Source organism: Microbacterium sp. nov. GSS16, from assembly GCF_028198145.1.
Taxonomy (GTDB): Bacteria; Actinomycetota; Actinomycetes; order Actinomycetales; family Microbacteriaceae; genus Microbacterium.
The window spans coordinates 575,615-631,562 of record NZ_CP116338.1 but is presented as its reverse complement, the minus strand read 5'-3'; the positions used below and the strand labels follow the sequence as shown (position 1 = coordinate 631,562).

At 70.3% G+C, this 55,948-nt stretch carries 53 protein-coding genes (2 of these 53 cut by a window edge); 27 read left to right on the top strand and 26 right to left on the bottom strand.

Going from position 1 to position 55,948, the window contains the following annotated elements; genetic code table 11:
• Positions 1–649, top strand: the 3' end of a protein-coding gene (locus PGB26_RS02900) for an exo-alpha-sialidase (RefSeq protein ID WP_271638799.1). The gene continues 2,258 nt to the left of window position 1, outside the view; the window shows 649 of its 2,907 coding nt (coding positions 2,259–2,907); the start codon falls outside the window, past its left edge; the stop codon is at positions 647–649.
• 102 nt (positions 650–751) lie between these two features.
• On the opposite strand, the gene PGB26_RS02895 is transcribed toward PGB26_RS02900, so the two are convergent.
• From PGB26_RS02895 to PGB26_RS02880, 4 genes are read right to left on the bottom strand one after another with little or no spacing between them, the layout of a single operon-like run.
• Positions 752–1,573 carry a glycosyltransferase family 2 protein gene (locus PGB26_RS02895; RefSeq protein WP_271638798.1) on the bottom strand — a complete coding sequence of 274 codons (822 nt, stop codon included), beginning with the start codon at positions 1,571–1,573 and terminating at the stop codon, positions 752–754.
• On the bottom strand, positions 1,570–2,583 hold the full coding sequence (locus PGB26_RS02890) for a glycosyltransferase (RefSeq protein WP_271638797.1): 1,014 nt from the start codon (positions 2,581–2,583) through the stop codon (positions 1,570–1,572). The genes PGB26_RS02895 and PGB26_RS02890 overlap by 4 nt, the downstream gene beginning before the upstream one ends.
• The gene (locus PGB26_RS02885; RefSeq protein ID WP_271638796.1) at positions 2,580–3,731 is read right to left on the bottom strand and encodes a glycosyltransferase; all 1,152 of its coding nucleotides are present in this window, start codon (positions 3,729–3,731) and stop codon (positions 2,580–2,582) included. The genes PGB26_RS02890 and PGB26_RS02885 overlap by 4 nt, the downstream gene beginning before the upstream one ends.
• Positions 3,728–4,789: a glycosyltransferase gene (locus PGB26_RS02880; RefSeq protein ID WP_271638795.1), complete on the bottom strand. Its 1,062-nt coding sequence runs from the start codon at positions 4,787–4,789 to the stop codon at positions 3,728–3,730. The genes PGB26_RS02885 and PGB26_RS02880 overlap by 4 nt, the downstream gene beginning before the upstream one ends.
• A gap of 212 nt (positions 4,790–5,001) precedes the next feature.
• Between PGB26_RS02880 and PGB26_RS02875 the strand changes: the two genes are divergently transcribed.
• Genes PGB26_RS02875 through PGB26_RS02865 form a run of 3 tightly spaced genes read left to right on the top strand, consistent with a single transcriptional unit; the run spans position 5,002 to position 8,203 of the window.
• Complete coding sequence (locus PGB26_RS02875) at positions 5,002–5,931, top strand: WcbI family polysaccharide biosynthesis putative acetyltransferase (RefSeq protein WP_271638794.1); 930 nt, start codon at positions 5,002–5,004, stop codon at positions 5,929–5,931.
• A complete protein-coding gene (locus tag PGB26_RS02870) occupies positions 5,928–6,899 on the top strand; it encodes a hypothetical protein (protein WP_271638793.1) in 972 nt (323 codons plus the stop codon). The genes PGB26_RS02875 and PGB26_RS02870 overlap by 4 nt, the downstream gene beginning before the upstream one ends.
• The gene (locus PGB26_RS02865) at positions 6,896–8,203 is read left to right on the top strand and encodes a glycosyltransferase (RefSeq protein ID WP_271638792.1); all 1,308 of its coding nucleotides are present in this window, start codon (positions 6,896–6,898) and stop codon (positions 8,201–8,203) included. Before PGB26_RS02870 ends, PGB26_RS02865 begins: the two co-directional genes overlap by 4 nt.
• 13 nt (positions 8,204–8,216) lie before the next feature.
• On the opposite strand, the gene PGB26_RS02860 is transcribed toward PGB26_RS02865, so the two are convergent.
• Both PGB26_RS02860 and PGB26_RS02855 read right to left on the bottom strand, forming a co-directional pair.
• Positions 8,217–10,712: a DEAD/DEAH box helicase gene (locus PGB26_RS02860; protein WP_271638791.1), complete on the bottom strand. Its 2,496-nt coding sequence runs from the start codon at positions 10,710–10,712 to the stop codon at positions 8,217–8,219.
• A gap of 57 nt (positions 10,713–10,769) precedes the next feature.
• Positions 10,770–11,801: an FUSC family protein gene (locus PGB26_RS02855; RefSeq protein WP_271638790.1), complete on the bottom strand. Its 1,032-nt coding sequence runs from the start codon at positions 11,799–11,801 to the stop codon at positions 10,770–10,772.
• A 64-nt stretch (positions 11,802–11,865) separates the two neighbouring features.
• On the opposite strand from PGB26_RS02855, the gene PGB26_RS02850 reads away from it, so the two are divergent.
• The gene (locus tag PGB26_RS02850) at positions 11,866–12,912 is read left to right on the top strand and encodes a DUF998 domain-containing protein (protein WP_271638789.1); all 1,047 of its coding nucleotides are present in this window, start codon (positions 11,866–11,868) and stop codon (positions 12,910–12,912) included.
• 109 nt (positions 12,913–13,021) lie between these two features.
• Here the strand turns inward: PGB26_RS02850 and PGB26_RS02845 are convergent, their stop codons facing one another.
• Positions 13,022–13,687: a DNA alkylation repair protein gene (locus PGB26_RS02845; protein WP_271638788.1), complete on the bottom strand. Its 666-nt coding sequence runs from the start codon at positions 13,685–13,687 to the stop codon at positions 13,022–13,024.
• 133 nt (positions 13,688–13,820) lie between these two features.
• On the opposite strand from PGB26_RS02845, the gene PGB26_RS02840 reads away from it, so the two are divergent.
• The 4 genes from PGB26_RS02840 (at position 13,821) to PGB26_RS02825 (ending at position 19,705) form a co-directional block, all read left to right on the top strand.
• Positions 13,821–14,954: a hypothetical protein gene (locus PGB26_RS02840; protein ID WP_271638787.1), complete on the top strand. Its 1,134-nt coding sequence runs from the start codon at positions 13,821–13,823 to the stop codon at positions 14,952–14,954.
• A gap of 91 nt (positions 14,955–15,045) precedes the next feature.
• A complete protein-coding gene (locus PGB26_RS02835; protein WP_271638786.1) occupies positions 15,046–15,255 on the top strand; it encodes a heavy-metal-associated domain-containing protein in 210 nt (69 codons plus the stop codon).
• 85 nt (positions 15,256–15,340) lie between these two features.
• On the top strand, positions 15,341–17,617 hold the full coding sequence (locus PGB26_RS02830; protein WP_271639720.1) for a heavy metal translocating P-type ATPase: 2,277 nt from the start codon (positions 15,341–15,343) through the stop codon (positions 17,615–17,617).
• Positions 17,618–17,632: 15 nt separating this feature from the next.
• The gene (locus PGB26_RS02825) at positions 17,633–19,705 is read left to right on the top strand and encodes a copper-translocating P-type ATPase (protein WP_271638785.1); all 2,073 of its coding nucleotides are present in this window, start codon (positions 17,633–17,635) and stop codon (positions 19,703–19,705) included.
• A 40-nt stretch (positions 19,706–19,745) separates the two neighbouring features.
• Here the strand turns inward: PGB26_RS02825 and PGB26_RS02820 are convergent, their stop codons facing one another.
• The 3 genes from PGB26_RS02820 to PGB26_RS02810 form a co-directional block, all read right to left on the bottom strand.
• Positions 19,746–20,345, bottom strand: a complete 600-nt coding sequence (locus PGB26_RS02820) for an NADPH-dependent FMN reductase (protein ID WP_271638784.1) — start codon at positions 20,343–20,345, stop codon at positions 19,746–19,748.
• Between the two features lie 76 nt (positions 20,346–20,421).
• Positions 20,422–22,488: an APC family permease gene (locus PGB26_RS02815; RefSeq protein ID WP_271639718.1), complete on the bottom strand. Its 2,067-nt coding sequence runs from the start codon at positions 22,486–22,488 to the stop codon at positions 20,422–20,424.
• Positions 22,489–22,561: 73 nt separating this feature from the next.
• Positions 22,562–23,413 carry a PfkB family carbohydrate kinase gene (locus tag PGB26_RS02810; protein WP_271638783.1) on the bottom strand — a complete coding sequence of 284 codons (852 nt, stop codon included), beginning with the start codon at positions 23,411–23,413 and terminating at the stop codon, positions 22,562–22,564.
• Between the two features lie 123 nt (positions 23,414–23,536).
• Here PGB26_RS02810 and PGB26_RS02805 point away from each other — a divergent pair, with 123 nt between their 5' ends.
• On the top strand, positions 23,537–24,205 hold the full coding sequence (locus PGB26_RS02805) for a GTP pyrophosphokinase (RefSeq protein WP_271638782.1): 669 nt from the start codon (positions 23,537–23,539) through the stop codon (positions 24,203–24,205).
• A gap of 87 nt (positions 24,206–24,292) precedes the next feature.
• Here the strand turns inward: PGB26_RS02805 and PGB26_RS02800 are convergent, their stop codons facing one another.
• Positions 24,293–25,135, bottom strand: a complete 843-nt coding sequence (locus PGB26_RS02800) for an alpha/beta fold hydrolase (RefSeq protein ID WP_099196889.1) — start codon at positions 25,133–25,135, stop codon at positions 24,293–24,295.
• Between the two features lie 96 nt (positions 25,136–25,231).
• Here PGB26_RS02800 and PGB26_RS02795 point away from each other — a divergent pair, with 96 nt between their 5' ends.
• On the top strand, positions 25,232–25,810 hold the full coding sequence (locus PGB26_RS02795; RefSeq protein ID WP_271638781.1) for a TetR/AcrR family transcriptional regulator: 579 nt from the start codon (positions 25,232–25,234) through the stop codon (positions 25,808–25,810).
• Between the two features lie 9 nt (positions 25,811–25,819).
• Here PGB26_RS02795 and PGB26_RS02790 read toward each other — a convergent pair whose 3' ends face one another.
• Complete coding sequence (locus PGB26_RS02790) at positions 25,820–27,052, bottom strand: amidohydrolase (protein ID WP_271638780.1); 1,233 nt, start codon at positions 27,050–27,052, stop codon at positions 25,820–25,822.
• 284 nt (positions 27,053–27,336) lie between these two features.
• On the opposite strand from PGB26_RS02790, the gene PGB26_RS02785 reads away from it, so the two are divergent.
• Positions 27,337–27,540: a cold-shock protein gene (locus PGB26_RS02785; protein WP_271638779.1), complete on the top strand. Its 204-nt coding sequence runs from the start codon at positions 27,337–27,339 to the stop codon at positions 27,538–27,540.
• A gap of 62 nt (positions 27,541–27,602) precedes the next feature.
• Here PGB26_RS02785 and nhaA read toward each other — a convergent pair whose 3' ends face one another.
• The 5 genes from nhaA to PGB26_RS02760 form a co-directional block, all read right to left on the bottom strand.
• Complete coding sequence (gene nhaA / locus PGB26_RS02780; protein WP_271638778.1) at positions 27,603–28,880, bottom strand: Na+/H+ antiporter NhaA; 1,278 nt, start codon at positions 28,878–28,880, stop codon at positions 27,603–27,605.
• A 113-nt stretch (positions 28,881–28,993) separates the two neighbouring features.
• On the bottom strand, positions 28,994–30,454 hold the full coding sequence (locus tag PGB26_RS02775; RefSeq protein ID WP_271638777.1) for an alanine/glycine:cation symporter family protein: 1,461 nt from the start codon (positions 30,452–30,454) through the stop codon (positions 28,994–28,996).
• A gap of 202 nt (positions 30,455–30,656) precedes the next feature.
• Complete coding sequence (locus PGB26_RS02770) at positions 30,657–31,670, bottom strand: LacI family DNA-binding transcriptional regulator (RefSeq protein WP_271638776.1); 1,014 nt, start codon at positions 31,668–31,670, stop codon at positions 30,657–30,659.
• A gap of 30 nt (positions 31,671–31,700) precedes the next feature.
• Entirely contained in the window at positions 31,701–33,362 is a 1,662-nt protein-coding gene (locus tag PGB26_RS02765) for a glycoside hydrolase family 13 protein (protein WP_271638775.1), read from the bottom strand.
• 23 nt (positions 33,363–33,385) lie between these two features.
• Positions 33,386–34,312: a 2-hydroxyacid dehydrogenase gene (locus tag PGB26_RS02760; protein ID WP_271638774.1), complete on the bottom strand. Its 927-nt coding sequence runs from the start codon at positions 34,310–34,312 to the stop codon at positions 33,386–33,388.
• Between the two features lie 112 nt (positions 34,313–34,424).
• Between PGB26_RS02760 and PGB26_RS02755 the strand changes: the two genes are divergently transcribed.
• The 6 genes from PGB26_RS02755 to PGB26_RS02730 all read left to right on the top strand — a co-directional run bounded on the left by PGB26_RS02755 (position 34,425) and on the right by PGB26_RS02730 (position 39,875).
• A complete protein-coding gene (locus PGB26_RS02755; RefSeq protein WP_271638773.1) occupies positions 34,425–35,450 on the top strand; it encodes an iron-siderophore ABC transporter substrate-binding protein in 1,026 nt (341 codons plus the stop codon).
• Positions 35,451–35,477: 27 nt separating this feature from the next.
• On the top strand, positions 35,478–36,524 hold the full coding sequence (locus tag PGB26_RS02750) for a FecCD family ABC transporter permease (protein WP_271638772.1): 1,047 nt from the start codon (positions 35,478–35,480) through the stop codon (positions 36,522–36,524).
• A 47-nt stretch (positions 36,525–36,571) separates the two neighbouring features.
• Positions 36,572–37,642, top strand: a complete 1,071-nt coding sequence (locus PGB26_RS02745) for a FecCD family ABC transporter permease (RefSeq protein WP_271639717.1) — start codon at positions 36,572–36,574, stop codon at positions 37,640–37,642.
• Positions 37,639–38,439 carry an ABC transporter ATP-binding protein gene (locus PGB26_RS02740; protein WP_271638771.1) on the top strand — a complete coding sequence of 267 codons (801 nt, stop codon included), beginning with the start codon at positions 37,639–37,641 and terminating at the stop codon, positions 38,437–38,439. The genes PGB26_RS02745 and PGB26_RS02740 overlap by 4 nt, the downstream gene beginning before the upstream one ends.
• Positions 38,429–39,382, top strand: coding sequence for a siderophore-interacting protein (locus PGB26_RS02735; RefSeq protein ID WP_271638770.1), 954 nt, complete (start codon positions 38,429–38,431; stop codon positions 39,380–39,382). Before PGB26_RS02740 ends, PGB26_RS02735 begins: the two co-directional genes overlap by 11 nt.
• Before the next feature lie 61 nt (positions 39,383–39,443).
• Positions 39,444–39,875: a DUF1761 domain-containing protein gene (locus PGB26_RS02730; RefSeq protein ID WP_071643324.1), complete on the top strand. Its 432-nt coding sequence runs from the start codon at positions 39,444–39,446 to the stop codon at positions 39,873–39,875.
• An 82-nt stretch (positions 39,876–39,957) separates the two neighbouring features.
• Here the strand turns inward: PGB26_RS02730 and purQ are convergent, their stop codons facing one another.
• The gene (purQ, locus tag PGB26_RS02725) at positions 39,958–40,665 is read right to left on the bottom strand and encodes a phosphoribosylformylglycinamidine synthase subunit PurQ (protein ID WP_271638769.1); all 708 of its coding nucleotides are present in this window, start codon (positions 40,663–40,665) and stop codon (positions 39,958–39,960) included.
• Complete coding sequence (purS, locus tag PGB26_RS02720) at positions 40,662–40,910, bottom strand: phosphoribosylformylglycinamidine synthase subunit PurS (RefSeq protein WP_271638768.1); 249 nt, start codon at positions 40,908–40,910, stop codon at positions 40,662–40,664. The genes purQ and purS overlap by 4 nt, the downstream gene beginning before the upstream one ends.
• A 129-nt stretch (positions 40,911–41,039) precedes the next feature.
• Here purS and PGB26_RS02715 point away from each other — a divergent pair, with 129 nt between their 5' ends.
• Together PGB26_RS02715 and PGB26_RS02710 are read left to right on the top strand one after the other, a co-directional pair.
• Positions 41,040–41,516, top strand: coding sequence for a substrate-binding periplasmic protein (locus PGB26_RS02715; RefSeq protein ID WP_271638767.1), 477 nt, complete (start codon positions 41,040–41,042; stop codon positions 41,514–41,516).
• The gene (locus PGB26_RS02710) at positions 41,513–42,508 is read left to right on the top strand and encodes a cation diffusion facilitator family transporter (RefSeq protein ID WP_271638766.1); all 996 of its coding nucleotides are present in this window, start codon (positions 41,513–41,515) and stop codon (positions 42,506–42,508) included. Before PGB26_RS02715 ends, PGB26_RS02710 begins: the two co-directional genes overlap by 4 nt.
• Before the next feature lie 10 nt (positions 42,509–42,518).
• On the opposite strand, the gene PGB26_RS02705 is transcribed toward PGB26_RS02710, so the two are convergent.
• Entirely contained in the window at positions 42,519–43,037 is a 519-nt protein-coding gene (locus PGB26_RS02705; RefSeq protein ID WP_271638765.1) for an adenine phosphoribosyltransferase, read from the bottom strand.
• 65 nt (positions 43,038–43,102) lie between these two features.
• On the opposite strand from PGB26_RS02705, the gene PGB26_RS02700 reads away from it, so the two are divergent.
• Together PGB26_RS02700 and PGB26_RS02695 are read left to right on the top strand one after the other, a co-directional pair.
• Positions 43,103–44,533: a GH1 family beta-glucosidase gene (locus PGB26_RS02700; protein WP_442923001.1), complete on the top strand. Its 1,431-nt coding sequence runs from the start codon at positions 43,103–43,105 to the stop codon at positions 44,531–44,533.
• A 59-nt stretch (positions 44,534–44,592) separates the two neighbouring features.
• Positions 44,593–45,591: a LacI family DNA-binding transcriptional regulator gene (locus PGB26_RS02695; RefSeq protein ID WP_271638763.1), complete on the top strand. Its 999-nt coding sequence runs from the start codon at positions 44,593–44,595 to the stop codon at positions 45,589–45,591.
• A gap of 240 nt (positions 45,592–45,831) precedes the next feature.
• Here PGB26_RS02695 and PGB26_RS02690 read toward each other — a convergent pair whose 3' ends face one another.
• The 3 genes from PGB26_RS02690 to PGB26_RS02680 form a co-directional block, all read right to left on the bottom strand.
• Positions 45,832–46,344 (bottom strand): CinA family protein, encoded by a 513-nt coding sequence (locus PGB26_RS02690; protein ID WP_271638762.1) that lies wholly within the window; start codon positions 46,342–46,344, stop codon positions 45,832–45,834.
• Positions 46,345–46,589: 245 nt separating this feature from the next.
• Entirely contained in the window at positions 46,590–47,918 is a 1,329-nt protein-coding gene (locus tag PGB26_RS02685) for a uracil-xanthine permease family protein (protein ID WP_271638761.1), read from the bottom strand.
• 204 nt (positions 47,919–48,122) lie between these two features.
• Positions 48,123–48,986: a phosphoribosylaminoimidazolesuccinocarboxamide synthase gene (locus PGB26_RS02680; protein WP_271638760.1), complete on the bottom strand. Its 864-nt coding sequence runs from the start codon at positions 48,984–48,986 to the stop codon at positions 48,123–48,125.
• A gap of 153 nt (positions 48,987–49,139) precedes the next feature.
• Here PGB26_RS02680 and PGB26_RS02675 point away from each other — a divergent pair, with 153 nt between their 5' ends.
• The gene (locus tag PGB26_RS02675) at positions 49,140–50,555 is read left to right on the top strand and encodes a DHA2 family efflux MFS transporter permease subunit (RefSeq protein WP_271639715.1); all 1,416 of its coding nucleotides are present in this window, start codon (positions 49,140–49,142) and stop codon (positions 50,553–50,555) included.
• A 33-nt stretch (positions 50,556–50,588) separates the two neighbouring features.
• On the opposite strand, the gene PGB26_RS02670 is transcribed toward PGB26_RS02675, so the two are convergent.
• Entirely contained in the window at positions 50,589–51,074 is a 486-nt protein-coding gene (locus PGB26_RS02670; RefSeq protein ID WP_271638759.1) for a hypothetical protein, read from the bottom strand.
• Positions 51,075–51,183: 109 nt separating this feature from the next.
• Between PGB26_RS02670 and PGB26_RS02665 the strand changes: the two genes are divergently transcribed.
• The 4 genes from PGB26_RS02665 to PGB26_RS02650 are packed head-to-tail and all read left to right on the top strand — an operon-like array spanning position 51,184 to position 54,258.
• The gene (locus PGB26_RS02665) at positions 51,184–51,378 is read left to right on the top strand and encodes a helix-turn-helix transcriptional regulator (protein ID WP_271638758.1); all 195 of its coding nucleotides are present in this window, start codon (positions 51,184–51,186) and stop codon (positions 51,376–51,378) included.
• Entirely contained in the window at positions 51,365–51,799 is a 435-nt protein-coding gene (locus PGB26_RS02660; RefSeq protein ID WP_271638757.1) for a hypothetical protein, read from the top strand. Before PGB26_RS02665 ends, PGB26_RS02660 begins: the two co-directional genes overlap by 14 nt.
• A gap of 47 nt (positions 51,800–51,846) precedes the next feature.
• Positions 51,847–52,377, top strand: a complete 531-nt coding sequence (locus PGB26_RS02655; RefSeq protein ID WP_271638756.1) for a GNAT family N-acetyltransferase — start codon at positions 51,847–51,849, stop codon at positions 52,375–52,377.
• A 42-nt stretch (positions 52,378–52,419) separates the two neighbouring features.
• Positions 52,420–54,258 (top strand): heavy metal translocating P-type ATPase, encoded by a 1,839-nt coding sequence (locus PGB26_RS02650; protein WP_271638755.1) that lies wholly within the window; start codon positions 52,420–52,422, stop codon positions 54,256–54,258.
• A 124-nt stretch (positions 54,259–54,382) separates the two neighbouring features.
• Here PGB26_RS02650 and purD read toward each other — a convergent pair whose 3' ends face one another.
• Entirely contained in the window at positions 54,383–55,660 is a 1,278-nt protein-coding gene (purD, locus tag PGB26_RS02645) for a phosphoribosylamine--glycine ligase (RefSeq protein ID WP_271638754.1), read from the bottom strand.
• 64 nt (positions 55,661–55,724) lie between these two features.
• Positions 55,725–55,948, bottom strand: the final stretch of a protein-coding gene (locus PGB26_RS02640; RefSeq protein ID WP_271638753.1) for an NUDIX hydrolase. The gene runs 457 nt beyond the window's last position; 224 of the gene's 681 nt are visible here — the last part of the coding sequence; the start codon falls outside the window, past its right edge; its stop codon occupies positions 55,725–55,727.

Here is a 55,948-nt window from a genome sequence, read left to right as displayed (position 1 = left end):
GGTCGACGTGATCACGCGCGCCCCGGCGCTCGCCGGCTCGGTCAGCGGCGAGTGGACGGATGCCAACGGCACCGGCGTCGCCGATGCCGGCGACACCGTCACCTGGACGCGCTCGGTGCGCAACACCGGCAACGTCGTGCTCGACGACGTCGTGGCCGACGGCGACGAGCTGGGCGGCCTCGCGAAGGGCGCGACCGGGCAGCTCGAGCCCGAGGTGGTGACGCTGACCGTCGACGACATCGCCGCAGGCAAGGTCTCGGCCGACGGGTTCGCCGCAACAGCATCCAACGGCAGCCTCGACGCCACCGCTCAGGCAGAGGCGAGCGAGCTGACCCTGCCGATCGCACCGCTCTGGGCATCCGGATCGGTGTACCTCACGGGCGACCGGGTCACCCACCAGGGCAGGCTCTGGCAGGCGGGCTGGTGGACGCGCGGCGAGAAGCCGGGCTCGAAGCCCACCGGCGCCTGGCAGGAGATCGCGGTGAACACCGACGGCGACGTGCTGTGGACATCGACGCGCGTGTTCCTCGCCGGCGACGTGGTCGTGCACGACGGACACCGCTACGAGGCGCGCTGGTGGACCCGCGGCGACGAGCCGGTCGCGAAGACCTCGGGCAAGCGCCCGGGCGCCTGGAAGCTGCTCGGCTGACACCCTGACGGCGCGTCGCCCACAGCGTGCGCAGGCACCCCGTGCCGCCCCCGGATCCACAGGATCCCGCGGCGGCACGGGGTGCTTTTCGTGCGGCGGCGGTCAAGCAGCCGTCCGGCGGTAGCCGCCGCCGTGGGGTTCGACCGCGCCCGCGGCGACGAACTCGTCGATCCAGCCGCCCATCGGCCATTCGGCCCATCGCTCGGCGAACAGGGCGCCGTTGCGCAGGATGTCGTCGAGATGGCGCCACGGGGGAGTGCCGGCGGGATGCCACTGGTGGTACGCATGCGCTCCGCCCACCCAGTGCAACGGGATGCCCGCCGCGCGCGCACGTCGGCCGAGGTCGGTGTCTTCGGCGCCGTAGCCCTCGTACCGTTCGTCGAAGCCGCCCAGCCGCGCCCACGTCGCCGGCGTCACCGCGAACGACAGCGACCAGAACAGGTCGTACTCGTCCGCCTCGGCGGTCGACACGACGCCGGTCGCCGGGTTCGGACGCACCGGATGCGGCCGGGTCATCGCCTCGAGCTGGTCGGGAGCTGAGGGTCGCTGCACGCTCTCGAGGTAGGTGACCGGGCCGCAGAGCAGGCCGTCCGGATGCGAGCGAGCCGCTGCCACGTATCCATCGAGCAGCTCGGGCCCCGGCAGGCAGTCCACGTCGAGGAACACGAGCAGATCGACGTCACGAGAGAGGGCGATCTCGGCGGCGGCGTTGCGCCCCGCGCCGACACGCATCCCGTCGCGCCCCGGTGGCACGTGCACGTGAACGGCGCCGTCGAACGGCGGCGGTGGCTCGCTGTCGAGCCAGGCTTCGATGCGCACCACATCGTGATGGGGCCCAAGCACCTCGCGAAGAAAGCGGCGCTGACGGTGCAGATGCGCGAGGCGGTTCTGCGACACCGGCGTGATCACGGCGATCCGTGTCATGAGGTGACCTCCTGTATGGCGTGGGCTGCGCGCGCGGCGGCGCCGGTGGCGCCCCATCGACTCCAGTCGGCGGGCACCGTCGCCGCAGCACGCTCCACGAGCTCGACCACCTTCGCTGGTGACGATCCGGCGGGCGCCGTCGAGGCGAGGCCCGCGGCCTGCAGGACGCGAGCCGTGTGCTCCTGCTCTCCGAACGGCCGGTCCTGAGGCAGCACGACCGCGCGGGCCCCCGCGGTCGCGAGGTCGGCCACACCGTTCAAGCCGGCGGCGCTGATCACGACGTTCGCGCGACAGAGCAGCGGCCAGACGTCGTCGACGCGATCGTCGTCGCGAGCGCCAGCCGTATCGACCACCCAGCCCCGAGCGGTCAGCAGATCGATAGTCTCGGCGAGTCGCGACGCGTCGAGCGTGCGGCTGAGGAACAGCGCCCGACGGGCGGCATCGTCAGCTGGGCGGCGGGTGCGCCCGTCGTGCCGCGAGATCGCGCCGACATGACGGACGCGCTCGTGGTGGTCGGACAGCTCGTCGGCCTCGAACAGACCCTCTGTCCATGGCGCCACGATCCGATTGGCGAGCGCATGGCCGAGCCGGTGCGGCCGGTCGGACCGGTCACCCGGCTGCGCGAACACGACGGTGGGAACACCGAGAAGGCGAACGAACGCGGTGACCTCGACGCTGACGTCGACCACGAACGCCGCGACGGGATGGCGGGCGATCCAGTCGGCGATCGTCGCGAGTCGCCTCTGATGGCCGGGATGCCCGATCGGCGCCCAGTGCAGTGCCCCGCCCGCGGTGACGTCGCCCAGCTCGTGGGCGGGGCAGAGGGCGCCGTCCGCAGTAGGCACCGGATCGGCGTCCGCAGGCAGGCGGATCCAGGTGGTGTCGTCGCCGAGATCGGCGGGAGCGGGAAGCGACGAGAACACGGTGACCTCGTCGTCGAGATGAGGGCGGATCGCCTGCATCCGCGTCAGATGACCCCATCCGTGATGGTGCACGTACCAGCCGATCATGCGCCGACCGCCGCCTCATCTGGCGTTCTCGTGCCGACCTCAGCCGCCCGACTGTGCGCGGCGACGGTGAGCACGCGCTCCACCTCGCGTTGGCGGTGGGCGAGCGAGTGGCGGGCGGAGGCCGCCGCGCGAACCCGATCCCGGAACACGGGCGACGCCGACCGCGCGGCGAGGGATGCGGCGGCTTCGGCGAGGGCACGTACATCGCGGGCGGGCACGACCGTGCACCCGGGCAGCCCCGCCAGCACTTCGCTCGCTCCGCCTGCGTCGAACGCGACCACCGGGGTGCCCGTCATCAGCGCCTCGGCCAGCACCAGGCCGAACGGCTCCGACCAGACCGGAGTGACCAGCGCGACCGACGAGGCTCCGACCAGATCGCACAGCTCGGGCTGGCGCAGCGGCCCGACGTACTCCACGCCGTCTCCGAGAAGAGGTTCGACCTCACTGGCGAAGTACCGCGGGTCGCCGATGCGGCCGGCGATCCGCAGGCGCGCGCCTGCCAGCCGGGCCGCCCGGATGGCCAGATGAGGAGCCTTCTCGGGCACGATCCGGCCGAACCACACCCACTGCTCGCCGCCGCGCCCTCGTCGCCACTCGCTGCTGTCGACACCGTTGGGGAAGACGAACGCGTCGACGCCCTCGTCTGACCACGATCGCGCGGTGTACTGGCTGACGGCCAGAAAGCGGTGCGGCGCGGCCGGGGGCAGGGAGCGGGCCGCGTTCACCATGTCGGGAAGGGGCGGCGTGTGCAGGGTCGTCACGACCGGGATGCCCGCGTCGCGGCTCCACAGGATCGGATCGCCGTGCAGGCTGTGGTTGTCGACCACATCGACGCCGTCGAGCGGATCGGTCAGTCGTCGACGCACGCGGGCGAAGGCATCCGACATCCGTTCGCGGTGCCCTGACGGATTCTCGGTGTCGGAGGTCTCTTGCACGCGACGCCAGCGAGGACTGGGCAGCTGCAGGTCGGGGCACGAGCCGAGGAAGTCCGATCCGGCGGCGGCGCACAGCTCGACGTGGTGTCCGCGGCGCCTCAGCCACCGCACGCGATTCCACACCACCGCCTCGAGCCCGCCGGCGTGGGGCTGCCGCAGAGGATGCCGCTCGGGGGCGACGACGAGTACGCGAAGGCGCTGCGCGGCCCTCATGCCGGAACTCCCGCAGCGGCATCCGACGCGACTCCCGCGGCGGCATCCGACGGCGCACCAGCGGCATCCGACGGCACACCAGCGGCATCCGACGGAACGCCTGCCACGGCATCCGCATAGAGGCGGGCGTGCGCCTGCCGGATCTCACGTCGCTGCTCCTCGCGCTCGGCGCGGCGGTTCATCAGGCGCGTCGCCTTCGACGAAGACGGCTCCTGCGCGCGCTGGGCCCATGACACCGCGGCGGCCAGCGTGCGGGGGTCGTCAAGATCGATGACGTAGAACTCGGACGGATGCTGCGACCGGATGTGGCCGACGTCGACTCCCGCCACCGGCACACCCAGGTCGTAGCACAGCTCCACCCAACCCGAGTGCGTTCCGTGTCGGTACGGCAGCACGAACAGGTCCAGGCCGCCGAGCCACTCCTCGATCTGGGCGTCGCTGAGATACGGGGCTCGACGCACCCGCACAGCCGCATGCCCGTCGGCGGCGTCGATCACACGCTCCGCTGCGCGATCGTCGCGTACGCGGTCGTTCATCAGCACCTCGATCTCGACCGCCTGGCCCGCCGTGTCGAGCAGCCGGGCTGCCCGCACGGCTGCTCGCACCGCGCTCTCCGCGTCGATGTTCGGACGCAGGTCGCGCAGCGCGATGCCGACGCGCATGGCGTCTGCACCGCTCCCCCGGCTGTCTGCGGCGGTCCGCTCGAGCAGCGTCGGATGGGCGAGCACCGTGCTCGTTCGACGCCACCGGTGCTCGATCTCCGCCGCCGCGGAGGGGGTGAGCGTGATCAGGTGATCGGCCGACGGGACGATCACATCGAGCAGCTCGCGATAGGGCTCCTGGTCGACGATCTGCGGATTGTCGAGGTCGTGCACCGTGAAGATGACCGGGCGGCCGGCGAGGCGAGCAGCGTCGAGGCCCGCGCGCAGCTCTTCAGGGGTGAACGATTCGAGCCCGAAGTGCACATGCAGCAGGTCGTACTCGTGGGCGTTCTCGCTGAGCCACTGCGCAGTCATCGCCACCGGCGGCCACCACTGCTCGGCTGGTGCGCCCGGCACGGGCGGGTCTGCCAGGAGTGTGACGCGCTGGGGATCGGTGATCGCCCGCACGTACGGGTGTGCGGAGGGGACGGAGGCGACGCGGATGCGCGCAGAGGTTGCGGCGATGGAATCCTCCTCGTATAGACGGGCGCTGCGCGCGCATCGAAGTGATGGATCTCGGGAAAAGCAACGGGGTCAGACGAACAAATCCAGAGGTATACGTTCGAAGCATGACTCCCACCCCGCCTGACGTCACCACCGTTGCGCCCGCCGAGTCGGCGGTGCTAGGACGACGTCGGCACTACGGGGAGTTCTATGGCATCGCCCCGCTGCCCGAGAGCTTCGGCGTGGTGCTCGGGAACTGTCAGGCAGAATCGCTGCGACTGGTGATGGATGCGGAGGATCGTCGATTCGTCCGGGTTCCGCCGGTGCACGAGATGACGGCCGACGATGCGCGGCGCCTGCACGAGGTGGTGGCCGCCGCCCACACGGTCGTCACGCAGCCGGTGCGCGACGACTACCACGACCTTCCGCTCGGCACACGCCAGGTGGCTGCCGCGACCACGGCAAGGGTGCTCACGGTGCCGCCCGTGCGGTTCGCGGGGCTGCATCCGTTCCAGGCCGCCATCCGCGTTCCCGGCGTCGACGAGGATCCACCGCTCGTCGCGTACCACGACGTGCGCACGCTCGCGGCGGCCGCGGGGCTCCCGGTGGCGTCTGCGCTGGCGCCGGATGCCGTGCGGGCCGTCGGCCGGGCCTCGGTCGACATCCTGCGTGAGCGTGAGCGGTCCACCGACATCCCGGTGTCCGACCTGTTCGAGACCGTGACGGCCGATCACATGCGCACCGTGAACCACCCCGGCAACGCGATCTGGCTGCCGCTCGGTGCCCGCATCCTCGACGCGCTGGGGCCGGGGGAGGCGCCCGTCGACCCCAGGCGTCCGCTGCTCGACTCGGTGCGCGCCCCGCTCGTTCCCGAGGTGATCGAGGCGTGGGCGCTGAGCGACGAACCGCAGGAGCACTGGAGCGTCGAGGGGAAGCTTGTGAGCGACGCGGCGGTGCGCGAGGCGCACCTGGCCTGGTACGCCGAGCATCCGGGGTTCGTCGCCGCGGCGACCGAGCGGCTCGCCGCGCTTCTGGCCGTCTGGCGCGCGGCATGACCGGTGCGCCCCTGCTGCTCGTTCACCCCGGTGATCACGGCGTCGCCGTCTACGCCCGTGACATGGCGGAGGCCGCTCGCGACGTCGCCGAGGTGCGCACCGTCGACGCGGACGGGCTCGCGCGGCTGCCCGCCGGGACCAGTGTGCATGCCCATTTCACCGACCGGCTCTGGGGTGACTCGCCCGAGCAGGCATCCCGCACGTTCGCCGAGCTCGCATCACGCCTGCGGGTGAGCGTCACCCTGCACGATGTGCCCCAGGCATCCGACGGTGAGCAGAATCGGCCTCGCCGCCGCGCCGCGTACGCGCGCGTGGCGGAGGCCTCGAGCGCAGTGGTGGTGAACAGCGAACACGAGCGCGAGCTGCTGCGCGAGGAGGACGTCTGGTCTGGCGCGGTCGAGGTCATCCCGCTGCCGGTGGAACTGGAGAAGAACGCCGGGCGAGGGCGACCGGATGGGTCGGTCGGGGTGCTCGGGTTCTTCTACCCGGGCAAGGGCCACGACGAAGTGGCGGAGGCGGCGGCCGCCGCGGGGATCGGCGCGCTCACGGTGCTGGGACGCGCGTCTGACGGGCATGCGGCCGAGCTCGAGACCTTCGTGCGGCGCTCGGCGGCGCTCGGCGTCGAGGTCGACGTGACCGGGTGGCTGGACGACACCGAGATCGCCCGCCGCGGGCGCGCGGTGAGCGTTCCGGTGATCGCGCACCGGCACATCTCGGCATCCGGATCCCTCGCCTCGTGGATCGGCTGGGGCCGGCGCCCGGTCGCCGTGCGCAACCGCTACGTCGATGAGATGGCCGCCCTGCGTCCGGGCACGCTCCACCCCGTCGGGGAGAGCGACCTGGTCGGCGCGCTGCGTCATGCGTGCACGAACCCCGACGCTACCTGGCACGGGCTCTCACGCCTGCCCCTGTCGCGCGCCGACGTGGCACAGGCATACCTCCGCCTGTGGGCGGGGAGGGCTTCGTGACCGCCGGGTGGGTCGTCGGCAATCGGTGGGATTCGCTCGACGGCATCCACCCCGATCCGCTCCCCACCGTGTCGGTGATCGTCGCGCACTACGACCAGCCAGAGCAGCTCGCTCGCACCCTGCACGCCCTGGCCGCGCAGGACTATCCATCGGAGCTGCTGCAGATCATCGTCGCCGATGACGGCTCGCCTGCCGCGCCCGACGTGCCCGACGGGGTGGCGCTGGTGCGGCAGGAGGATCGCGGGTTCCGCCTGGCAGCGGTCCGCAACCTCGGGGTGCGGGCGAGCAGCGGCGAGGTGCTGTGCTTCCTCGACGCCGACACCGCGCCCGAGCCCGGCTACGTGCGGTCGCTGAGCAGGCTGCCCGCGCTGCTGCCCGAGGCGGTGGTCGTCGGTCGTCGCCGCCACGCGGATCTCGCTGCGGTCGCGCCGGACGTGCCGATCGTGCAGGCGGCGGCTGGGCGGGAGCTGCCGGAACCCGGCTGGCTGACCGAGGAGTACGCCCGCAGCGGGGATCTGCTCGACTCCGACGACCGGTCGTACCGGTTCGTGATCGGCGCGGTGATCGCCTGCTCGCGACGCATGTTCGACGAGGTCGGCGGTTTCGACGAGACGTTCACGTCATACGGGGGTGAGGACTGGGAGTGGGCGCACCGCATGTGGCAGGCGGGTGCGGTGTTCGCGCACGTTCCGCAGGCGGTGGCATGGCACGACGGCCCGGAGTGGGCCGACCGCGACGGCTCGGGGATCGACCGCGCGAACGCGCAGACGCTGCGGATGCAGTCGAGTATCCCGGTGCCGGGATCGTCTCCGCGGGCGCTGTGGCCCGGCGTGGCGGATCTCGTCGTGCAGGTGCGCGGCGAGCACACGCCGGCGGCGGTGTTCATCATGGCGGATTCGCTGTTCGCGGCGTTTCCCCGGGCGAGGCTGCTGCTCGACGTCGTGCCCGAGGTGCTCGCAGACGATCCTCGGGTCTCGGATGGGCTCGATGCCCCGGACGCTGTCGACGCGCGGGTGCTGTGGGAGGTGCACCGGCCCGTCGTCGTGCTCGATCCGGACTGGCTGGTCGACCTCGTCCTCGGGCTCGGCACGGGCGATCTGGGCGGGGTCGACCTCGTCGACGGCGACGGCTCGCCGATCGGAAGGCTGCGCTCCCGACGGGCGAAGCGACGTGCCGCACGCTGGGGGCACGACGATGCGTTCCAGACGCGGCGGATGACGGCCGTCGGAACCCACGTGCTGCGACCGGATCCTCGAGTCGAGGCCTGGGTCGGCGGGTGGGGCGGTGTCGAGTCGTTCTGCTGACCGGTGAGCGGGTCTAGAGTCGGTCGACCCCCGTCACAGCGACGACCGCCTCGCCGGCCTCGTCGGATGCCGCGAGGTCGACCGTCGCGGAGATCCCCCAGTCGTGGTCGCCGGCGGGGTCGTCGAGGATCTGACGCACCGTCCACTGCTGCGCGCCCTGCTCGATGAGCAGCAGGTGCGGGCTGCGGGCGTCGGCGCCGGTGAAGATCTCATCGTGTTCGGCGAAGTAGGCGTCGAGGGCGTCGTTCCAGCCTTCGGCGCCGAAGTCGGGGTCGAGGGATGCCAGCGACTCGACGTCTTCGCGCGCGGCGAGCAGCACGCGACGGAACATGTCGTTGCGCACCAGCACGCGGAACGCTCGGGTGTTCGAGGTGAGACGCTTCGGGGCGGGCGGCACGACCGGCTCGTCGTGCCGGTCGAAGGCCCCGTTGTCGACGCCGGCGACCAGCTCCTCCCACTCGTCCAGCAGGCTCGAGTCGACCTGGCGCACGAGCTCGCCCAGCCACTCGATGAGGTCGCGCAGCTCGTCGGTCTTCAGCTGCTCGGGGATGGTCTGCGACGCCGCGCGATAGGCATCCGACAGATAGCGCAGCACGACGCCCTCCGAGCGTGCCACCTTGTAGTACGCGACGTATTCCCCGAACGACATGGCGCGCTCGTACATGTCGCGCACCACTGACTTCGGGTGCAGCTCGAAGTCGCGGATCCACGGCTGCGACGAGCTGAACGTCTCGAACGCCGCGCTGAGAAGCTCGTCGAGGGGCTGGGGGTACGTGATCTGCTCGAGCAGCTCCATGCGCTCGTCGTACTCGATCCCCTCGGCCTTCATCGCGCCGACGGCCTCGCCCCGAGCCTGGAACTCCTGCTGGCTGAGGATGGCCCGCGGGTCGTCGAGCGTCGCCTCGACGATCGAGATCATGTCGAGCGCGAAGGTCGGGGACTCGGGGTCGAGCAGCTCGAAGGCCGCCAGCGCGAACGGCGAGAGCGGCTGATTGAGCGCGAAGTCGGGCTGCAGATCGACGGTGAGGCGCACGGTGCCGTCCACGCGCTCCACGACGCCGGACTGCAGCAGCGTGCGGTAGATGCCGATCGCGCGAAGCGCCAGCAGTCGCTGGACCGCGCGCGACTCGTGATTGTCATATACCAGTGAGCGCATATTCGCGAACACGTCGCCGCCGCGGGCGATCACGTTGAGCATCATCGCGCTGGTGATCTGCATGTGGGGGGTCAGCGTCTCGGGCTCGGACGCGATGAGCTTCTGGAACGACGGCTCGCCCCACGACACGAACCCGTCTGGCGCCTTCTTGCGGATGATCTTGCGCTTCTTCTTCGGGTCATCGCCGGCCTTCTTCACGGCCGCGATGTTCTCGGTCTCGTGCTCCGGCGCCTGCGCCACGACAGTCCCGGCGGTGTCGTATCCCGCGCGGCCGGCGCGGCCGGCGATCTGATGGAACTCGCGGGCGTTCAGCTGCCGCATCCGGGTGCCGTCGAACTTCGTCAGAGCGGTGAGCAGCACGGTGCGGATCGGCACGTTGATGCCGACGCCGAGCGTATCGGTCCCGCAGATCACCCGCAGCATGCCGCGCTGCGCGAGCTGCTCGACGAGGCGGCGGTACTTCGGCAGCATCCCTGCGTGATGCACGCCGATGCCGAGTCGCAGCAGCCGTGAGAGGGTCTTGCCGAACGCGGTCGTGAAGCGGAATCCGCCGATGAGCTCGGTGATGGCATCCCGCTGCTCACGGGTCGCGACCTTCGCACTCGCCAGAGCCTGTGCGCGCTCCAGCGCCGCGGCCTGCGAGAAGTGCACGATGTAGACCGGCGCCTGTCCGGTCGAGAGCAGCTCGTCGATCGTCTCGTGGATCGGCGTCGTCTCGTAGTAGAAGTGCAGCGGTACCGGGCGTTCGACGCCCGTGACCACGGCCGTCTCACGGCTCGTCCGACGGGTGAGGTCGGCCGCCAGCTCGCTCACCTCGCCGAGCGTGGCCGACATGAGCACGAACTGCGCCTGCGGCAGCTCGAGCAGCGGAACCTGCCACGCCCAGCCCCGGTCGGGATCGCCGTAGAAGTGGAACTCGTCCATGACGACCTGGCCGACATCGGCTTCCGAGCCCTCGCGCAGCGCACGATTGGCGAGGATCTCGGCGGTGCAGCAGATGATCGGCGCGTCGCCGTTCACGGACGAGTCACCGGTGATCATGCCGACGTTCTCGGCGCCGAACACATCGACCAGGGCGAAGAACTTCTCGCTGACCAGCGCCTTGATCGGGGCGGTGTAGAAGGTGCGGCGTCCGTCGGCGAGGGCCGCGAAGTGCGCGCCGATGGCGACGAGCGACTTGCCGGTGCCGGTCGGGGTGGAGAGGATCAGGTTCTTGCCCGACACGATCTCGATGACCGCCTCGTCCTGCGCGGGGTAGAGGCTGATGCCGGTCGACTCGGCCCACTCGACGAACGCGAGATAGACGGAATCCGGATCGGCGCCGCGCACCGCGGTCGGGTCGAGGGCAGTCATCCGTCGATCCTTTCACGCGCGGTCAGCGTGCACCGCCCGCGCCGGGCCGGCACCGTCTCAGGTCTCGTCGCGCAGCTCGCCGTGGATGCGCCGCAGGTCCTCCATCAGCGACCCGACGAGGATCCAGTGATCGGATGCCGGAGGGCGCACCACCAGAGGAGTCGTGAGGGCGGGGACGGGTGCCGTACGGGCATCCGGAACGCCTTCCGCGGCCCGCACCGCGAGCCGCACGTCGTGACCCGCTCGGTGCAGCTGCTCGGCGATCGCCCGCACCGTCGGATCCGCAGCGAGCGAGTCCTCGTAGTGGTCGATGTACGCGCGGGTCATGCCGATCACCTGCGTGACGACCGGTGAGAGCCGGTCGACCACGTCGCGCAGCTGGTCGAGGTCGTCGCGGTGACGGCCGCGGCGGGGGTTGAGCGAGAGCGACTCCTGGGCTGCCGTGAGGGATGCCTCGGCGGCGTCCTTCATGGGCCGAAGCAGCCGCGCCTCGAGCATCAGCTCCTGCAGCTGCGCGGGCGTGCGGGTGGTCGGCAGGGCGTCGGCGAGGCGGTCGAGGGATGCGGCCAGCTCGCGGCCGAGCATCCCGATGTCGCGCCGAGCCGGGCCGGACAGGACGGGCGGGACGACCGCGACGTTCACGACGAAACCGATGGCCGCGCCGATGAGCGTCTCGAGGATCCGGTCGAGCGCGTAATCGGGATTCGACGACCCGAGAGCCAGCACCAGCACGGCCGAGATCGCGACCTGATTGCCCGTGCCGGTCGAGGCGCGCAGCGCCCACGCGATCAGCAGCGCGACGACCACGGCGGCCAGCACCACCCAGCTCTGCCCGCCCAGCAGCAGGCTCAGCAGCACGGCGATCACGACCCCGAGGATCACCCCTGCGCTGCGCTCGAGCGCCTTCGACAGCGACTGGTTGACGCTGGGCTGCACGACCAGCAGCGCGGCGATGGCGGCGAACACCGGCAGCGGGCCGGGGATCAGCCAGCCGGCGATCAGCCACGCCGCGATCGTCGCCGCGGCAGATTTCAGCACCTGCAGCAGGGGAGCCCGGCGTGCGGCGCGGATCGCGGCGGGAAAGCGCATGGCTCAACGGTAGCGTCGGCGCGGGGTCGGCGGCGGTGTCGGCCGGGAGTGGTTCGATGAGGGTATGAAGAGCGGAGTGCGCGAGCTGGAGCGAATGCTGTGGGCCACCGCGATCTGCTTCGCTGTCGGCGCTCTCGCGGGCGCAGTCGTGCTGTGGGGCGCCGCCCGTCCGTTCAGCGGAGACGGCTCGGTCGTCATCCCGATCGCGCTGGTGGCGGCGGTGATCGCCGCGGCGGCCTTCATCGTCAGCACGCGGATGCACAGGGCCGGCGAGACGGCGCCCATGCCGCCGTGGCAGGCCTCCGTCTCGCACATCAGCGCGGTCGCCGTGACGGTCGCCGTCGCCGGCGTGACGGGCCTGGGCGTCCTGCTCGCCGGAGAGGTGCTCGCGACCGGGCTGGAGGGACTGACCCTGCCTGCCGTCGCCGGCGGAGTGTTCACCGGGGTCGCGTCAGCCATCGGCGGGCGACTGGCATTCCGGATCGGCCTGCGGCTCGGCACGCAGGACATCGCGCGTCTGCTGACGTCGTTCCTGGTGATCGGAACGCTGTTCGCCATGCTCACCGCCGCAGACCCCGCCTGGTGGGAGCGCAGCTTCTCAGACCTCGGCATCGGGGCGGGCGGATGGGCGTTCAACGGCACGGTGGTCGTCGCAGGGCTGCTGATCGCGACGACCGGCTCGTACCTCGGCCGCGATCTGCACCGGATGCTCGGCGACGCAGCGCTGCCGCGGATCGCCGCGATCGTGCTCACCTGGGCGGGGGCGGGGCTCGCGCTCGCTGCCGTCGGGCTGCTGCCTCTCGATCGCGTGCCGGTCGCGCATGCGGTCGCAGCGTTCTCGATGCTCGCACTGATCCTGGTCGCGGCTGTGCTGACGACCCTGCTGCTGCGGGATGTCGGCTTGCTGCGGGGGCTGACCATCGCTCTCGTGGTCAGCGTCGTGGTCGCGGCGGTGCTCGCTTTCGTGTTCAGGGTGCTGTCGGTCACGGCGCTCGAGGGCGTGGTCGTCGGCGTCGTGCTGCTCTGGCTGACGACTCTCGTGCAGCTGCTCGCCGTGCTCGCGCCCGAGGCCTCGCGCCCGTCGACCCGCCGGTCGCCGCTGCGCGCCTGAGCCACGTCATCGTGCTGCTCGACTGGTCCCAGACGGTCGCTTCGCGGGCGGCGAGGCGGCCATTCGGGCCACTGGGTGCGGGGGTGCGTCGCGAGCGCGGAACGGCCGCTCAGCCCTGGCGACGCACCATCTCCGCGATCCAGGCCGGGGCGAAGGGCGAGGTGCAGTTCGGCGGCACGGGATAGTCGGCGAGCACCTGCAGGCGCTCCCCGATCGACACGGCGCGCTCGCGCAGCGCCGGGTGATGGATGCCGATGTACGCCAGCGTCTCGTTCATCGCCCACTGCTCGCGGCCGGGCGCGTCGCGCAGCTCGCGCTCGATGCGGTCGAGCAGGGCATCCAGATCCAGCCCATCGGGCGTCTTCTGCACCCGCACCGAGGTCAGCGACCACGCGGCCGCGCGGGCGTTGCCATCCGGATCGTCGATCCAGCGCATCCGCAGCTCCTCCGCGAGGGGCGACTTCTTCGCGATGTAGTTCACCAGCCAGTCGTGGGCCTTGGCGCTGCGCGTCGAGCGCAGCATGGCATCGATCTCATCGGCGGCGAGTTCGCGCGGCTTGGCGACGAGCAGCGCGACCAGCTGCGCGGCGACCTCGTCGGTCGCCCAGAGTGAGCGCGCCAGGTCGGTCGAGAGCCCTGCGCTCTTGGCAACTCCGCGCAGCTTCGAGAGGTTGACGCCGTGCGCGTCGCCGTGGCGCTCATTCACCGCGCGCGCCTTCGGATCCTCCAGCGCGGCCAGCGTTGAGCGTATCTCGTCGACGGTGGGGTTCGGCATCCGCAAATCGTACCCGCGAGCACCTAAGGCGAGTGCATGACTGCTCACGTCGGATGTGATCTCACGCAAGTGAGGGCGGATGCCAGTGAGCCGGCGTGCTGCACGCGCGGCCGCCCGCTGGGATGATGGGCGGGTGAGTTCAACCTCCGATGCCGCCGACGTGGCCGATGCCTCACGCGCCGATGTCGTCCGCGCCGATGCCGTCCGCGGCGATGCCGTCAGAGCCGCTGCCGAGTCCCGCGCGATCGTCGCTGCCGGCCTCGGCGGCCTGAGCGGGCTGATCGGCGGACTGATCGTCTTCGCCGGACGCCTGGTCGGGCTCGCCGACGGGGCGCTGCCGGTCGGCTCGTTCGCGGCGCTGGTGGCCGGCATCGTCGGCATCCCCGTCTTCGCGATCACGTACGTGCGCGCCGATCGGCGCCGAGGGGGAGGCCGAGAAGTCGTGCGCCGCTCCCGACTGCGGCGCGCGATCGACGTGATCGGACTCACGCTGACGGCCTCCGCGATGGTGATGCTGCTGATCGCCGCCCTCTTCTCCATCGCTCAGCTGGCGTTCCGCTACCTGGAGATCGAGGCGTTCGCGGCGGCGGTGCTCACCGCCGGCGCGGTCGCTGCGAGCACGTACGCGCTGTCGCTGCTCGCATCCGACATCACCACGCAGCGTGTGGCGACCCTGCTGGCCCTGTTCCTCGCCGCGGGCACACTCTCGAGCATGCTCTCCGCCGAAGACGAGCTCTGGTGGCAGAACAACTTCTCGGCGCTGGGGATGCGGGGGGTGAGCGGATCGTACTCGTTCAACGTGACCGTGATCCTGTCCGGTCTGGTGCTGATCACCCTCTCGGGGTACCTCACCCGGGATCTGCGGGTGCGCAGCATCCGCTACGCGGTGCCGGCGCGCGGGGTGGGCATCGTGCGCACCCTGCTGGTCATCGTCGGCGTGGCCTTCATGGGCGTCGGCGCGGTGCCGGTCGATGTCAGCCAGCTGCTGCACAACACCTTCTCCATCGGCCTGATCATCGCCTTCGTCGCGCTGATCGCGGCCTGTCCGACCCTGATCGCGGGGCTGCCGCGTGCCTTCATCGCGGCCAGCGCGGTGTTCGTCGCCGGAATGGTGCTGATCGTGCTTCTCTGGGTGCCGTTCGGCTACTACAACCTGACGGCGGTCGAGCTGCTCGCCGTGGTGGTCGTCTTCACGTGGCTGGTGCTCTTCACGCGAAACGTCTCCACCGGGCAGATGCCCGACGGAGACGCTCGACTCGATGCGTGAGGGGGTCAGCCCGCCGGAAATACCCCAGGGGGGTACGCCGTAGTACTCTGGTGTGAGTACCCCTCAGGGGTACCCGGACGAAGGAGGAACCATGAGCACCACCGAATTCCACGTCACCGGCATGACATGCGGTCACTGTGAGATGTCCGTGCGTGAAGAGGTCGAGAAGATCGCCGGAGTCGAGAGCATCGAGGTCAGCGCGCAGACCGGTCGCCTCGTCGTCACCTCGGTCGCCGCTGTCGACGCCGACGCCGTGATCGCGGCAGTCGACGAGGCGGGGTACCACGCGGTCACGGCCTGACGCGTCACGGGGTGACCAGATCGTGAGAGACGACGCAGCGCCGTCCGGCGCCGAGCAGACCCGCATCGACCTCGAGATCGGCGGGATGACCTGTGCATCGTGTGCGATGCGCATCGAGAAGAAGCTGAACCGCCTCGACGGCGTCTCAGCGAGCGTGAACTATGCGACCGAGAAGGCCCAGGTGGTCGTCGACGGACCCGTCGACGCGGCAGTGCTGATCGCCGAGATCGAGAACGCGGGGTACTCGGCCGTGGTTCCCGCGCCGCCCGCCGGCCCCGGGGCGGACGGGCCGGATGCCGAGCCCGCCGCCGACCAGGAGCTGCGCTCGCTGCGTCAGCGCCTGATCGGCTCGGTCGTGCTGTCGATCCCGGTCATCCTGCTCGCGATGATCCCCGCGCTGCAGTTCACGTACTGGCAGTGGGCGTCTCTCGCGCTCGCCGCCCCGGTGATCGTGTGGGCCGCGTGGCCCTTCCACCGGGCGGCGTGGGTGAACCTGCGGCATGGCGCCGCCACCATGGACACCCTGATCAGTCTCGGCACGTCGGCCGCGTTCCTCTGGTCGCTCTACGCGCTGTTCCTCGGCACAGCGGGCATGCCGGGCATGACGCACGGCTTCTCGCTCGCGATCACGCGCAGCGACGGTGCCGGCAACATCTATCTCGAGGTGGCCGCGGGTGTGACGATGTTCGTGCTCGCCGGCCGCTACTTCGAGAAGCGCGCCAAGCGTCAGGCGGGGGCAGCGCTTCGCGCCCTGATGGAGCTCGGCGCCAAGGACGTCGGGGTGCTCGACGAGGGCCGCGAGAAGCGCATCCCGATCGACGACCTGCGTGTCGGCGACGAGTTCGTCGTGCGCCCGGGCGAGAAGATCGCCACCGACGGCGTGGTCGTCTCGGGCACCTCGGCGGTGGACCAGTCGATGATCACCGGGGAGTCGGTCCCCGTCGAGGTCGCGGCGGGCGATGCGGTGACCGGCGCGACGGTGAACGCGGGCGGGCGACTCGTCGTGCGCGCGACGCGCGTCGGCGCCGACACGCAGCTCGCGCAGATGGCACGCATGGTCGAGGATGCGCAGACCGGCAAGGCGGAGGTGCAGCGCCTCGCCGATCGCATCTCGGGGGTGTTCGTGCCGATCGTCATCGGCATCGCCCTCGTCACGCTCGCCGTCTGGCTGGTGCTCGGCTTCCCGGCATCCGTCGCCTTCACCGCCGCTGTCGCGGTGCTCATCATCGCCTGCCCGTGCGCCCTCGGCCTCGCGACCCCCACGGCTCTGCTCGTGGGAACGGGGCGCGGTGCGCAGCTGGGCATCCTGATCAAAGGACCGGAGGTGCTCGAATCGACCCGTCGGGTCGACACCGTCGTGCTCGACAAGACGGGAACGGTCACCGAGGGACGGATGTCGGTCGCAGCCGTCGTGCCCGAGCAGGGCGTGGATGCCGCCGATCTGCTGCTCCTGGCGGGAGCCGTCGAGCACGCCAGCGAGCATCCGATCGCGCGTACCATCGCATCCGCCGCGTCGGAGATCTCAGCTGATCCGGATGCCCGGCGGCGAGCCGCCGCGCCACCCGCCGGCACCGGTCCGGATGCTCCGACGACTCCGGCGTCGCAGCGTGTGCTGCCATCGGTCGACTCGTTCCGCAGTCACGACGGCCGCGGTGTCACGGGTGTCGTCGACGGCCGCGCCATGGTGGTCGGTCGCCTCTCGCTGCTGGAGGACTGGTCGATCCACCCCTCCGCCGGGCTGCTCGCGGCGAAGGCGGATGCCGAGGCCGCAGGGCAGACGGCGATCCTGGTCGGCTGGGACGGCGCCGCTGCCGGCGTGATCGTCGTCGCAGACGAGGTCAAGGCGTCGAGTGCCGAGGCGGTCGCGTCTCTCGTCGCGCTCGGACTGCGCCCCGTGCTGCTGACCGGAGACAACGGGTCCGCTGCGCGGCACATCGCCGCGCAGGTCGGTATCGAGGAGGTCATCGCGGAGGTGCTGCCGGCAGACAAGGTCGCTGTCGTGTCGCGCCTGCAGGCCGAGGGGCGGGTCGTGGCGATGGTCGGCGACGGCGTGAACGATGCCCCGGCGCTGGCTCAGGCCGATCTCGGCATGGCTATGGGCACCGGCACCGACGTCGCGATCGAGGCATCCGACATCACTCTCGTGCGCGGCGACCTGCGCGCCGCGGCCGACGCGATCCGCCTCTCACGACGCACGCTCGGCACCATCAAGGGCAACCTGTTCTGGGCGTTCGCGTACAACGTCGCAGCGATCCCGCTCGCTGCGCTCGGACTGCTGAACCCCATGCTCGCCGGGGCTGCGATGGCGTTCTCGAGCGTGTTCGTCGTGGGCAACAGTCTGCGGCTGCGGGCGTTCCGCTGATCAGGAGGATCCGTCATGAATGCGCACGAGACACACCCCGGGAGCCACGACCACGGCGACCACACCGCCGGATCCGGCGGCCATGTCGCCCACGCCGGCCACGGTGACCACCACGCCGGGCACGGCGGCCACGCCGGCCACGGTGACCACGTCGGGCAGTTCCGCCGACTGTTCTGGATCAACCTCCTGATCGCCGTCCCCGTGGTCGCGACGAGCGGCATGTTCGCCATGATCATCGGGTACGAGGTTCCCGGCTGGGCTCGATGGGTCGCGCCCCTGCTCGGCACGGTCATGTACGTGTGGGGCGGCCGCCCGTTCCTCACCGGCGCGATCGCGGAGCTCAAGAGCCGCACGCCGGGGATGATGTTGCTGATCGGCCTGGCGATCACCGTCGCGTTCCTCGCATCGTGGGGTGCGAGCCTCGGCATCCTGCATCACGAACTCGAGTTCTGGTGGGAGCTCGCGCTGCTCATCGTGATCATGCTGCTGGGGCACTGGCTCGAGATGCGCTCCCTCGCGCAGACCACCTCGGCGCTCGACTCACTCGCCGCACTCCTGCCCGACGAGGCCGAGCGGGTCGACGGCGACGCGATCACCACCGTCAGCCCCGCTGACCTGCAGCAGGGCGACATCGTCATCGTGCGCCCCGGGGCGAGCATCCCGGCCGACGGCAGGATCGTCGACGGACGCGCCGACGTCGACGAGTCGATGCTCACCGGCGAGTCGCGCGCGGTCAGCCGCGGCGAGGGCGATCAGGTGACCGCCGGCACGGTCGCGACTGACTCGGGGCTGCGCATCGAGGTCACCGCGACCGGCGACGACACGGCGCTCGCCGGCATCCGCAAGCTCGTCGCCGACGCGCAGGCGTCGAGTTCGCGCGCGCAGCGCCTCGCCGACCGCGCCGCCGCGTGGCTGTTCTGGTTCGCGCTGGGTGCCGCCGTGATCACCGCTCTCGTCTGGACACTGGTGGGGATGCCCGACGATGCCGTGATCCGCACCGTCACCGTGCTCGTGATCGCCTGCCCGCACGCCCTGGGACTCGCGATCCCGCTGGTCGTCTCGATCGCAACCGAGCGCGCGGCGCGCGCCGGGGTGCTGGTGAAGGACCGCCTGGCGCTCGAGAGCATGCGCGACATCGACGCCGTGCTGTTCGACAAGACCGGCACGCTCACCAAGGGCGAGCCGACCGTCACGGGCGTCGCCCCCGCCGACGGCTGGGACGAGGACGACGTGCTCGCGCTCGCGGCCTCGGCGGAGTCCGACAGCGAGCATCCGCTCGCGCGGGCGATCGTGCGCGCGGCGCGCCAGCCCCTGGCCGGCGCGACCGGGTTCAGCTCGTCTCCGGCGGTCGGCGTGACCGCGACGGTCGACGGGCACGAGATCCGGGTGGGCGGGCCGCGGCTGCTCGACGAGATCGGTGCGGACGAGATCCCGGATGCCCGCGACTGGCGCTCGGAGGGAGCGATCATCCTGCACGTCGTGCGTGACGGACAGGTGATCGGCGGACTGAAGCTGGCCGACGAGGTGCGCACCGAATCGCGCGCGGCGGTCGACGCCCTGCGCGATCGGGGCGTGGAGGTCGTGATGATCACCGGCGACGCCGAGGCCGTGGCGCACGCTGTCGCCGCAGAGCTCGGCATCGAGCGCGTGTTCGCCGGCGTGCGCCCGGAGGACAAATCAGCCAAGGTCGCCGAGCTTCAGACCGAGGGCAAGAAGGTCGCGATGGTCGGAGACGGCGTGAACGACGCCCCGGCTCTCGCACAGGCCGACGTCGGCATCGCGATCGGCGCCGGCACCGACGTCGCGATCGCGTCGGCCGGGGTGATCCTGGCATCCGACGATCCGCGTTCGGTCGTCTCGGTGATCGAGCTCTCGCGGGCGACCTATCGCAAGATGACGCAGAACCTGTGGTGGGCTGCGGGCTACAACCTCATGTCGGTGCCGCTCGCGGCGGGCGTGCTCGCGCCCGTCGGCTTCGTGCTGCCGATGTCGGTCGGGGCCGTGCTGATGAGCCTGTCGACCATCGTCGTCGCGCTCAATGCGCAGGCGCTGCGCCGACTCGACCTGCGACCCGACCGCGTCTCCTGACGCTGCGACGCGGCCGGCCACGCCGCGATCTCCTCCGTAATCAGTGCATGGTGTCTGGGTCGGAGTCGCCCATGTGGCCGGGCAGCGTGCTCGAGAGCACGCGTTCGACGAAGGCCGCGTACTCGTCCATGTAGTGACGGAGGAACTTCGCCGTCGACTCGTCCTTCACTTCGCCGTCGGGACCGTATGACTCCGGCTGGAACGTGATGTACGCCTCCGGTGCGTTCAGCTGCGGCGCATCGAGGAAGCTCAGCACGCTGCGCATGGACGCCTGCATGACCGCGGTGCCGATCGCGCCGGTCGATGCGCCGATGATGCCGGTCGGCTTGCGTGCGAAGGAGTTCTGCCCCCAGGGGCGCGAGCCCCAGTCGATCGCGTTCTTCAGCGCGCCGGGGATCGAGCGGTTGTACTCGGGAGAGACGATCAGCAGGCCGTCCGCGCGCTCGATCGCCTGCTTGAACTCGGTGACCGCCGAGACCGGCGAGTGCTCGTCGTCGCGGTTGTACAGCGGCAGGTCGCGGATGGGGATCTCGGCGAGTTCGAGGCTCTCGGGCGCTGTGCGCGCCAGAGCGCCTGCGAGCACGCGATTGATCGAGTCGCTCGCGAGACTGCCGATGATGTAGCCGATGCGGTGGACCATGTCGTTCTCCGATCTTCTGAGGTGACTCAGGTCTACCCGTTCGACGGCAGCGGGACAACGGGGGTTGCGCGCCGCCTCAGCCTGCGTCGGGCGGTCCCGCCGGGCGCTGCGCGCGTCGGCCTCGAGGCACCTCGCCGTACAGCGCCACCGGACGCCCCGCCCGCTCCTGTCCGGGCATCGGCCGCGAGCGGCGACCGTAGATCAGCTCGGACGAGTCGAGCAGCCACGGCACGAGGGTGATCGTCACGCCGTGCACCATCATCAGCTGCGTGGCGATGCGCCTCGCGCGCCGGTTGTGCAGCAGGCTCTCCCACCAGTGCCCGACGATGTACTGGGGCAGGTAGACCGTGACGACCGACGGGCCGTGCTTCTCGCGATACTCGCGGATGAAGTGCTCGATGGGCTGCGCGAAGGTGCGGTACGGCGAATCGACGATCACCAGCGGCACCGGGATGCCGTGCTGCTCCCACTCGCGCTGCAGCACCTTCCCGTCTTCGGGCGTCAGGGCGATGTGCACGGCGATGGTCTTCTCGTGCTGCGCGGCGATCGCGTAGTCGAGCGCCTTGATCACCGGCTTCTGCAGGCGGCTGACGAGCACGATGGCGACGTCGCCCTGCGAGCCGAAATGCGTCGTGTCGGCGATGCTGATCTCGTGCTCGACGTCGCGGTAGTACCGCTTCACCCCCAGCATCAGCACGGCGAGCAGCGGGATCGCGAAGAACACCATCCAGGCGCCGTGCGTGAACTTGGTGATGGTCACGATGACGAGCACGGCGACGGTCATGCTCGCGCCGAGCGAGTTGATCACCAGCCCCACATGCGCCGAGCGCCGTTCGGCTGCGACCTCCGACAGTCGCCGGTGAGTCGTCTCGCGCAGCGTGCGTCGCCAGTGCCGCACCATGCCGATCTGTCCCAGCGAGAACGACACGAACACCCCGATGATGTACAGCTGGATCAGCGCCGTGAGGTTCGCCTGGAACGCCACCAGCACCGTGACGGCGCCGATGCCGAGCAGGATCATCCCGTTCGAGAACACGAGCCGGTCGCCGCGGGTGTTCAGTGCCTTCGGCGCGTAGCCGTCGCGGGCGAGCACGGCTCCGAGCAGCGGGAAGCCGTTGAACGCGGTGTTGGCGGCGAGCAGCAGCACGCAGGCGGTGGCCGCCTGGATGACGAAGAACAGGATGCTGCCGCCGCCGAACGTCGCGGCGGCGATCTGCGCCATCAGGCTCGGCTGCGGGCCCGAGCAGTCGAAGCCCTGCAGGTCGCACGGGTTCTCGGCGTAGCGCACGCCGGCGATCAGCGCCATCGCGGTGAGGCCGGTGAACAGCACCGCCGCGACCCCGCCCATCATCGTCAGGGTCAGCTGCGCGTTGCGGATCTTCGGGCTGCGGAACGCCTGCACGCCGTTCGACACCGCCTCGACGCCGGTCAGTGCCGAGCATCCGCTCGAGAAGGCGCGCAGCACGAGCAGCACGATCGCCGCCTGCGAGATGCTCTCGGCCTCGACGGTGTAGCCGGCGCTGGCCGCGACCGGCGCATCGCCGAGGAAGGTGCGGATGAGCCCGGTGCCGATCATCAGCACGACCGACCCGATGAACACATACGTCGGGATGGCGAACACGGTCGACGCCTCACGCACGCCGCGCAGGTTGACGACCACGATGAGGATGACGAAGCCGACGGCCAGCTCGACTCGCCACGGGTCGAGCTGGGGCACGGCGGAGATGATGTTGTCGACGCCGGAGGCGATCGACACGGCCACGGTGAGCACGTAGTCGACGAGCAGCGCCGCGGCCACGACGACGCCGGGCACCTCGCCGAGATTGGTCGACGCGACCTCGTAGTCGCCGCCGCCCGACGGGTAGGCCTTGATGAGCTGCCGGTAGCTGAGCACCACGACGATCAGCAGCAGCACCACGGCCGCTGCGACCCACGGGCTGAGGATCAGGAACGAGACCCCGCCGATGAGCATGATCATGAGCATCTCCTGCGGGCCGTAGGCCACCGAGCTCAGTGCGTCGGATGCGAAGATCGGCAGGGCCATGCGCTTGGGGAGCAGCTGGTCGTCGACCTGCTGTGTGGTGAGTGGTTCGCCGAGGAGGATGCGTTTCGCGAGTTGCGGGGCGTCCGCGTTCTCACGCATTTCATTTGCCACGAGCGGCGACACTACGCCTGCCGCCCGCACTGCGCAACAACGGCGCGCGAGGCGAATCCGGTCAGGCGTCCGCGGTGTCGCGCAGGTAGTCGCCGAGGCGGCCGAGGCGCGGGCGCGAGGAGGGATCTTCCACGGCGGCGGCGCCGACCGCGTTGGCCGCGTGCAGGGCATCCTCGTGGCTCAGCCCGGAGCGCAGCGCGATCGTCAGTGCGGCGCAGAACGCATCGCCGGCGCCCACGGTGTTCACGGGGCGGGCGCGCTTCGCCGGGGCGAACGCCAGACGCTCACCTCGCGCGAACAGCGCCGAGCCCTCGGCACCGTACGTGACCGCGACGAGTGCGGCGTCGGCGAGCTCGGGGATGAGCGCGTACTCGGTCTCGTTGACGATGACGAGGTCGGCTCGGTGCAGCAGCTCGTCGGGCAGCGGCGTCGCCGGGGCGGCGTTGAGCACGAAGAATCCGCGGCAGCGGCGGGCGAGCTCGGTCACGGTGTCGATCGAGATCTCCAGCTGCGCCATCACCGTCTCATCGTCGGTGAACTCGATGCCGTCGAGGGTGACCTCGGCGTTCGCGCCCTCGCACACCGAGATCTGGTTCTCACCCTGGGCGTCGACCATGATCAGGGCCGTGCCGGTCTCGCGCTCGGCGGTGATCACACCCGAGACGTCGACCCCTGCATCCGCCAGCGCTCGCCGCATCTCGTCGCCGGAGGCATCGGCGCCGACCGCTCCGATCATCCGCGTGCGCGCGCCGAGACGGGCGGCCGCGGCCGCCTGATTGGCGCCCTTGCCGCCGGCGTCGCGCGTGAGCACACCACCGCCGACGGTCTCGCCGGCGCCCGGCAGCCGGCTCGTCGTCGCGGTGATGTCGCTGTTGATGCTGCCCACGACGGTGAGTGGGATGTCGACGGTCATGTGCGATCTGCCTTTCCGGGGATCTCATTCAATCACGCGCGTAGCCGCGTGCCGGGCGGTCGAGCGCGCCTCCGCGGCGGCGATCCCAGCCGATTCCGAACGCGGGCGCGTAGCGTCGGGAGTATGACGATTCTCCCGGTCGACGACGCCGCGCTCGCCGAGGCGAAACAGCTGAGGGATGCGTTCCAGCGGTTCCTGCGCGAGTACGAGTTCGGGATGCGCGAGGTCGAGACGAAGATCTCGATTCTGCGGGACGAGTTCACGCACATGCATGCGTACAACCCGATCGAGCACGTCAAGAGCCGCGTGAAGACACCGGACAGCATCGTCGAGAAGGTCGCCCGCAAGGGCATCGACGCCGACTTCGAGGTGATCCGCCGCGAGATCACCGACATCGCCGGAGTGCGCGTGACGTGCAGCTTCGTCAGCGACGTGTACCGGCTGTTCGATCTGCTCACACAGCAGGACGATGTGACGGTGCGCAGGGTCAAGGACTACATCGCCGAGCCCAAGGCCAACGGCTATCGCAGTCTGCACGCGATCGTCGAGGTGCCGGTCTTCCTCTCGACCGGACCGGTGGCGATCCCGGTCGAGGTGCAGTTCCGCACCATCGCGATGGATTTCTGGGCCAGCCTCGAGCACAAGATCCACTACAAGTTCGCCGGCCGGGTGCCGGCGCACCTCGTGCAGAGCCTCACCGACGCCGCCGGTGCGGCCGGCGAGCTCGACCTGCGCATGGAGCGGCTGCACCGCGAGGCTCACGAGAGCAATCAGCGGGCGATCCAGGTCTGACGGATTCAGGACGAGCGCGATTCTGAAGATGCCGCGGGCGGCAGCATCCTTCAGAATCGCGATCGTCCTTCAGGGGTGAAGCGGGTCTTACTTCGCGAGGAACGAGGTCAGTGCGGCGTTGACCTCGCCGGCGTGGGTCCAGAGCAGTCCGTGCGGGGCGCCCTCGATCTCGACGTAGTCGGCGGCGGGCACAGCCTGGTGGAACCGCCGGGCGGTGGCGTCGATCGGCAGGATGTTGTCGTTCGTGCCGTGCAGGATCAGCGTGGGCTTGCCGGCCTCGCGCACGGCGTCGACATCGCCGCGGAAGTCCTCGATCCAGGCGGGCACGACCGCGTAGGCGGCGACCGGCGCGCTGGTGACCGAGAGGTTCCAGTTCGCGTCGACGACCTGCTGGCTGATGCGCGAGCCGAGGTTTTCGTCGAGGTTGTAGAAGTCCTTGTAGAAGTCGGTGAACCAGGCGTAGCGGTCGCCCCTCGCCGCGGCCGCGATGCCGTCGAAGACCGACTGCGGCACACCCTCGGGGTTGTCGTCGCGCTGCACGAGGAAGGGCTCGAGCGAGGCGAGGAAGGCGAGCTTCGCGACGCGGTCGTGACCGTAGCGGGCGACGTAGCGGGCGAGCTCGCCGGTGCCCATCGAGAAGCCCACCAGCACGACGTCGCGCAGGTCGAGCGTCTCGAGCACGGTGTTGAGGTCGGCGGCGAAGGTGTCGTAGTCGTAGCCGGTGTCGACCTTGGACGACTGGCCGAAGCCACGGCGGTCGTAGGTGATGACGCGGTAGCCCTGGTCGAGCAGCTCGCGGGTCTGGCGCTCCCAGCTGTGGCCGTTGAGCGGGTAGCCGTGGATGAGCACGACGGGCTGACCCTGTCCCTGGTCTTCGTAGTAGAGCTCGATGGGGGTGCTGTTCTCGGTGCCAACGGTGATGGTGCCCATGATGAGATCCTTTCCAGTGGGAGTGAGAACGGTCGTTCTCGCTGCTGTGCTCAACCATAGGGGAACGATCGTTCTCGTGTCAACTAGACTCGTCACATGACCGCAGATGACGCACGCGAGCAGGTTCTCTCCGCCGCCGAACGGCTCTACTACCGCAAGGGATACGCGGCCGTGGGCATGGACGAGCTGCGGGCCGCCGCCGGCGTGTCGCTGCGCCGGCTGTACGCGCTCTTCCCGTCGAAAGACGACATCATCGCGGCCGTGCTGCAGCGCAAGCACGAGGAGTGGGAGACGACACTCGCCGCCGCGGTGGCCGATGCGGGCGACGACCCGCGCGCCCGGCTGCTCGCGGTCTACACCTACCTCGAGAACTGGTTCTGCGCCGACGACTTCCGCGGCTGCGCGTTCATCAACGCCTTCGGCGAGCTGGGCGGTACGAACCCTGTCGTGGCCCGGCTGGTCAGAGAGCACAAGGCGTCGTTCCAGAGTCAGATGGCGACCCTCGCGGCCGAATCCGGTGGCAGCGCCGCGCTCGCCGCTCAGCTCTCGATCCTCGCCGAGGGCGCGCAGAGCACCGCGGCGATCTCCGCAGACCCGCAGGTCGCAGCTCAGGCGCGAGCCGCAGCAGAGGTGCTCATCAACGCCGCTCTCAGCTCGTCGAGCGCGCGGGCCTGACGGAAGTCGTCAGTCGAGGAACTCCCGAGCCGCGGTCACCAGCGCCGAGACGCCCACCTCGATCGTGGGGTGGATCACCGGGGCGTAGAACGGCGAGTGATTCGTGGGGACGTCCTTGTCGACCGTGCCGCCGGCCAGGGCATCCGCGTACACCTTCGGGTCGACGCCGCCCCAGAACCAGAACACCAGAGGCACGCCGGCGTCGCGGGCGAACCACGACACGTCCTCGCTGCCCGTGAACAGCCCCGGATCGATCACCGACTGCTCGCCGAAGACGCCCTGGAACGCCGAGACCACCCGGGCGGTGGCGTCGGCGTCGTTGATGGTCGCCGGCAGCCGGTGCAGGGTCGAGATCTCGGGCTCGCGTTCGGCCCCGGATGCCATCGCCTCGGCGCGGATGACGCGTTCGACCCGCTCGAGGACCTTCTCGCGCAGCTGCTCGTCGGGATAGCGCAGGCTGAGCTGCAGCGTGGCGTCGGCCGGGATGATGTTGTTCTTGGTGCCGGCGTGTATCGCGCCGACCGTCACGACGGCGAGGTCGCGGGGATCGACCTCGCGCGAGACGACGGTCTGCAGCCGCATGATCGTCGCCGCGGCCATGACGATCGGATCGACCGTCGAGTGCGGGCGCGACCCGTGGCCGCCGCGACCGTGCAGCACCACCTGGATGCCGTCGGATGCCGACATCTGCGGCCCCGGTCGTACCCCGATCGTGCCTGCGGGCAGGGGAGTGACGTGCTGACCGAGCACCACGTCGGGCCGCGGAAAGCGGTCGAGGGCCCCGTCGTCGAGCATCGCGCGGGCGCCGGCACCGTACTCCTCGGCGGGCTGGATCACCACGACGACCGTCCCGTTCCACTGCTCGCGCTCGGCGACCAGACGCTCGACCGCGCCGATCATCGCGGTCACGTGCATGTCGTGGCCGCACGCGTGCATGACGCCGACGGTGTTGCCGTCCGGGTCGACGCCGGTCGCGGTCGACGCGTACGCGAGCCCGGTCTCCTCGACGACCGGCAGTGCATCCATGTCGGCGCGCAGCCACACCACGGGACCCCCCTCGCCCGAGCCCGTCGAAGGGTTGGAGAGCACGCCGACCACGCCGGTCATGCCGACGCCCTCTGTGACGTCGAGACCGAGCTCGCGCAGGTGAGCTGCGGCGATGCCGGCCGTGCGCGTCTCCTGGAACGACAGCTCCGGATGCCTGTGCAGATCCATGTAGAGGGCTTCGAGGTCGACGGTCATGCGATGAGCCTAGCCCCGGGGCGCAGCCGGGCGAGCCGTCGGGCGTGGTACGGTTGGGTGTCCCTCCGCCGGAGGGCCCACTCTCACAAGGCTCGCGAATCTCGCTGCAGCCCATCACCCCGATCCCATCCCGCGTGTGAGTTCCGCGGAACAGGATCCCCACGATCCCGTCGGGTCGCACGCATTGCGTCACCTCATCGGCATCGTCGTAACGTACCCGCCGGACAATTCAGCGGGGGCACTTCGGCTGCGACAGCGGCCACATCGAAAGAAGGCAGAAGCACATGGCCACTGGCACTGTGAAATGGTTCAACTCCGAGAAGGGCTTCGGCTTCATCGCACCCGATGACGGCTCCGACGACCTGTTCGCGCACTTCTCGGCGATCGAGGGCTCCGGCTACAAGGAGCTCACCGAGAACCAGAAGGTGGAGTTCGAGCCCGAGCGCGGCCCCAAGGGCATGCAGGCGGCGAAGATCCGCGCGCTCTGATCTGAGCGTCTACAGAACCGGCCGGGACCCACGTGGTTCCCGGCCGGTTCTTTTGCGTCTGGTCAGGTCGCCGCGTTCTTCCGGTAGCGGCGGTTGCGCAGCCCCAGCAGGGCGGACGCCAGCACGGCGGCGCCCACCGATGCAGTGAGGATCGCCACCTTCGCCTGATCGTGGTGGGGGTCGGCGACGTCGAAGCTCAGCTCGGCCACGAGGAGCGAGACCGTGAAGCCGATGCCGGCGAGCAGCCCCACGCCGATGATGTCGATCCACTGCAGCGAGGGATCGAGATCGATCCGCCGCACCCGGGTGACGGCCCACGTGGCGACGGCGATGCCGATCGGCTTCCCCACGATCAGGCCGAGGATGATGCCGAGCACCACCGGGTCGCCGAGCGCCGAGAGCCACCCCTCGAGACCGCCGATGGCCACGCCGGCTGAGAAGAAGGCGAAGACAGGCACCGCGATGGCGCTGGAGAGCGGACGGAACCGGTGCTCGAAGATCTCGGCCAGACCAGGGCCGCTCTCGTCTTCGTGCGCCGCACGACGGTGCAGCACGGGGATCGTGAAGCCGAGCAGCACGCCCGCGATCGTCGCATGCACACCAGACGCGTGCACGAGCGCCCAGGCGACGAAGCCGATCGGCAGCAGGATGAGCCACGCCGCCGACGCGTGCAGGCGGAACAGCCTCCGGTAGCGCTGCGCGATGACGCCGTACGCGACGATCACGAGCGCCGCCAGCAGCAGCGGGATGACGTCGATGCTGTCGGTGTAGAAGATCGCGATGATCGCGATCGCGACGAGATCGTCGACCACGGCCAGCGTCAGCAGGAAGATGCGCAGCGCGCTGGGCAGATGCGAGCCGATGATCGCGAGCACCGCGACCGCGAACGCGATGTCGGTGGCTGTGGGGATGGCCCACCCCCTGGCAGCATCCGGCGTGCCGCTCGTGACAGCGACGTAGACCAGCGCGGGCACCGCCACGCCGCCGAGCGCCGCGACGACCGGGACGATCGCGGTGCTGAATCGCCGCAGATCCCCGGCGACGAACTCGCGCTTGAGCTCGAGGCCGACCATGAAGAAGAAGACCGCCAGCAGACCGTCCGCCGCCCACTGCCCGAGCGTGAGGTCGAGGTGCCACGGCTCGTAGCCGACTCGCACATCGCGAAGGGCGAAGTAGCCGTCGGCCCACGGCGAGTTCGCCCACAGCAGCGCGACGGCCGCGGCGACGACGAGCAGGACGCCACCGGTCGTCTCGGTGCGGAGGATCTCGCCGACGCGGCGCGACTCCGCGCGCGACGACGTGGGGAACAGCGGGCGGAAGAGGGAGGAGGAGCGCACCATTCGGGGCCTTCCGGGTCGACGGACGATGACGTCGACCAGGCTTCCCGACACTCCTCCTCCACCCTATCGGGGCGTATGCGCCGAAGCAGGGTGCCGCCTGAGCGGCACCGCGCTCAGCGTCTGCGGCCGGCGACGGGGATCGGTCCGGTGACGCTCAGCTCGTCCTCCCAGCACTGGATGCCCGTGACCTCGGGCATCCGCTCCCGGGTGAAGACCGGGTCGAGGCCCGCGCGGCGCTGGTCGAGGTAGTCGCGCAGCAGTTTGAAGGCGACGCCGGATAGCAGCGCGATCGCGATGAGGTTCACGATCGCCATGACGCCCATGATGCTGTCGGCGGTGTTCCAGATGAGGTCTGCCGACGCGATCGAGCCGAGGAAGACGACCAGCACCACCAGGGCGCGGTAGGTCTGCAGCACGCCGCGCCTGGCGCGGATGAACTCGATGTTCGACTCGCCGTAGTAGTAGTTGCCGAGGATCGAGCTGAACGCCAGCAGGAAGATGATCACGCTCAGTACGATGTTCGACCACGAGCCGAGCGAGCTGACCAGGGCGTTCTGCGTGAGCACGATGCCTTGCTCGGCGTTCGCCAGGTCGGGGGTCGCGACGAGCACGATGAACGCGGTGATCGAGCAGACCAGGAACGTGTCGAAGTAGACGCCGAGCGTCTGCACCAGGCCCTGCTTGACCGGGTGCGTGACGGCGGCGGTCGCGCCGGCGTTCGGCGCCGAGCCGAGTCCCGCTTCGTTCGAGAACATGCCGCGCTTCGCGCCGATCATGATGATGGTGCCCAGGGCGCCGCCGGCGACCTCCTTCGTGCCCCACGCCTGCGTGTAGATCGAGGCGAAGACCTCGGGCAGGCGGTCGATGTGGATCGCGACGATCACCAGACCCAGCAGCAGGTAGATCAGCGCCATCAGCGGGACGACCGCAGACGAGACGCTGGCGATGCGGCGCACGCCGCCGAAGATCACGAGCGCGGTGAGCGTCGCGAGGACCGCGCCGACCACCCACGGGATCCATGTGACCTCGCCGCCGAAGCTGCCCGACACGGTCGCGCTGATCGTGTTGGCCTGCAGCGAGTTGAACGAGAACGGGAAGCACAGGATGAGGATGACCGCGAAGACGATGCCCATCCAGCGGGCCTTCAGCCCGTTCTGCATGTAGTACGCGGGCCCCCCGCGGAAGCCGTCCTGGTCGCGCACCTTGAAGGTCTGCCCCAGGGTCGACTCGATGAAGCTCGACGCGCCGCCGATGAACGCCATCGTCCACATCCAGAACACCGCGCCCGGACCGCCGAGCGCGATCGCGGTGCCGACGCCGGCGATGTTGCCGACGCCGACTCGGGATGCCGCCGAGATCGTGAACGCCTGGAACGCCGACACCGACTGCGGCCTGCCGTCGGCATCCGTCGGGGTGCGGTCGGTGAGCGTGCGGAACATCTCGGGGATGAGGCGGAACTGCACGACGCCCGAGCGGAAGGTGAAGTAGAGGCCGAGCAGCAGCAGGATGGGCAGCACCGCCCACGTCCAGAGCTTGTCGCCAAAGAAGAGCACGAAGTCGTTGAGTGCGTCCATCCGACCAGTATTCAGGCAGCGGTCCGCCAACCGAGCCAGCGCCGGGCCGAATCGCCCGGATGGATGTGTTTGTGAAGTCAACCGCGAGACTTGCGCTCCAGCACGAAACCGACGTCGGGGCGCCCTGTCTCGTGCTGAAACTCAAGTCTCGCGGGGGTGCAGGTCGCGGGTCGCCGGATGCCGGATGCCGGATGCCGGACGCTTACGGCCGCGGCCGCGGCGGCGCGGTCGTGCGGCGCACGATCAGCTCGTAGGGCAGGTCGGCGGGCGCGGCATCCGCAGCGCTCTCGAGCTGCGCGAGGATCGCCGCCGCCGCGCGCTCGCCCTGCGCGAGCGGGAACTGATCGACCGTCGTGAGCTCGAAGAACTCGCCCAGTTCGTAGCCGTCGATGCCGACGATCGACACGTCCTCCGGCACATCGATGCCGAGCTCTCGCGCCGCGAGCAGGGCGCCGATCGCCATCTCGTCCGACGCGGCGAAGATCGCGGACGGCCGCGGTCCCGGGCCGCTGAGCAGCCGAGTGGCGGCGCGGTGCCCGCCGTCGACGGTGAAGTCGGCGGGTTCGAACAGTGCGGGATCTGCGGGGATGTTCGCATCCGACAGCGCCTGCTCGAAGCCGAGACGCCGGCGGGAGGGCACCCGGAAGTCGGCCTCGAACTCCGCGGCGGCGCCGATGTGCGCGATGTCGCGGTGTCCGAGCCCGATCAGGTGCTCGGTGGCCAGGCGCGCGACGGCGGTGTCGTCGAACGTCAGCGTGCGCAGCCGCGGATTCGGGCCGCCGACGCCGATCACCGGCAGGCCGAGATCGAGCAGCTGGGCGGTCTCGTCGCCGTCGAGCTCGATGGCGACGGCGATCACGGCATCCACCCGCTGGCGACGCAGGAAGGTCGAGAACACCTCTCGGCGCACGGCGGCGTCGGCCGTGATGTTGTACAGCGTGACGTCGTAGCCGGCGCGCATGAGCGCGCTGGTCGCGCCCGAGAGCACGGTGCTGAAGAACCAGCGGTCGAGGAAGGGGACGATGACCCCGACGTTCTGCGTGCGTCCGGATGCCAGGCTCGACGCGCGCGACGACACGACGTACCCAAGGGAGTCGGCCGCGGAGCGCACGCGCTCTCGTGCGCGCTCCGACACGTGCCCGCGCCCGCTGAGCGCGCGCGAGACGGTCGCCGTCGACACTCCGGCGAGCCTTGCGACCTCGTCGATGCTCACCACGACGTCAGCCTATCCCGACCGCCGACCCGCTCAGGCGCGTGTGAACCAGGCGGCCGTGTTCGGCGGCAGCGCGGTGCCTGTGAACGGCTCGCTCTGCACGACGAAGGTGACGTCATCGCCGAGCTCGATCGGCTCGTCGCCGAGGTTCGCGACCACGTGCAGCTCGCCGCGGTGGAAGGCCACGGCCGAATCGGCCACATCGTCCCAGACGAGCGAGCCGCTGCCCAGACCGCGCGCGGCGCGCTCGCGAAGCAGGCTCTTGTAGAGGTTCAGCGTCGAATCCGGCTCGCGCTCCTCGGCATCGCGCGCGAAGCTCGCCCACTCCGCCGGCTGCGGCAGCCACGAGGCGCCGGTGTCGTTGAATCCGAACGCGGGGCCCTCGGCCGTCCACGGCAGCGGAACGCGGCAGCCGTCGCGACCGTAGCGCTCGCCGTTCGTGCGGAACCACGTCGGGTCCTGTCGGAACTCGTCGGGGATCTCCATCGCCTCGGGAAGGCCGAGCTCCTCGCCCTGGTAGACGTAGGCCGAGCCGGGCAGCGAGAGCATCACGGTGGTCGCCGCGCGACCGCGGGACAGACCGATGGCCGGGTCGGGCTTGCCCTGCGAGTTCGGGCCGATGCCGTCGCCCTGCGGGCTGTCGGCGGTCAGTGCGAGTCGCGAGGCGTGTCGGATCACGTCGTGATTCGACAGCACCCAGGTGCTGGGTGCGCCCACCGCTCCGAACGCATCGAGCGATTCGCGGATGACGAGGCGCAGCTCCTGGGCATCCCACGGCGTCATCAGGTAGGGGAAGTTGAAGGTCTGGTGCATCTCGTCGGGACGCACCCAGAGGGCGGTCTTCTTCAGCGTCGGCAGCCAGGCCTCGCCGCACAGCGCGCGATCGCCGTCGTATTCAGCGAGCACGTTGTGCCAGTCGCGGTAGATGTCGTGCACCTCGTCCTGGCCCCAGTACGGCACGTTCTCCTCGCCGCCGCCCATCGAGTCGGCGTCGGCGACGGGCGCGTAGTCGGGCAGCCCCGCCTCCTTCATCATCCCGTGCGCCACGTCGACGCGGAATCCGTCGACGCCGCGGTCGAGCCAGAAGCGCAGGATGCTGCGGAACTCCTCGCGCACCTCGTCGTTCGTCCAGTCGAAGTCGGGCTGGGTGGCGTCGAAGATGTGCAGATACCACTGGCCGGGAGTGCCGTCGGGCTCGGTCACGCGCTCCCACATGCCGCCGCCGAACACGCTCTGCCAGTTGTTCGGGGGCAGCTCGCCGTTCTCGCCTCGGCCGTCGCGGAACACGTAGCGGGCGCGCTCGGGGCTGCCGGGGCCCGCCTTCAGCGCCTCCTGGAACCAGACGTGCTGGTCTGAGGAGTGGTTGGGCACGAGATCGACGATGACCCGGATGCCGCGGGCGTGCGCCGCGTTCAGCATGACGTCGAAATCGTCGAGCGTGCCGAACAGCGGGTCGACGTCGCGATAGTCGGCTACGTCGTATCCGGCGTCGCGCTGCGGGCTCGTCATGAACGGGCTCAGCCAGATGGCGTCGATACCGAGGCTCTTCAGATCGTCTAGCCGGCTGGTGATGCCGGGCAGGTCGCCGATTCCGTCGCCCGAGGCGTCGGAGAAGGACCGGGGGTAGATCTGGTAGATGACGGCGGTGCGCCACCACTCAGAGCCGGGTGCTGCCATCTGCTCACGCTGTGCCATGATCCCCACCCTAGTGCAAGCGCTTACAGGACGATGTTCACGGGCGGCTCGCCCGCGAGCATTCGATCGATCTGGCGGCGGATGAGCCGGGCCATGCGCGGATTCATCGCCGTCGACGCCCCTCCGCCGTGCGGCGTAATCAGCAGGTTCGGCGTACTCCAGAGCGGATGCCCGGCGGGCAGCGGCTCCTCTTCGAAGACGTCGGATGCTGCGCGGATCGCGCCTGAGTTCAGCGCGGCGACCAGGGCATCCGTTTCGACCAGAGGCCCCCGCCCGACGTTCACGAGCAGCGCGCCCGGTGCCATGCGCGCGATGCGCGCGGCGTCGAACAGGTGATGCGTCTCGTCGGTGGACGGCAGGCTCAGCACGACGATCTCGGCACCGGGCAGCAGGGCGTCGAGATCGTCCATGCCGTGCACGCTCACCTCGCCGATCCCGTCGATCTGCTCGGTGCGGGCGGTGCGCGCGACCGCGGTCAGCTCGACCTCGAACGGCGCGAGGCGCCGGGCGATCGCCGTGCCCACTCCGCCGAAGCCCACCAGCAGCACCCGCCGGTCGGCGAGACTCTCGGCGAACACGGGTGCCCACTCGCCGCGCTCCTGCGCGGCCACGAAGCGCGGTAGCTGCCGCTGCGCGGCGATCATCATGCCCACCGCGAGCTCAGCGGTCGATGCCTCGTGCACGCTCGCGGCGTTCGCGAACGGGATGCCGGCCGGCAGCGTCTCGGCGACGCCGTCGTAGCCGATCGACTGACCCTGCACGAGCCGGACGTCGAGCCCGTCGAGGGCCGACAGCACGCTGCTGCCGCCCATGTACGGTGGCACGACGATGTCGATGCGGTCTGCGGGTGCGGGCGAGCGCAGATCCCAGATCCGCAGGTCGACCCCCTCCGGCAGCGCGCCCAGATTCGCGGCGAGGCGTTCGGTCGGCACGGTAACGAGCAGGGTCACGCTACGACCCTACCGGCGTGCGCCCTCCGAGGTTCGCGTGCTACCTTAGGCAAGCCTTACCAAAGTGCACACCGGATCTCGGTGCCGCAGCCACCCACTCGAAGGAACGCCCGTGCGATCTTCCCGCCTCCTCGCCCTCGCAGCCGCCGCGGCCCTCGCCGTCGGTCTCGCCGGCTGCGCGTCCGCAGCCGATGACAGCACCGACTCGAATGCCTCCACGGGGTCGTCCGGCGAGTCGTTCCCCGTCACCATCGAGCACGCCTTCGGCGAGACGGTGATCGACGCCAAGCCCGAGCGGGTCGCCAGCGTCGCATGGGCGAACCACGAGGTCCCCCTGGCGCTCGGCATCGTCCCGGTGGGCATGAGCAAGGCCACCTGGGGAGACGACGACAACGACGGCATCCTGCCCTGGGTCGAGGAGAAGCTCGACGAGCTCGGTGGTGAGAAGCCGGTGTTGTTCGACGAGACCGACGGGATCGACTACGAGGCCGTCGCCGACACCGCCCCCGACGTGATCCTCGCCGCGTACTCCGGGCTCACGCAGGAGGAGTACGACACGCTGTCGAAGATCGCTCCCGTCGTCGCCTACCCCGAGGTCGCGTGGGGCACCTCGGTCGAGGACATGATCGAGATGAACTCCGAGGCGCTCGGCCTCGAGAAGGAGGGCGACGCCCTCATCGAGCAGCTCGATGCCGACGCAGAGGCCGCACTGGCCCAGCATCCGGAGCTGAAAGAGGCGAAGGTGCTGTTCGGCTACTTCGATATGAGCGACCTGTCGAAGATCGGCTACTACACCGCCGCCGACACCCGCCCCGGCTACCTGCACGAGCTCGGCCTGCCGCTGCCGCAGATCGTCGCCGACAGCGAAGACAGCGACCAGTTCTACCTCGAGGTGTCGGCCGAGGAGGCGCAGCGCTTCGACGACGTCGACCTGTTCGTCACCTACGGCGACGACTCCACCGTGGCGACCCTGCAGGCCGATCCGCTGCTGTCGAAGATCCCCGCGATCGCCGAGGGGCGCATCGCGATCCTGCCCGACGCGACGCCGATCGCCGCATCCGCCAACCCGTCGCCGCTGTCGATTCCGTGGGGCCTGAACGACTACTTCGACATCCTCGCCGCGCCGCTGGCGAAGTAAGTCCCTTCCGCCTGCGGAGACCCGTTCGTGACCTCCACCACCGCCGCACCAGCACCGGCCGCCGCGCACCTGCGCCGTCCGGCGCTGGTGCGCGCGTCGTGGCTGATGGCGGGCGTCGCGGCGCTGGTCGTGCTCAGCATCCTGTCGATCTCGTTCGGTGTGCGCGCGGTGACGATCGACGATCTGTTCGCCGCCCTGTCGGGGCAGAGCGACACGATCGAGCAGGCCGCGATCATCAAGCGGATGCCGCGCACGGCGCTGGCCCTGCTGATCGGCGCCGCGCTCGCCATGGCGGGCGCGGCCATGCAGGCCGTCACCCGCAACCCGATCGCCGAACCCGGCATTCTCGGCGTCTCCAACGGCGCCTCCCTCGCTGTGGTCGTCGGCATCGCCTCGTTCGGGTTGAGCGACCCGTTCGGGCAGATGGCCTTCGCGATCTCGGGCGCCGCGGTGGCAGCGGTCTTCGTGTACGCGGTCGGCTCGCTGGGCCGTGGCGGTGCCACCCCGCTCAAGCTCGCCCTCGCGGGTGCGGCGACCTCGGCCGCCTTCGCCTCCCTGATCAGTGCGATCATGCTGCCGCGGGTCGATCTGCTGCAGGCGTTCCAGTCGTGGCAGGTGGGCGGCGTCGGCGGTGCGGAATGGCCGCGCATCGCGGTCACCGCGCCCGTGCTGGCGCTCGGCGCCCTCATCTGCCTGCTGAGCGCACGGGGGATGAACTCGCTCGCGCTCGGTGACGACATGGCCAGGGGCCTCGGCGAGAACGTCGCTCGCACGCGGATGCTCGCAGCGCTCGGCGCCGTGATCCTCGCCGGCGCCGCCACCGCGATCGCCGGGCCGATCGGCTTCGTCGGTCTGGTCGTGCCGCACGTGTGCCGGATGCTGATCGGCACCGACCATCGCTGGCTGATGCCGTTCTCGGCGATGGCGGGAGCGGTGCTGCTGACCGCGAGCGACGTCATCGGCCGCGTCATCGCCCCGTCCGGGGAGGAGATCCAGGTCGGCATCATCACGGCGATCGTCGGTGCGCCCTTCTTCATCTGGATCGTACGCAGGCAGAAGGTGCGCGAGCTGTGAGCACACGCGAGCGCACGGCAGGCGCACATGCCCCGATCGAGACCAGCATCCCGACCGCGCACACGCTCGAGCGGTCGGCCGACACCGGCGCGCAGCGCGTCGTGCGCATCATCGCCGGCCGCCGCGCGCGACACCGTCGCCACGCCGTCGCCACGATCCTGCTGGGCGCTCTGGTGTGCGTGCTCTTCGCCGTCGCGCTCATGGTCGGCGACCGGTTCTACAGTCCCGATCAGATCGTGCGGGTCGTGCTCGGCGAATCGGTGCCGGGGGCCTCGTTCACGGTGGGCGAGCTGCGGCTGCCCCGGGCCGTGCTGGCGGTGCTGACCGGACTCGGCTTCGGGATGGCCGGCGTGACGTTCCAGACGCTGCTGCGCAATCCGCTCGCCTCTCCCGACATCATCGGCATCTCGCACGGCGCCGGTGCCGCAGCGGTGATCGGCATCATCGTGCTCTCGCTCGACGGCCCGGCGGTGTCGCTGCTCGCACTCGGCGGTGCGCTCGCCACGGCCGCGCTCATCTACGCCCTCTCGATCAGAGGCGGCTTCGCCGGCACCCGGCTGATCCTCATCGGCATCGGGGTCGCCGCGGTGCTGCAGAGCGTGATCTCGTACCTTCTCTCGCGCGCGGCGAGCTGGGACATCCAGACCGCCATGCAGTGGCTCAGCGGCAGCCTCAACAACGCCTCGTGGGAGCGCGTGCTGCCGATGGCGACCGCCGCCGTGGTCGTGATGCCGTTGATGCTGTCGCAGGGGCGCTCGCTCGGTGCCATGCAGCTGGGCGACGACTCCGCCGCCGGCCTCGGGGTGCGGGTCAACGCGACGCGCATGCTGTTCATCCTCGGGGCGGTCGCGCTGCTCGCCTTCGCGACTGCAGCCGCCGGACCCATCGCCTTCGCCGCGTTCATGGCCGGGCCGATCGCCGCGCGCATCACCGGCCCCGGCGCGAACCTGCTGCTGCCCAGCGCCTTCGTCGGCGCGGCGCTCGTGCTCGGCAGCGACCTGCTCGCCCAGTTCGCCCTCGGCGCCCGCTATCCGGTCGGAGTCGTCACCGGCGTGCTGGGCGCGCCCTTCCTGATCTACCTGCTCATCCGCACCAACCGCTCGGGAGGCTCCCTGTGACCGCGGCGCACACTCTCGCGGCCGAATCCGTCACGCTCGCGTACGGCGACCGCACGGTGATCGAGGCGCTCGATCTGTCGATCGCGCCCGGCCGGATCACCTCGATCGTCGGGGCGAACGGATGCGGCAAGTCGACGCTGCTTCGGGCGCTGGCGCGCCTGCTCAGCCCCGCCGGCGGCCAGATCGTGCTCGACGGCACCTCGGTGCACGCGCGCCCGTCGAAGGAGGTCGCGCGCGTTCTCGGGCTGCTGCCGCAATCGCCCGTCGCACCCGAGGGGATCGCTGTGGCCGACCTCGTGGGCCGGGGGCGACACCCGCATCAGCGGATGCTCGCGCGCTGGAGCGCCCAGGACTACGCGGTCGTCGCCGATGCTCTCGACGCGACCGGCATCAGCGATCTCGCCGATCGCAGCGTGGACGAGCTGTCGGGCGGCCAGCGCCAGCGGGTGTGGATCGCGATGGCGCTCGCGCAGCAGACCGACATCCTGCTGCTCGACGAGCCGACCACGTTCCTCGACGTCGCCCACCAGGTCGAGGTGCTCGATCTGCTCACCGACCTGAGCGCCTCGCGCGGCACCACCATCGTGATGGTGCTGCACGACCTCAACCTCGCCGCTCGGTACAGCGACGAGCTGGTGGCCATGAAAGACGGCCGGGTGCACGCCGTCGGCGCCCCGGAGGAGATCGTCACCGCAGAACTCGTCCAGGAGGTCTTCGGCCTCGCCAATCAGATCACCGTCGACCCCGTCTCGGGCAAGCCGATGGTCACCCCCATCGGGAGGCATCATGTCCGCTGACACCACGACGAAGACCCGGCCCAGCTACCTGCTGGCGCTCGCCGAGGTGCGCGCGGTCGAGCGCGTCTCGCCGAACTTCGTGCGGATCACCTTGGGTGGCGACGACCTCGACGAGCTCGGCACCCCGGGCGACACGTTCGACTCGCGCATCAAGCTGATCTTCCCGCCCCGACCGGATGCCGTGCCGCCGATCGACCGTGACGGCGATGACTGGTGGGGATCCTACCTGGCCGTGCCGGAGACCGAGAGAGGCTCGATGCGCACGTACTCGCTGCGCGAGCTCACCGTGACGGATGCGGGCACCGAGATCGTCATCGACTTCGTGCTGCATCTGAGCCCCGGCCTCACCGGCCCGGCCTCGCGATGGGCGGCCGACGCACGCGTGGGGCAGCCGATCTTCATCGTGGGCCCGCGCCGCGGGGTGTCGGCCCGGGAGCACGGCGGCGCGGAGTTCGCGCCCGGCGAAGCGCGCTCGGTGCTCCTCGCCGGTGACGAGACGGCGGCGCCGGCGATCGCGCGCATCCTCGAGGACGCCCCGCGCGACCTGCGGGGCACCGCGTTCATCGAGGTGCCCGAGCCGGCCGACGTGCTCGAGATCGCAGCACCGGCGGGCGTGGAGATCACCTGGCTGCCCCGCGCCGACGGCGACGCCCACGGATCGGCGCTCATCCCGGCGGTGCTCGCCCATCTCGGCGACGCGCACACGCACGTCGACGTGCGCGATGTCGACACCGAGGACCTTCTCTGGGAGACCCCGGCGTACTCCAGCCTCGGCGAGCAGATCGCCGCGACCCACGCGCCCGCCGACCGGTACTTCTGGATCGCCGGCGAGAGCGGAGTGGTGACCACGCTGCGTCGTCACCTCGTCAAGGACATCGGGGTCGACCGTGCGCAGGTGGCGTTCATGGGGTACTGGCGACACGGCGTCGCCATGCGCGGCTGAACGACCTCGAACGCCACGGCGTCCGGGAGTAGTCTGAGCCGCATCCGATGAAGGAGGCGTCATGACGGTTCCCGAGATCAACTACTGGGCGGTGCTGGTGGCGACCGCGTCGAGCATGGTGGTGGGCGCTGTCTGGTACGCCCGCGGCGTGATGGGCGAGCGGTGGGCTCGGCTCGCGGGCGTCGACCTCGAGCATCCCTCCCGCCGCCCGCTGTGGCCGATGATCACGACGGTGCTGGTCGGCTTCATCACCGCGTGGGTTCTCGCCGGCGCAGCCACGATCGCCTGGCACTTCTACGAGGGCTCGTACTTCTGGGCCTCGCTCGTCACCGCGGTCACCCTGTGGGCCGGGTTCACCGCGGCGCGCTTCATCACGCACGACGCGTTCGAGGGGCGCTCGACCCGGCTGACCACCGTCAACATCGGTCACGAGCTCGTGACGGTGCTCGTGATGGCCGTGATCATCGGCGTCTGGCCGCCCGCGGGTCTCTGAGTCGGTCGCGTGCCCACGCGGCGTCAGGCGGCGGTGCGTCAGGCCGCGGTGAGTCTGCGACGCCGCGTCAGGCGGCGGTGAGTCAGGCCGCGACGCGCGCGACGGCGGCGATGGCGCTCTCGAAGAAGCCCAGCCCATCCACGCCCGAGCGCATGGCGGCCCGGGTGTCGGGGCCGAAGCCGGCCTCGGTGGCGTGCTCGGGGTGCGGCATCAGGCCGACCACGTTGCCGCGGTCGTTCGTGATGCCGGCGATGTCGCGCAGCGAGCCGTTCGGGTTCACCCCGGCGTAGCGGAAAGCCACGAGACCCTCGCTCTCGAGGCGGTCGAGGGTGTCGTCGGCGGCGATGTAGCCGCCCTCGCCGTTCTTGAGCGGGATGACGATCTCCTGACCCTTCGCGAACGCGTTCGTCCACGCGGTGTCGTTGTTCTCCACCGTCAGACGCTGGTCGCGGCGCACGAAGTGCTGGTGGTCGTTGCGGATCAGGCCGCCCGGCAGCAGGTGCGCCTCGACGAGCATCTGGAAGCCGTTGCAGATGCCCAGCACGGGCATCCCCTTCGCCGCGGCGTCCTTCACCTCGGCCATGATCGGCGACAGGGCCGCGATCGCGCCCGAGCGCAGGTAGTCGCCGTAGCTGAATCCGCCGGGCAGCACCAGAGCATCCACGCCCTCGAGATCGTGCGAGCCGTGCCACAGGGCGACGGGCTCAGCGCCGGCGATGCGCACCGCGCGCTGGGCGTCGCGGTCGTCGAGCGAGCCCGGGAAGGTGATGACGCCGATGCGCACGCTCACTGCGCGACCTCGACTCCCACGACATCCTCGATGACGGAGTTCGACAGCACGTCCTCTGCCAGGCGCCGCGCTTCGGCCAGCACGTCGTCGGTGATCTCGCCGTCGACGGTGAGCTCGAAGCGCTTCCCGATGCGGACCTGGCTGAAGTTCTCGACACCCAGGCGGGCGAAGGCGCCGGAGACGGCCTTCCCCTGCGGGTCGAGCAGTTCGGCCTTGGGCATGACGTCGACGACGATGGTGGGCATACCCCCGATTCTAGGCGATGCGGCCGCACCCCACGCCGCGTGAGTCGGGACGAGAAAGCGCGGCCTGAACGTTGTCAAGGGGGCGCCTGAAAGTGGTCGCCGCCCAGGCGCTTCGCTATGGTCGGCGCCATGAGAAGACGTCGGACGACGGGTGCGGCAGCGCTCGTGCTGCTCGTCGCGCTGACGGGCTGCGGGCTGCGGATCCCCGCTGATCCGCACGGCAGCATCGAGCGGATCGAGGGCGGGACGCTGCGCGCGGGCGCCACCGAGCAGCCGCCCTGGGTCGACGTGCACGACAACGGGGAGCCCACCGGCTCCGAGCCCGAGCTGGTGCAGGAGTTCGCCGAGCAGCTCGACGCCACGGTGGAGTGGACGACGGGCAGCGAGGCCGATCTGCTCACGGCGCTCGAGCGCGGCGAGCTCGATGTGGTCGTCGGCGGTTTCCTCGACGACACACCGTGGACCGATCGCGGCGCGGTGACGCGGCCGTACGCCGAGCGCAGCACGGAGCACGGCACGCAGAAGCACGTGATGATCGTGCGGATGGGTGAGAACGCCCTGCTCACCGAGCTCGAGACGTTCCTGCACGAGGAGGTCGGATCATGACCACCCGGTTCGGGCGCGCCGAGCTGCCCCCGCGGCAGGAGCAGGCGCTGCGCAAGGCGATCCGCTTCGAGTGGTACACGCTGATCTTCCTCGCCGTGGCCATCACGATGGTCTATCTGGTGATGGGCAGCTCACAGGCGATGAAGGCGGCATGGATCGAGGATCTGCTGTCGCTCGCCCCGCCGATCGCCTTCCTCATCGCGGTGCGCATCGTCAACCGGCCGCCCAGCGGACGCTATCCGTACGGCTTCCACCGCGCGGTCGGCGTGGCCCACCTCGTGGCTGCCGTGGCGCTGATGGCCATGGGCGTGTTCCTCGTCATCGACTCGCTCACCGGACTGATCGGCGGCGAGCATCCGCCCATCGGCACGGTCGTGCTGCTCGGGCAGCCGATCTGGCTGGGCTGGCTGATGGTCATCGTGATGGCGCTCACCATCCCGCTCCCGATCTACTTCGGCCGGGTGAAGATGCGCCTCGCGAAAGAGCTGCACGACAAGGTGCTCTACGCCGATGCCGACATGAACAAGGCCGACTGGCAGACTGCCGTCGGATCCATCGTCGGCGTGCTCGGCATCGGCATCGGATGGTGGTGGACGGATGCCGTGGCGGCGCTGCTCATCGCCGGCAGCATCCTCTGGGACGGCATCCGCAATATGCGGGCGGCCATCACCGATCTGATGGACACCGCCGCGACGACGTTCGACGACGGGCGGGTGCATCCCCTGACCGGCGAGATCGACGAGCTGCTGCGCCGATTGCCGTGGACCGAGCAGGTCGGATCGCGGGTGCGCGACCAGGGCCACGTGCTGCACGTGGAGTCGTTCGTCGTGCCGCACCGGGGACGCACACCGAAGCTGAAGGATCTGATCGAGGCTCGCGATGCCTGCCTCGACCTGGACTGGAAGGTGCAGGACATCGTCATCGTGCCGATCGATCAACTGCCCGAGGAGGTCGGCGGAAGCCGCGAGCACCAATCGGAGCGCAGCGAGTGAGAGGCGCCGCTCAGGCCGAGCGGAAGACGGTGTGCAGCTCGCCGATCACGTCGCGGCCGCCGAGGCCGTCGATCTCGAACAGCACGGCGATGCCGGCGACGGTGTAGCCGAGGCTCTTCACGATCTCCCGTCCCGCGGCGAGCGTGCCGCCGGTGGCGAGCACGTCGTCGATCAGCAGGATGCGCGTGCCGGCCGGCAGATCATCGTGCATCTCGACGGTGGCCGTGCCGTACTCGAGGGCGTAGTCGACGGCCGCCGCCGGGCGCGGCAGCTTGCCGGCCTTGCGGATCGGGGCGAAGCCGACGCCGGCGGCGATCGCCGCGGCACCGGCGAGGATGAATCCGCGCGCCTCGATGCCGGCGACGACGTCGAACGAGCCGGCGAAGGGCTCGATCAGCGCCTCGGTCGTGGCGCGCAGCGCCCTGGCATCCGCAAGCAGCGGCATGATGTCGCGGAACAGGATGCCCGATTGCGGGTAGTCGGGGATCGAGGCGATCAGGGACTCGGCGCGCGCCAGTTCGGGACTCACCTGGCAAGGTTACCGAATCGACTCGATGCCGACCCGTGGGAGCGCTCCCAGCAAGTCATGGCATCATGAGTTGCATGACGCGAACCTTCCCCGACGGCTTCCTCTTCGGCGCGGCCACCGCGGCCTACCAGATCGAGGGCGCTGCCTTCGAAGACGGACGCACGGCATCGATCTGGGACGCCTTCGCGCGCGTGCCCGGAGCCGTCGTCGGCGCCGAGAACGGCGATGTCGCCTGCGATCACTATCACCGCTATGCCGACGACGTCGCGCTGATGAAGCGGCTCGGCCTGCAGACCTACCGGTTCTCGACCTCGTGGTCGCGCGTGCGTCCCGACGGCGGGCCGGTCAACGGGAAGGGCCTGGACTTCTACAGCCGCCTCGTCGACGAGCTGCTGGCCGCCGACATCGTGCCCTGGCTCACCCTGCACCACTGGGACATGCCGCAGGCGCTCGAAGAGCAGGGCGGCTGGACCAGTCGCGACATCGTCGCGCGCTTCACCGACTACGCACTCAGCGTGCACGACGTGCTCGGCGACCGCGTGCAGCACTGGACCACCATGAACGAGCCGTGGTGCTCGTCGTTCCTGTCGTACACGGCCGGCGTGCACGCGCCGGGGCGCACGAGCATCCGCGACGGTCTGCTCGCCTCGCACCACCTGCTGCTCTCGCACGGCAGCGCCGTGCGGGCGCTGCGCGAGCGCGACTCCTCGCTCGATCTCGGCATCACCCTCAACCTGACCGTCGCCGACCCGGCCGATGTCGACGACCCGCTCGACGTCGACGCCGCGCGCCGCATCGACGGCCAGTTCAACGGCTGGTTCCTCAGCCCGATCTTCCACGGCGAGTATCCCGCCGACATCGTCCGTGACTTCCGCGAGGTCGACTCGGCCGCGGTCGCCCAGTGGCAGGCCGCCGTGCAGCCCGGCGACCTCGAGATCATCTCCGCGCCGCTCGACGCGCTGGGCGTGAACTACTACCACGGCGAGCTGCTCTCGGGGCATCCGCAGCCCGGCGGGGGCGACCCGCACCAGACCGAGGGCCAGCAGCGTGAGACGCGCTCGCCGTTCCCCTCCAAAGAGGGCATCTACTGGGTCGAGCGCGGCCTGCCGCGCACGGGGATGGACTGGGAGGTGCAGCCCGAGGGGCTCACCCGGCTGCTCGTGCGCGTCGCGAACGACTACGCCGGCGACGTGCCGCTGTACGTGACAGAGAACGGCGCCGCATACGACGACGAGGTGGGCGCCGACGGCGAGGTGGCAGACGTCGAGCGCACGGAGTTCCTGCGCGCGCACGTCGCGGCGACGCTGGACGCCATCGAGCAGGGCGTCGACGTGCGTGGCTACTTCTACTGGTCGCTGATGGACAACTACGAGTGGGCCTGGGGGTACGCCAAGCGCTTCGGGATCGTGCGCGTCGACTACGAGACGCAGCAGCGCACGATCAAGCAGAGCGGTGCGGAGTACGCTCGGATCATCGCCGCCCACAGCGGTCGTTGAGCGAAGCAGCCCAGCGACTGAGGCGAAACGCAGCCCGCATCACCGAAAGCACGCACAGGATGCTCCGAGCCACGATCGAAGAGGTCGCCGCACTCGCCGGCGTGTCCCGCTCGACGGTGTCACGCGTCGTCAACGGCTCGACCTCGGTCAGCGCCGAGGCGCTCGCCGCCGTGCAGAATGCGATCGCCGAGCTCGGCTACGCGCCCAATCGCGCCGCGCGCTCGCTCGCGAGCCGGCAGACGCACGCGATCGGCCTGGTCGTGCCCGAAGACACCACGCGATTCTTCGGCGATCCGTTCCTGGCATCCGTCGTCGCGGGGATCAGCTCGCGCCTGTCTGAGTCGGAGTACATCCTCAACCTGCTCATCGCCAGCGACGACCCCGACGGCAAGATGACGCGGTTCGTGCGCAACGGCGGGGTCGATGCCGCGATCATCGTGTCGCACCACGCCAGCGACTCGTTCATCGAGCGCATCGCCGAGGCGGTGCCCGTCGTCTTCGGCGGGCGGCCGGCGAGGGTGCGCGAGAGCGACATCATCGTCGACGTCGACAACGTGGCGGCGGCCCGCGCCGCTGCCGAGCACCTCATCGCGCTCGGCCGCCGGCGCATCGCGACCATAACCGGCACGATGACGATGGCCGTGAGTGTCGACCGTCGTGACGGCTTCGTCGCGGCGCTGGCGGATGCCGGACTGCAGCCCGCCGGCGAGATCGACGGCGACTTCAGCGAGCACGGCGGTGCGGAGGCGGCGCGTCTGCTGCTGCAGGGCGGGAAGCACCCGGATGCGATCTTCGTGGCGAGCGACCTGATGGCCCGAGGAGCGATGGGCGTGCTGCGCGCCGCCGGGCTGCGGGTGCCCGAAGACGTCGCGATCGTCGCCTTCGACGACTCGCGGGTCGCCGAGTCGTCGGACCTCACGAGCGTGCGCCAGCCCATGTTCACGCAGGGGGAGATGCTCGGCGGCATGGTGATCGACCTGCTCGCGGGGACGCGGCCGGATCCGCTCACGATCCTGCCGACCGAGCTGGTCGTGCGCGGGTCGGCGCCGGCGGTCTGACACGGTCGATCGTCGGTAGCATCCGAGGCATGGCATCCGATCATCGGCGTCGTGATCGGTGCGCATCCGCTTCCGCGTGGCGACGATTCGTGACGCAGGGGAGGTGACGGGCGACTGACTTATCCTGACGCAGGAGGGGTGACGGGCGCGACGATTCTTGACGCAGGCGGGGTGACCGGCGACGATCTCTGACGCAGCCGGCGTGACGGGCGAAGATCCCACCGCGGGTGCGCGATCCCGTCAGCGGCTCCCGGCGCTATCTGCCCGACCGGAGCCATCCGCCCCGCCGAAGCCTTCCGCCGTGCCGGCGCGCGAGATCAGCAGCTCGACAGCCGCCTCGACGGTCGAGTCGAGCACGTCCTCTGGCTCGCCGTCCAGGTCGAGCCTGCGGTGCCCGGCCTCGTCGCGCGTCGCCCATCCGAGGAACACGGTCCCTGCGGGATGCCCGTCTTCGGCATCCGGACCGCCGACCCCGGTCGTCGAGACGCACAGGTCGGCGTCGAAGAGCTCGCGGGCGCCGCGGGCGAGCTGCTCCGCGCATTCGGCCGAGGTCGGATCACCGTCGGAAGGGAACCCGAGCACCCGCTCCTTCACCTCCGGCAGGTAGGCGACGATGCCGCCGCCGAACCAGGTGCTCGCCTCCGTGCCGGCGCCGATGGTGCTGGCGAGAGCCCCCGATGTCAGTGATTCGGCGACCGCGACGCGCAGCTCTCGGCGTCGGGCGAGGTCAGCGAGAGGTGTGACGTCGAGCATGCGCCGACGATACCGCTCAGACCGGATGCCGCGGCGGGGCCTTGACAGACCCGGGTGGCGGGGCGATCAGCCGCCGCGACGGATGCCCGAGCGGGTACCGGAAGCCCCAGCCGGATGCTCCAGAGCGTGCCGGAAGCCCGTGCCGGATTCCCGAGAACAGGAGAACACGCGGGAACAGGACGGATTGCGGGAAATCCACCTGCGCTCGCGTGTTCTCCTGCGCTGGATGAGGACGGCTGTCCGAATCAGGCCGGGTCGCCGCCCGGAGCGCCGACGCCGGCGAGCGGCTTCGGGTCGTCGGCCCCCGAGCCGCGCAGCCGCGCCACGAGGTTGCCGAGGTGGTAGATGAGGATCGCGCCGACGGTAGCGAGCACGATGCCGCCCAACTCGAAGCCCGACTCCGGATCCTTGATCATGAACCCGCCGACGGCGACGATCAGGCCGACTGCGGCGGTGTACTGGTTGACCGGGCGCGAGAAGTCGACGCGGTTGTCGACCCAGATCTTGATGCCGATGACGCCGATCAGGCCGTACAGCGCCGTGGTGATGCCGCCGAGCACGCCCGCGGGCACCGAGTTGATGACCGCGCCGAACTTGGGCGACATGCTGAGCAGGATGGCGGTGATGCCGGCCACCCAGTACGCGGCGGTCGAGTAGACGCGGGTGGATGCCATGACGCCGATGTTCTCGCCGTAGGTGGTGGTTCCCGAGCCGCCGAAGAAGCCGGCGAGCGAGGTCGAGATGCCGTCGGCGATGAGCGCCTTGCCGGTCTGCTTGTTGATCGTCGGATCCTCGACCATGGTGGCGACTCCGCGCACGTGCCCCACGTTCTCGGCGATCAGCACGAGCACGACGGGAAGGAACATCGCCATCGCCGACCAGGTGCCCGGGGTCGCGAAGTCGGGCAGGTGGAAGGTCGGAAAGCCGATCCAGTCGGCGGCCTCGACCTTGTCGAATTTCAGCTCGCCCCGGATGCCCGCGAAGACGTACCCGGCGATCACGCCGAGGAAGATCGAGATGCGGCCGAGGAAGCCGCGGAACACCACGGCGAACAGGATGGTGATCGTGAGGGTGAAGGTCGCCGTGATCGGCGCCTGCTCGTAGTTGCCGCGCGCAGCGCCGGCGAGGTTGAACCCGATCAGCGCCACGATCGTGCCGGCGAGCACCGGCGGCAGGAAGCGGTCGACCCAGTGCACGCCCACCGTGTGCACCACGACGCCGATGAGGGCCAGCAGCACGCCGACCGCGACGATGCCGGCGAGCGCCGAGCCCATGCCCGCCGATGCGGTCGCCGCGGTGACGGGCGCGATGAACGCGAACGACGAGCCGAGGTAGCTGGGCAGCCTGTTGCGCGTGACCAACAGGAAGAGGATCGTGCCGATGCCGCTGAACAGCAGCGTGGTCGGCACGGGGAAGCCGGTGATGATCGGCACGAGGAACGTCGCGCCGAACATCGCGACGACGTGCTGCACGCCGATCGCAATGGTCGCCGGCCAGTTCAGGCGCTCTTCGGGTCGAACGACGGCGCCGGGCGCGACAGTGCGACCGTTGCCGTGGATGGTCCACAGCGGCATGGGGGCTCCTCGGGAGTCGGGATCAGGGCCGAGGAAACACTACCGCCCCGGATGCCCGGCATCCGGCGTGCAACGCGTGCGACGAAACGGGGGCCGACATTCCAGATGTCGGACACTTCGCGTGAATCGGTCCGACATCTGGAGTGTCGGCCCCCAAGGGGGTGGCGGGGTGGCGGGCGCCGCGCGGGGTGGCGGGGCCTGGGGTCAGCCCCTGAGCCGCGCGATGAGCTCGCGGTACCGGTCGGCGGTCTGCTCGACGATCTCGGCGGGCAGCGCCGGCGGCTCGCCCTGCCGGTCCCAGTTCGTCGCCAGCCAGTCGCGCACGATCTGCTTGTCGAAGCTCGCCATGCGCTCTTCCGGCGTCGTGCCGGATGCCCACGCCGCCGCGTCCCAGTACCGCGACGAGTCGCTGGTGAGCACCTCGTCGGCGAGGCGCAGGGTGCCGTCGGCGTCGACGCCGAACTCGAACTTCGTGTCGGCGAGGATCAGGCCCTTCTGTTCCGCGATCTCCGCGGCACGTCGGTACAGCGACAGCGAGGCGTCGCGCAGCTGAGCGGCGCGGTCAGCGCCGACCAGCTCGACGACCCGCTCGAAGGTGATGTTCTCGTCGTGCTCGCCGAGCGGCGCCTTGTAGGCGGGGGTGAACAGCGGCTCGGGAAGCCGGTCGCCGTTCTGCAGCCCGGCCGGCAGCGGGATGCCGCACACCGTCCCGTGCGCGGAGTACTCCGCCCAGCCGGTGCCGGTGATGTACCCGCGAACGACGCACTCGATCGGCAGGATCTCCAGCGCCATCGCGAGCATGGCGCGCCCGGCCACGGCATCCGGGATCTCACCCTCGGCGAGATGATTCGGCACGTCGGAGAGCTGCTCGAACCACCAGTCGCTCAGCTGGGTGAGCAGCTCGCCCTTGTGCGGGATGCCCGGCGAGAGCACGAAGTCGAAGGCGCTCACCCGGTCGCTCGCCACGACGAGGATGCGCGTGTCCGCCGGATCCTCCGAGGCGTACAGGTCGCGGACCTTGCCCGAGTAGAGGTGCCGCCAGCCGGGGATGCTCTGTGCTTCGCTCACGCACCCATCTTCCCACCACGCAGGAGCGGATGACGGAGGTGCGCCGAGGTCGGCGGGCAGGAGTAGCGTTGCCGGGTGACTTCGACTGAGACACCCCGCACCGAGACCCGCAGCCCGTGGCCCGCGCTGTGGGCGCTGGTCATCGGCTTCTTCATGCTGCTCGTCGACACGACCATCGTCTCGGTCGCGAACCCCGCCATCAAGGCGGCGCTCGACCCCGATACGAACAACCTCGACAACGTCGTATGGGTGACGAGCGCGTACCTGCTCGCCTACGCAGTTCCGCTGCTGATCACGGGGCGCCTCGGCGACCGGTTCGGGCCGAAGAACATCTACCTGATCGGTCTCGCCATCTTCACCCTGGCGTCGCTGTGGTGCGGGCTGTCGACCAGCCTCGACGGACTCATCGCCGCGCGAGCAGCGCAGGGCCTGGGTGCCGCGTTCATGACGCCGCAGACGATGGCCGTCATCACCCGCACCTTCCCCCCGCAGCGACGGGGCGCGGCGATGGGACTGTGGGGTGCGACCGCGGGCGTGGCGACGCTGGTGGGTCCGCTGCTGGGCGGCGTGCTGGTCGACGCGTTCGGGTGGGAGGCGATCTTCTTCGTCAACATCCCGGTCGGGATCGTCGGATTCGTGCTGGCCTGGACGCTCGTGCCGAAGCTCGAGACGCATCCGCACCGCTTCGATCTCGTCGGCGTCGTGCTCAGCGCGCTCGCCCTGTTCCTCATCGTGTTCGGACTGCAGGAGGGCGAGGCCTACGACTGGGGCACGATCGTCGGTCCCATCTCGGTGTGGGGGCTGATCATCGCGGGCGTGATCGTGCTGGTGCTGTTCATCGTGCAGCAGGCGGTGACCAAGACCGAGCCGCTGGTGCCGCTGGAGCTGTTCCGCGATCGCAACTTCTCGGGGTCGAACGCGGCGATCGCTGTCGTCGGGTTCGCGGTGACCGGCATGTCGCTGCCGTTCATGTTCTTCCTGCAGCTCGCCCGGGGCCTGTCGCCGACCGAGGCGGCGCTGCTGATGATCCCGATGGCGGTGCTCTCGGGCGTGCTCGCGCCGGCCGCGGGCAGGCTGCTCGACCGGGTCGACCCGCGGTGGATCCTCATCCCCGGGCTGCTCTGCGTCGCGGGCGGACAGCTGTGGAACGCGTCGTTGATGAACGTGGACACCCCCACCTGGATGTTCCTGCTGCCGTCGGCCGTGCTCGGCATCGGCAACGCGGGCATGTGGGGGCCGCTGGCCACCACGGCGACCCGCAACCTGCCACCCCGCCAGGCCGGTGCGGGTGCGGGCATCTACAACACCACGCGCACGATCGGCTCGGTGGTCGGCTCGGCCGCCATCGCCGCGTTCATGCAGTCGCGGCTCGAAGCGAACCTGCCGGGTCTGTCCGAGGCCCCAGCGGGCCTCGCCGGTGACGGCGAGATGCCCCTGCAGATCGCGGAGGGCTTCTCAGCAGGCATGGCGCAGGCGATGCTGCTGCCGGCCTGCGTGCTGGGCATCGCACTCGTCGCCGCACTCTTCCTCCGGCGCCACCGGGTGGATGAGGCGCAGCCCGAGCACTGACGTGGCGGCGCCGGGGCGCGCCGTGCATCCGACTCAGCGGAAGAGGGCGATGCCCGCCTGGCCGATGAGTGCGAAGATGATCGCCCAGATGATGATCGAGATGATCTGCCAGACGATCACCGCGTTGCGGCTCGCGCCGAACGACACCATCATCCCCGAGGTGATCTGGCTGGGCAGCACGGTCTGACCGAGCAGACTGACCCCGGGAACACCGAACCGGTCGAACATGCGCTTCACCTTCTCGCGTCGCGGCGAGGGGGCATCCGTCGCGGCATCCGCACCCCGTCGGGCGAGCACCTTCTGCCGGGCGGCGGCGGCGATGAAGACGAAGACCAGCATGGAGACCACGTTGCCGACGACGGCGGCGAGCACGGCGATCGGGAGCGGCACCCCCGCGATCGCACCGATGAGCGTGCCGAAGTAGGACTCGATGAACGGGATCGCCGCGGCGAGCATCACCCCGGCCCACTGCAGCCACAGGGGAAGGGACTGGGTGAAGTCGACGAGTGCGTCCTGCATGATGGCCTCCGGGTATGTAAAGCGTGTTTGACATGACAAGCATGCTTGACATTGATCCGTGCTGTCAAGTCGGCTTTACATTGCGATGTCTGCGGCCTACCTTTGAAGCGTGCAGAGCAGGGTCAAAGAGCTGAGAACCGCGCGTGGTCTCTCGCAGCAGGCGCTCGCGACCGCGGTCGGTGTCTCTCGCCAGACCATCAATGCGATCGAGACCGGCCGATACGACCCCTCGCTGATACTCGCCGTGCACCTGGCTCGGCATTTCGGCTCGACCGTTGAGGAGGTCTTCGATGTCGACTCATGACGACGCTGCGGTCGAGCCCGCGCGCCGCCGCTGGCCCATGTCGCGCACCAACACCGTGCTGGTGGCGGTGCTGGCGGTGGGTGCGCTGGTCTGCTTCGTGCTCGGTCAGACGATCGCTGCGGTGACGCTGCTGATGGGGGCGGTCGGCGGTGCGCTCGGCGCGATCTTCGCCCGGCGTGGCACGTCGGGCGACCTCGAGCGCGTGAACGCGCTGGAGTACGCCGATGAGCGCGACCGCACGGCGGCCACGAAGGGGCTCGCCGCAGTCGGCGTCGTCGCGCTCGTGCTGTGCACGGTGCAGCTGGTCGTGCACGCGGTCGTCGACACCGACCCGGTCTCGCGGTGGACAGCCATCGCCCTGTACTTCGCCCTGGTGATCAGCTGGTTCGGGGCGAACTGGTACTTCGTGCGCCGCGGCTGAACGCGCTCCGGATGCCCGGCAACCCGCGGTCATGGTGTGATGGGACGATGCCCGTCTCTCTTGCCTCGCCCTCGCTCTCGCTACTCGACTCCTGGTCCGAGGCCGTCACCGAGTTCGGAGATGTGCACATCGACGGCGCGGGTCTCGACCGCGGTCAGGCGGCCGATCGCGCCGCATGCGAGTCGTTCATCGCGAAGGCTCAGATGTACGCCGACCCCGGGGCCACGCTGCCGGAGGGGCACGTCGCCTGCGACTACTTCTGGATCGTCGACGACGGAGAGGTCGTCGGCTTCATCGCGTTCCGCCGCGAGCTGAACGAGTGGCTGCGCGGCTATGGGGGCCACATCGGGTACTCGGTGCGCCCCTCGCGGCGTCGGCAGGGCATCGCCCGAGCGGCCCTCGACCTCGTGCTCGACCGGGCCCGCGCACAGGGATACGACCGCGTGATGCTGACCTGCGACGACACCAACATCGGCTCGTACCGCACCATCGAGAGCGCCGGCGGCTCGCTCGATGACGTCATCGACGGATCCGCGGCCGGTATCAACCGCATGCGCCGGTACTGGGTGAGCCTCTGATCCGGATTCCGTCCACGGGGCGGCGTCCGGCAGAGTGAGTCCATGAGACTTCTGCCGCTCGCGCAGCGCTATCCGGTGCTCACCGGGGGCCTTGTCGCCACAGTCACCGTGGCGCTGCTCTCAGTGGCAGATCAGCACGAGGTCGCACGATGGACCGCGACCCTGACGGTGGGCGTGGTGATCGCGATCACCGCGTGGGGAATGGTCGGAGACATCCTCCGCGCGCACTTCGGTCTCGACATCCTCGCCCTGGTGGCGATGGTCGCGACGCTGCTCGTGGGCGAGTACATCGCATCACTCGTGATCGTGCTGATGCTGTCCGGCGGAGAGGCGCTCGAAGACTACGCATCACGCCGGGCGGCCCGCGACCTGACCGCCCTGCTCGACCGCTCGCCGCAGACCGCGCACGTCATCGAGAACGGCACCGACGCGTCGACGCGCGACGTCCCCGTCGGCGAGGTCGTGCCCGACATGGAGCTGCTGGTGCGACCGTCCGAGATCGTCCCGGTCGATGCCGTGCTGCTCAGCGAGCGTGCGAGCTTCGACGAGTCGTCGCTGACCGGGGAGAGCCTGCCCGTCTCGCGCGCGGCCGGCGAGGAGGTGCTCTCGGGGGCGGTGAACGGCTCGAACGCCGTGCGCGTCCGCGCCCTTCGACCCAGCGCAGACAGTCAGTATCAGCAGATCGTCGCTCTGGTGCACGAGGCGCAGCAGAGCAAGTCGCCGACGGTGCGCCTCGCCCACCGCTTCGCGGTGCCGTTCACGCTGGTGTCGCTGCTGATCGCGGGCATCGCGTGGTGGATCGCCGGTGATCCGCTGCGCTTCGCGCAGGTGCTCGTGCTGGCGACGCCGTGCCCGCTGCTCATCGCCGCGCCGGTCGCGTTCCTCGGCGGGCTGTCGCGCACGGCGAAGGAGGGGGTGATCGTCAAGGGCGGTGGCGTGATCGAGCAGCTCGCGCGGGTGCGCTCGGCGGCCTTCGACAAGACCGGCACCCTGACGCAGGGGCGGCCCGACCTCGTTGAGGTGCGCGCGGCGGAGGGGATGGATGCCGATGAGCTGCTGCGTCTGTCGGCATCCGCTGAGCAGTACTCGAGCCACGTGCTCGCCGACGGTGTGCGCCGTGCCGCGATCGAGCGCGGGTTGCGACTCGCGCCCGCCTCGCACGCCGAGGAAGTCGCGACGAACGGCGTATCGGCCACGATCGAGGGGCGCGCCGTCGTGGTCGGCAAACCTGCGTACGTCGCCTCGCTCGCGCCCGACACCCGCCGCACCGAGCTCGCATCCGGGCAGCTGGCCGCCTACGTCGCCGTCGACGGACGGTTCGCCGGGGCACTGGTGCTGGCGGACGCCGTGCGCCCGGAGGCCGCCGCGGTCGTGGCCGGTCTGCGCGCGAGCGGTGTCGAGCGGGTCGCCATGCTCACCGGCGACGCCGACGCGACGGCGCAGTCGATCGCATCGCCGCTGGGCGTGACCGAGGTGCATGCCGAGCTGCTGCCCGCGCAGAAGGTCTCGCTCGCCGCCGAGATGACGCCGCGTCCGCTGCTGATGATCGGCGACGGGGTGAACGACGCGCCGGTGCTGGCCGCGGCCGACGTCGGCGTCGCGATGGGCGCACGCGGATCGACGGCGGCCGGCGAGGCCGCGGATGCCGTCGTGCTGAAGGACTCGCTGCTGCCCGTGCTGCGCGCGACCGAGATCGGCAGGCACACCCTACGGGTCGCCTACACGGCGATCTGGATCGGCATCGTGCTCAGCGTCGGCCTGATGCTCATCGCCACGACAGGCGCGATCCCCGCGGTGGCCGGCGCGTTCATCCAGGAGCTCGTCGACCTCGCCACGATCCTGTACGCGCTGCGCGCGCTGACCGGCCCGCGGTCGCGCTGATCGGCTCTCGGCGACACGTGCGGCCCGCACGGATGCCGGCGAGGAAGACGGATGTCGGCAGGAATCAGCTGATTCCGCCGACATCCGTTCATGTCGCCGACAGGTGTGCGACGGGGGGAGTCTGCTACTCGGCGACGCGTGCGGCGATGTCGTGCCGGTAGTGGGCGCCGTCCAGAGAGATCCAGCCGATGGCCTCGTAAGCCCGCGCGCGGGCATCCGCGAAGTCCGACCCGGTCGCGACGACGTTGAGCACCCGCCCGCCGGTCGCGACGAGCGACCCGCCAGGGGCGTCGGAAGCGCCGGTCGCGGCATGCACGATCGAGACGCCGTCGACGGATGCCGCCTCCGCCAGCCCCTCGATCATCCGGCCGGTCTGCGGCGCCTCGGGGTAGCCCTCGCTGGCGAGCACGACGGTGATCGCGACGTCTGACGAGAACTCGGGCTGCGGCTCGTCTTCGAGGGTTCCGGCTGCCGCCGCCAGAAGCAGCCGCGACAGGGGCGTGCGCAGGCGCGGCAGCACGACCTGAGTCTCGGGGTCGCCGAAGCGCGCGTTGAACTCGATCACGCGCACACCGGCAGGGGTGAGGATGAGGCCTGCGTAGAGCAGGCCGATGAACGGGGTGCCCTCGGTGTCGAGCTGTCGCACCACGGGCATGGCGACCGTCTCGGTCACCTCGGCGACGAACGCATCGACGCTGCCGAAGTCGTCGGCCAGCCAGGGCAGCGGCGAGTACGCCCCCATACCGCCCGTGTTCGGTCCGCCGTCGCCGTTGAGCGCCCGCTTGAAGTCCTGCGCGGGGCTGAGGGCGCGCACCGTATCTCCGTCGCTGAGGAAGAACAGCGACACCTCGGGGCCGCTGAGGAACTCCTCGACCAGCACCGGGCCTGCGGGCAGGTAGTGCTCGGCGTGGGCCAGCGCCTCTGCGCGGTCGGCTGTGACGATGACGCCCTTGCCGGCGGCCAGGCCGTCGGCCTTCACCACGTGCGGGGCGCCGAGTTCGTCGAAGGCCGCCTCGACCTCTGCGGTCGTTGCCGCGCGCACCGCGCGCCCGGTGGGCACGCCGGCGGCATCCATGATCCGCTTCGCGAACGCCTTCGACCCTTCAAGCTGCGCGGCGGCGCGGCCCGGGCCGAACACAGGGATGCCGCGCTCGCGCAGCACGTCGGCGACCCCGGCGACGAGCGGCGCCTCGGGGCCGATCACCACCAGGTCGATGCCGCGCTCGTTGGCGAACGCCGCGATCGCAGGTCCGTCGAGCTGGTCGAGGTCGACGAGTGTGGCGTCCTGGGCGATTCCGGCGTTGCCGGGGGCGGCGAAGATCTCGTGGTCGGCCTGTTCGGACCGCAGGGAGAGGATGATCGCGTGCTCGCGCGCGCCCGAGCCGAGGACGAGGATCTTCATGCCGCCAGCCTACCGGCGCCGCATCCGGCGGCTCAGACGATGACGGCTCACACCATGACGGCGCTCAGACCGAGACGGGGCGCTCGACGGCCCGATCCCAGGGCAGCGCCCAGCCGGTCGCGTCGAACAGCGCATCGAGGATGCCGGCCGTGAAGCCCCACACGATCGTTCCGTCGACGTCGAACGCCGGACCCCGGTACGTGAAGCCGTCGCGGCGCAGCACCGAGGTGAAGCGATTGACCGGATCGACGAGCTGCGCGATCGGCACGCGGAAGACCTCGACCGTCT

What these genes read in the sequence shown, in the direction of transcription:
- nhaA (WP_271638778.1), bottom strand. Translation starts at nt 28,880, where the DNA reads ATGGTGCGCTCCTCCTCCCTCTTCCGCCCGCTGTTCCCCACGTCGTCG.
- PGB26_RS02820 (WP_271638784.1), bottom strand. Translation starts at nt 20,345, where the DNA reads ATGGTCCACCGCATCGGCTACATCATCGGCAGTCTCGCGAGCGACTCG.
- PGB26_RS02670 (WP_271638759.1), bottom strand. Translation starts at nt 51,074, where the DNA reads ATGCAGGACGCACTCGTCGACTTCACCCAGTCCCTTCCCCTGTGGCTG.
- PGB26_RS02875 (WP_271638794.1), top strand. Translation starts at nt 5,002, where the DNA reads ATGACTCCCACCCCGCCTGACGTCACCACCGTTGCGCCCGCCGAGTCG.
- PGB26_RS02790 (WP_271638780.1), bottom strand. Translation starts at nt 27,052, where the DNA reads ATGACCGTCGACCTCGAAGCCCTCTACATGGATCTGCACAGGCATCCG.
- PGB26_RS02655 (WP_271638756.1), top strand. Translation starts at nt 51,847, where the DNA reads ATGCCCGTCTCTCTTGCCTCGCCCTCGCTCTCGCTACTCGACTCCTGG.
- PGB26_RS02785 (WP_271638779.1), top strand. Translation starts at nt 27,337, where the DNA reads ATGGCCACTGGCACTGTGAAATGGTTCAACTCCGAGAAGGGCTTCGGC.
- PGB26_RS02890 (WP_271638797.1), bottom strand. Translation starts at nt 2,583, where the DNA reads ATGATCGGCTGGTACGTGCACCATCACGGATGGGGTCATCTGACGCGG.
- purD (WP_271638754.1), bottom strand. Translation starts at nt 55,660, where the DNA reads ATGAAGATCCTCGTCCTCGGCTCGGGCGCGCGCGAGCACGCGATCATC.
- PGB26_RS02690 (WP_271638762.1), bottom strand. Translation starts at nt 46,344, where the DNA reads ATGCTCGACGTCACACCTCTCGCTGACCTCGCCCGACGCCGAGAGCTG.
- PGB26_RS02710 (WP_271638766.1), top strand. Translation starts at nt 41,513, where the DNA reads ATGACCACCCGGTTCGGGCGCGCCGAGCTGCCCCCGCGGCAGGAGCAG.
- PGB26_RS02870 (WP_271638793.1), top strand. Translation starts at nt 5,928, where the DNA reads ATGACCGGTGCGCCCCTGCTGCTCGTTCACCCCGGTGATCACGGCGTC.
- PGB26_RS02765 (WP_271638775.1), bottom strand. Translation starts at nt 33,362, where the DNA reads ATGGCACAGCGTGAGCAGATGGCAGCACCCGGCTCTGAGTGGTGGCGC.
- PGB26_RS02860 (WP_271638791.1), bottom strand. Translation starts at nt 10,712, where the DNA reads ATGACTGCCCTCGACCCGACCGCGGTGCGCGGCGCCGATCCGGATTCC.
- PGB26_RS02685 (WP_271638761.1), bottom strand. Translation starts at nt 47,918, where the DNA reads ATGCCGCTGTGGACCATCCACGGCAACGGTCGCACTGTCGCGCCCGGC.
- purS (WP_271638768.1), bottom strand. Translation starts at nt 40,910, where the DNA reads ATGCCCACCATCGTCGTCGACGTCATGCCCAAGGCCGAACTGCTCGAC.
- PGB26_RS02830 (WP_271639720.1), top strand. Translation starts at nt 15,341, where the DNA reads ATGACCTGTGCATCGTGTGCGATGCGCATCGAGAAGAAGCTGAACCGC.
- PGB26_RS02885 (WP_271638796.1), bottom strand. Translation starts at nt 3,731, where the DNA reads ATGAGGGCCGCGCAGCGCCTTCGCGTACTCGTCGTCGCCCCCGAGCGG.
- PGB26_RS02815 (WP_271639718.1), bottom strand. Translation starts at nt 22,488, where the DNA reads ATGCGTGAGAACGCGGACGCCCCGCAACTCGCGAAACGCATCCTCCTC.
- PGB26_RS02650 (WP_271638755.1), top strand. Translation starts at nt 52,420, where the DNA reads ATGAGACTTCTGCCGCTCGCGCAGCGCTATCCGGTGCTCACCGGGGGC.
- PGB26_RS02795 (WP_271638781.1), top strand. Translation starts at nt 25,232, where the DNA reads ATGACCGCAGATGACGCACGCGAGCAGGTTCTCTCCGCCGCCGAACGG.
- PGB26_RS02835 (WP_271638786.1), top strand. Translation starts at nt 15,046, where the DNA reads ATGAGCACCACCGAATTCCACGTCACCGGCATGACATGCGGTCACTGT.
- PGB26_RS02675 (WP_271639715.1), top strand. Translation starts at nt 49,140, where the DNA reads ATGCTGCTCGTCGACACGACCATCGTCTCGGTCGCGAACCCCGCCATC.
- PGB26_RS02700 (WP_442923001.1), top strand. Translation starts at nt 43,103, where the DNA reads ATGAGTTGCATGACGCGAACCTTCCCCGACGGCTTCCTCTTCGGCGCG.
- PGB26_RS02775 (WP_271638777.1), bottom strand. Translation starts at nt 30,454, where the DNA reads ATGGACGCACTCAACGACTTCGTGCTCTTCTTTGGCGACAAGCTCTGG.
- PGB26_RS02805 (WP_271638782.1), top strand. Translation starts at nt 23,537, where the DNA reads ATGACGATTCTCCCGGTCGACGACGCCGCGCTCGCCGAGGCGAAACAG.
- PGB26_RS02825 (WP_271638785.1), top strand. Translation starts at nt 17,633, where the DNA reads ATGAATGCGCACGAGACACACCCCGGGAGCCACGACCACGGCGACCAC.
- PGB26_RS02660 (WP_271638757.1), top strand. Translation starts at nt 51,365, where the DNA reads ATGTCGACTCATGACGACGCTGCGGTCGAGCCCGCGCGCCGCCGCTGG.
- PGB26_RS02715 (WP_271638767.1), top strand. Translation starts at nt 41,040, where the DNA reads ATGAGAAGACGTCGGACGACGGGTGCGGCAGCGCTCGTGCTGCTCGTC.
- PGB26_RS02855 (WP_271638790.1), bottom strand. Translation starts at nt 11,801, where the DNA reads ATGCGCTTTCCCGCCGCGATCCGCGCCGCACGCCGGGCTCCCCTGCTG.
- PGB26_RS02735 (WP_271638770.1), top strand. Translation starts at nt 38,429, where the DNA reads ATGTCCGCTGACACCACGACGAAGACCCGGCCCAGCTACCTGCTGGCG.
- PGB26_RS02695 (WP_271638763.1), top strand. Translation starts at nt 44,593, where the DNA reads ATGCTCCGAGCCACGATCGAAGAGGTCGCCGCACTCGCCGGCGTGTCC.
- PGB26_RS02895 (WP_271638798.1), bottom strand. Translation starts at nt 1,573, where the DNA reads ATGACACGGATCGCCGTGATCACGCCGGTGTCGCAGAACCGCCTCGCG.
- PGB26_RS02800 (WP_099196889.1), bottom strand. Translation starts at nt 25,135, where the DNA reads ATGGGCACCATCACCGTTGGCACCGAGAACAGCACCCCCATCGAGCTC.
- PGB26_RS02810 (WP_271638783.1), bottom strand. Translation starts at nt 23,413, where the DNA reads ATGACCGTCGACATCCCACTCACCGTCGTGGGCAGCATCAACAGCGAC.
- PGB26_RS02845 (WP_271638788.1), bottom strand. Translation starts at nt 13,687, where the DNA reads ATGCCGAACCCCACCGTCGACGAGATACGCTCAACGCTGGCCGCGCTG.
- PGB26_RS02850 (WP_271638789.1), top strand. Translation starts at nt 11,866, where the DNA reads ATGAAGAGCGGAGTGCGCGAGCTGGAGCGAATGCTGTGGGCCACCGCG.
- PGB26_RS02730 (WP_071643324.1), top strand. Translation starts at nt 39,444, where the DNA reads ATGACGGTTCCCGAGATCAACTACTGGGCGGTGCTGGTGGCGACCGCG.